We start from the raw sequence: 56713 nt of genomic DNA, 5'->3' as shown, positions 1-56713 counted from the left end.
CGAGCTCGGCCTCGGTGGGCACGGCGTCGCCCGGGCGCAGCCGGCCGGAGGCGATCCTGGCGCGCAGGTCGTCGGCGATCTGGGTGTAGACAACCTCGGGCACATAGGCATACTACTTCGTCGCATGGTCCGGAGGCTGCCCTGTTCCTGCCGTGTTCATTCAGGAGAATCGCCGGTGAACAGTCGAGGAACAGTGCCGAGTTAGGTATACATCTCGTCGCCGAGCTTGAGAGAGTCTTCGAGGATTCCCTCCGCACCAGAACCCGAAAGGTCCTCATGAAGCTTCGCGCTCTCACCGTCGCGGCCGGCGCCGCCGTGCTCGCCCTCGGTCTCGCCGCGTGTTCCGGCACCGCCGGCGCCGCCACCGGCACCGACACGCCCGCCGCCGCGAACGGCGGCTACGCCGTCGACGCGAACACCCTCGTCTTCGGCGTCGTGCCCGACTCGGTCGACACGCAGACGAACTACCAGCCGCTCATGGACTACATCGCCAAGCAGACCGGCAAGAAGGTCGAGTACCACGAGTCGACCGACTACGCCGCGCTCATCGAGGCCGCCGTCGCAGGCAAGGTCGACGTCGCGTCGTTCTCCGGCTTCACCTACATCACCGCCACCAACGCCGGCGCCAAGCTGACCCCGATCTCGTCGATCGTGACCAAGCAGGGGCAGGAGCCGGGCTACTACTCCGAGGCGATCGTGCCGAAGGGCTCCTCGATCAGCTCGATCAAGGACTTCAAGGGCACGAAGGTCTGCTTCGTGGACCCGTCCTCGACCTCGGGCTACCTCTTCCCGAGCTACAACCTGCTCAAGGACGGCATCGACCCCAAGACGGGCGTCACCCCCGTCTTCGCGGGCAAGCACGACGTGAGCGTGCAGAAGGTCGGCGAGGGCACCGAGTGCGAGGCGGGCTTCGCCGAGGACTCCGAGGTCGCCAAGAGCGACAAGGTCACCGTCGTCGACAAGACGATGGTTCCCGGCGCGCCGCTGGTCTACAACTCGGCGCTGCCGAAGGAGACCGCCGACAAGGTGGTCTCCGCCCTCAAGGAGATCACGATCGACGACATCGTGAAGGCGGGCATCAAGGGCGCCGACAGCGACGCGTTCAAGGCGACCTTCTACGCCACCAAGCCGGTCGACGACAAGTACTACGACATCATCCGCGACATCTGCGAGAAGACGAAGGCCGAGCAGTGCAAGAAGTGATCTGAGGATCACCTCCGCAGGGTCGTCGGCACCGTCCGGCGGCCCTGCGGCCACCCCGTCTCACACCCAGGAGCACACCACCATGAGCACCCCCGCCTCGTCAGAGCCGGTCATCCGTCTCGCCGGCGTGACCAAGCAGTTCGGCGCCACCACCGCCCTGAAGGGCGCCGACCTCGAGGTCGCACGCGGCGAGATCGTCGTGCTGCTCGGCCTCTCCGGATCCGGCAAGTCGACGCTGCTGCGGCATCTCGACGGCCTGGAGACGCCGACCTCGGGTGCCGTCGAGGTGCTCGGCGCCTCGGTGCCGTCCCTGAAGGGCAGAGCCCTGCGCGCGCTGCGCAGCCGGGTGGGCTTCATCTTCCAGCAGTTCGAGCTCGTGCCCTCGCTGACCGTGCTGGAGAACGTGCTGACAGGATCCCTGTCCTCCGTGCGCGGTCCGCGTCTCGGGCTCTGGGGCTACGGGAGGGACGCGAAGCTGCGCGCCCTCGGACACCTCGAGCGGGTGGGCCTGCTCGAGCGCGCCTACCAGCGCAGCGACACGCTCTCGGGAGGGCAGCAGCAGCGCGTCGCGATCGCCCGTGCGCTCATGCAGCGTCCCGAGATCCTGCTCGCCGACGAGCCGGTCGCCTCGCTCGACCCGGAGTCCAGCGACCAGGTGATGGCGCTCATCCGCGAGATCGCCGCCGACCAGGGCCTCACGGTCGTGTGCAGCCTGCACCAGGTCGACCTCGCGATCAGCTGGGCCGACCGGATCGTGGGCCTGCGGCACGGCGAGGTCGTGCTGAACACCCCGACGACCGGCCTCAGCAAGGCGGAGGTCATGGAGATCTACGGCCGGGTCGCCACGACCACGGCCGACCTGACCGCCGTCGCGAACGAGCTCATCGAGCAGGGCGTCGCGACCCCCGCCGAGGCGCGCGCATGACCTCGGTCGCCGCCCCGCGCCGCCACGGGTACACCGGCGGTCTGCTGTCGCGCGCCCCGCGCCCCCGCGTCTCGCCGGAGCGCATCGCCGCGTCGCTCACGCTCATCGCCCTCGTCGGGCTCGGCATCGTCTCGCTCGCGCAGAGCGGCTTCTCGCTCGCGGGCGTGTTCCAGAGCTGGGGCAACGCGCAGCGGTTCATGACCCGCGTCGGGGCGCTGACCTTCCCGGCTCCTCTCGACCTGCTCTGGCTGATCGCGCTCACCGTCGGGCTCGTGCTGGTCGGCACGCTGGTCGCCGCGGCGCTCTCGGTGCCGATCGCCTACCTCGCGGCCGCGAACACCACGCCCGGCCCGGTCTGGCGCGGCATCGCCCGCTTCCTCGGCGTGCTCACCCGCTCGATCCCCGACGTCGTGCTGGCGATGGCGTTCGTGCTGGTCTTCTCGCTGGGCACGCTGCCCGGCATCCTCGCGATCGGGATCCACTCGATCGGCATGATCTCGAAGATGTTCGCGGACGCGATCGAGCAGATCGACGAGGGTCCGCGCCTCGCGATCCGCGCCGCCGGCGGCACCAAGCTGCAGCAGTTCACAGCGGGCGTGCTGCCCCAGGTGCTGCCGAGCTGGGTCGCCACCGTGCTGCACCGCAACGACATCAACCTGCGCGGCAGTGTCGTGCTCGGCTACGTGGGCGTCGCCGGCCTGGGCCTGGAGATGTCGTACGCCTTCAAGGCGCTGAACTACGGACGAGGACTGGGGATCGCCCTCGTGATCTTCGTGCTCTGCGTCGTGATGGAGATCGTCTCCAGCGCCGTGCGCGGCGCGATGCTGGGCGAGACGGCGCAGACGCGCTCGTGGATCGACCGGATCCTGCATCCGCGGCTGCGCGGCACCGCCGCGGCGCCCTCGTCGACCGCGGCCGAGGCGACCGGTCGCCCCGCTGCGCCCGGCTGGGCGGCATCGCCCGCGACCGCCCTGCGCCGACCGTGGACGCCGGAGCGCCGACGCAACACGATCGCCGGATGGGTCGCCGCGGCGATCGTCGTCGGGAGCGTGCTCGTGTGCCAGATCCAGTGGGGCGACCTCCTCACGGTGTGGGCGAAGATCCCGGAGACCGCGGCGAAGTTCTGGCCGCCGAGCTTCGGCGCCTACGACGCGGCGGTCATGCTCGGCGCGATGCGCGACACGGTGGCCATCGCGCTCGCCGCCACGGTGCTCACCCTGCTGCCGTCGCTGCTGCTCGGATCCTTCGCAGCGCGCAACGTCGCACCGAACGGCACCGTGCGCGGCATCGCCCGGTTCCTCCTCGTCGGGATCCGCGGCATCCCCGAGCTCATCCTCGCGATCGTGCTCATCGTCGTCACGGGCCTCGGCCCGACCGCCGGCATCGTCGCGCTCGCCGTGGGCGGCATCGGACTGCTCGGCAAGCTCATCGCCGACTCGTTCGAGGAGGTCGACCGCGGACCGGAGCGCGCGCTGCGCGCGGTCGGCGCGACGCGCCTGCAGACCTACGCCGCGGCCACCGTGCCGCAGGGCACGCGCGCCCTCATCGGGCACAGCTTCTACATGCTCGACACCAACATCCGCGCCGCGACGATCCTCGGCATCGTGGGCGGCGGCGGGGTCGGCTACTACCTGCTGAACGCGGGCCAGGGCTCCCGGTATCCGGTCGTCACCGCGATCGTGCTGATGATCCTCGCCACGGTGCTCGTGGTGGAGGCACTGGCGATGTGGATGCGGAGGGTCTTCCGATGAGCGCCTTCGGTTCCGGGGAGAGCCCCGTGCGCGACCGTTTCGACGTCGCGGTCGTCGGATCCGGCATCGTCGGCCTCGGCGCCGCGTACGCAGCCGTGCGGCGCGGCCTGCGCGTCGTGGTCGTGGACCGCACCGACCGCCCGGTGGGCGCCTCGATCCGCAACTTCGGGCACCTCTGCATCGGCGCCCAGGAAGGGCCGGCGCGCACCTACGGCGAGGCGTCGCGGGCGATCTGGCTGGACCTGGCCGCCGACGCCGGCTTCTGGGCGCGAGAGAGCGGCACGCTGGTGGTCGCCCGCGCCGACGACGAGCTCGCCCTGCTCGACGAGGCGGCGCAGGCCCAGGCCGGTGAGGGGATCCGGCTGCTCACCGCCGCCGAGATCGTCGCGCTCGCCCCTGTGCGGCCGGACGTCGCGCGGGGCGGCGCGCAGGTGCTCGGGGATCTGCAGGTGAACCCGCGTGAGGCCGCCGGCGCGATCGTGCGCCACCTCGCGCGCCTCGGCGTGGAGTTCCGCTTCCGCACCGCCGTGACCGCCGTGGGGACCGGCATCGTGCGGACCACCCGGGGCGACATCGCCGCCGCCGACGTGGTCGTCGCCGTCAACCACGACCTGGACCAGCTGCTGCCCGATCTCGCCGAGCGCGCAGGCGTCATCCGCTGCGCTCTGGACATGATGCGCGTCTCGGCCGACCTGCCGCGGCCGCTCCCCGCCCCTCTGCTCACGGGCTGGTCCCTCGTGCGCTATCGCCGGTTCGCGGAGCTCCGATCGGCGACGCCGCTGCGTGAGCGCCTGCACGCGGAGCGCCCGGAGCTCGCCGCGCTCGACCTGAACCAGATGTACACCCAGCTCCCCGACGGCACGCTGCTGCTCGGCGACTCGCATCACAAGGCCGTCCAGCCGGGGCCGTTCCAGCCGGAGGCCGCCTTCGACGCCTTCCTCGCCGAGGCGGAGGCCCTGTTCGACGTGCGGTCGGTCCGGGTGCTCGAACGCTGGCAGGGCGTGTACGCCGCGGCCGGCTCGGAGTTCCTCGTCGAGGAGGTCGCGCCGCGCGTGCTCGCGCTCGCCGCGACCACGGGCATCGGCATGACCACCGGGCTCGGCCTCGCCGAGCTCGAGACGTCTCGCGTCTTCGACTGGGACGCGGCGGGATCCGCGTCGGCAGCCGGATCCGCAGACGCACACACGCCCGCCATCGTCGGCGGCATCGGAACGTCCGCCACCGTCGGCGGCATCGCACAGGAGGAGAACGCATGAGCCCGCACACCCCCATCGAACTGGTCGTGCTCGACATGGCGGGGACCACCGTGCTCGACGACGGCATCGTGGAGCAGGCGTTCCAGCGCGCTGCCGAGCGCACCGGCGTCGCCGCACGGATCGGCTGGGGCGACGCCCTGCAGTACGTGCGCGACACGATGGGGCAGTCCAAGATCGACGTGTTCACCCATCTCGCGGGCGGAGACGTCGCCGCCGCGGAGCGGGCCACCGCCCAGTTCGAGACCGCCTACGCCGAGATCGTCGCGGAGCAGGGCGCGACGGAGATCCCGGGCGCCGCAGACGCCATCCGCGCGCTGCGGGGCGCCGGGCTGAAGGTGTGGTTGACCACCGGCTTCGCCCCCGTCACGCGCGACGCGCTGCTCGACGCGCTGGACTGGCGCGATCTCGTGGACGGCGTGCTGTCCCCGATCGACGCCGGTCGGGGCCGCCCCGCGCCCGACCTGGTGCTGACCGCCCTGCTGCGCGCGGGCGCCTCGTCGGTGCAGGCGGTGGCCGTCGCCGGCGACACCGTCAGTGACGTCGAGTCCGGCCGGAGGGCCGGAGCCGGCTTCGTGGCCGGAGTGCTCAGCGGTGCGCATGACGCCGCGGCGCTCGAGGCGGCGGAGCCCGACGCGGTGCTGCCCGATGTGACCGCCCTCGCTGCGGCGCTCTCCGAGCGCGGGCTGCTCCCGGCCCTCGCGCCGATCGCGGCGGGCTGACGTGCGCGCGGCGCTGGCCCGCCCCGCCGAAGGAGTGCACCGGCACGACGTGCCGCTGCGACCGGCCGCCGTCGCCATGGCCTGGCTCGGCGTCGGGATGCCGCACGAGGCGCTCGCCGTGCCCGGCGTGGCCCTCGGCCCGCACGATGTGCTGATCGCGGTCGAGATGTCGACGATCTGCGGATCCGACATCCACACCGTGCAGGGACGCCGCCACGCGCCCGCGCCGCTCGTGCTCGGGCACGAGAGCGTCGGCCGGATCATCGCGATCGGCGACGAGGGGGCGCGATCCGTCGAGGGTGCGGAACTGCACATCGGCGACCGCGTGGTGTGGTCGGTCACCGTGTCGTGCGGGCACTGCGACCGCTGCGTGGCGGGGCTCACGCAGAAGTGCCGGACGCTCGCGAAGTACGGGCACGCGCGCATCGAGCCGCGCTGGGAGCTCACCGGCGGCTTCGCCGGGCACGTGCACCTGCGGGAGGGCACGGCGATCGTCCGCGTCCCCGAGGCCCTGCCCGCGGCCGCGCTCGCGCCGGTCTCGTGCGCGACCGCGACCGCCTGGGCCGGCATCGCCCGGGGCGCCGCCCTGCGCGGACGGAGCCGTCCGGATCCGTCTCCCACGGCCTCTGAGGCCGCCGTGCTCGCGTGCGAGCGCGTGCTCGTGCTCGGCGCCGGACTGGTCGGGCTCACCGCCGCGGTGATCGCCGCCGAGCTGGGCGCACAGGTGCGGATCGCGGATCCGGATCCGGCCCGGCGCGCGTTCGCCGAGCGGTTCGGACTCACCGCGCTCGAGCCGGAGGACGCCGCCGAGGAGGGGTTCGACCTCGTCGTCGAGGCCTCGGGTCACGCGGTCGGCGCCGCACTCGACGCCGTCGACGTGGGCGGGGCGGTGGTGCTGCTGGGGAGCGTGTTCCCCGCGGATCCGGTGCCGCTGGACGCCGAGCGCATCGTGCGCGGACTCGTCTCGGTCGCCGGGGTGCACAACTACACGGGGTCCGAGCTGCAGGCCGCCGCGGCGTTCATGGGCGGACGCGGCCGGGCCTATCCGTTCGCCGACGCGGTGGGCGCCGTGCATCCGCTGGCGGCGGTGGACGCCGCGCTCGTGGAGGCGGCGGCGCCGGGCGCCCCGCTGCGGGTCGGCCTCACCCCGCGCTGAGGACGTCGCACGGCGCGCCGGACCCGGCTCCCGTGCCAGGCTTGAGGGGTGAATTCTCAGGAACCGCGGCAGCAGCCCGCGCTCGGCGTGCTGCTGGTCGTCGGATCCTGCCTCTCGCTGCCGTTCGGCGCGGCGGTCGCGACGACGATCTTCCCGGCCCTCGGCTCGTGGGGCGTCACCGCGCTGCGCGTGCTCATCGCCGCGATCGTCGTGCTGGTGATCGCCCGCCCCCGGCTCAACCGCTGGAATCGCGCGCAGTGGACGGCCGCGGTGCTGTTCGGCATCTCGCTGGCCGCCATGAACGGCAGCTTCTACGCCGCGATCGACCGGATCCCGATCGGCCCGGCCGTCGCGATCGAGTTCCTCGGACCGCTCGTGCTGGCCGCGGTGCTCACGCGTCGCCTGGCCGATGCGGTCTGGGTCGGCGTCGCCCTGGTCGGCATGGCCCTGCTCGGGGTCGACGGGCTGCTCGGGGCGGCGGCCCTCGACCCGCTGGGGGTGCTGTTCGCCCTCATCGCGGCGGCGTTCTGGGTGATGTACATCCGGATGAGCACTCGCGTCGGCGCGCTCACCACCGGCACGGAGGGGCTCGCCGTGGCGCTCGCGGTCGCCGCGGTGCTGCTGCTGCCGTTCGGGGTGCCCGCCGCGATCACGGCGGTGGCGGATCCGCATCTGCTCGGGCTCGCCGCGCTCACGGCGCTGCTCTCCTCGGTCATCCCGTACATCCTCGAGCTCGCCGCTCTGCGTCGGCTGCCGCAGCGGATCTTCGGGATCCTGCTCAGCCTGGAGCCGGTCTTCGCGACGCTCGCGGGTCTGCTCGTGCTGGGGCAGCAGGCGTCACCGCTGCGCCTCGCCGCGGTGGCCCTGGTCGTGATCGCCAGCATCGGGGTCACCGCGGGCGCCCGCCGTCGCCGCGGCTCGGGCCCCGACGAGGAGCCGCCCTCTCCGCTCACCGGATCCATCCCCGTCGTCCCCGACTGAGTCTCGGCCCGCGAGGCGGGTCGCGGCGTAGCCTCGGAGGCATGAGCGCCCTCACCGATCTCCTCGGCATCCGCACCCCTGTGATCCTCGGTCCGTTCGGCGGGCTGAGCTCGATCCCCCTCACGGCGGCGGTGAGCGACGCCGGCGGTCTCGGGTCGTACGGGTTGTACGGCTACGACGGCGACCGCATCCGCACCACGATCGCCGGGATCCGTGCGGCGACCGACGCGCCCTTCGCGGTGAACATCTGGCTGCCCACGGGCGACGAAGTCGTTCCCGGGCCCGAGCACGACGGGTACGCGGCGGCGCTCGCCCCGTTCTTCGCCGAGGTTGGCCTCGAGCCGCCTGCCCGCCCGGAGCGCTACCTGCCCCCGGTCGAGGAGCAGATCGACGCGATCCTCGAGGCGGCTCCCGCGGTGCTCAGCGTGGTGTTCGGGGTGCCGTCGACCGCGCTCGTGGCCGACGCGCAGCGCCGCGGCATCCGTGTCGTCGGCACGGCCACGACCGTGGCGGAGGCTCGTGCGCTCGCGGACGGCGGCGTCGACGCGATCGTCGCGACGGGGCTCGAGGCGGGCGGGCACCGCGTGTCGTTCCTCGGGAGCGCCGAGCAGTCGCTGATCGGACTGTTCGCCCTGCTGCCTCAGGTCGTCGACGCGGTCGATGTGCCGGTGATCGCGGCAGGCGGGATCGCCGACCGCCGCGGAGCAGCCGCGGCGTTCGCGCTCGGCGCGCAGGGCGTGCAGGTCGGCACTGCGTTCCTCGCGACGGCCGAGTCGGCCGCGAACGCCGGGCACCGCGCCGCGATCGGCGCGACACCGCCGGAGCAGACGGTGCTCACCCGGGCGATGAGCGGCCGGCTCGCCCGCGGCGCGCGCAACCGGGCCATCACCGAGATCGAGGCCGCGGGGACGATCGCGCCCTTCCCGGCGCAGAACTGGATCACCGGACGCTTCCGCACCGCGGCCGGCGAGCAGGAGAAGACCGACCTGCAGTCGCTGTGGATGGGACAGGCGGCGCCGCTCGCGCGTGCTGCGACCGCGGCCGAGGCGTTCGCCGAGCTCGCCGCGGGGATCCCCGCGGTCTGACGCCGGTCAGGAGCGAGGGGGAATGCTCCGGGTCAGAGGATGACGGTCGAGCGGCCGTGCACGATGACGCGGTCGTCGGCGTGCCACTGCACCGCGCGCGCGAGCACGAGCCGCTCCACGTCGGCGCCGCGCGCCTGCAGCTCGGCGGCCGAGTCGGCGTGGGTCACGCGGGTGACGTCCTGCTCGATGATCGGGCCCTCGTCGAGGTCGGCCGTGGCGTAGTGCGCGGTGGCTCCGATGAGCTTCACACCGCGCTCCTTGGCCCTGGCGTACGGGTTGGCGCCGATGAACGCCGGCAGGAACGAGTGGTGGATGTTGATCACCGGGGCGCCGAGGCTCTCGATGAAGTCGTCCGTGAGGATCTGCATGTAGCGCGCGAGCACGACCAGATCCACGTTGCCCTGCAGCAGCTCGAGCTGGCGGCGCTCCATCTCCGCCTTGTCCCCGGAGGGGATGTGCACGAACGGCACGCCGAACGACCGCACCGACTCGGCGAGATCCGGATGGTTGGAGACGACCATCGTGACGTCGATGTCGAGCTGTCCGCGCTGGGTGCGCCAGAGCAGCTCCATGAGGCAGTGGTCGTACTTCGACACGAAGATCGCGACCCGCTTGCGCTTGGACGCGTCGTGCAGCGACCACTCCATGCCGAAGCGCTCCGCGACCGCGGCGAGGTCGGCCTCGAGCGCCGGGCGGGCGGCGGCGAGCCCCTCGCGGTGGATCACCGTGCGCTGGAAGAAGCGGCCGCCCTCCGCGTCGGTGGAGTGCTGGTCGAGGGAGATGATGTTCACCTCGTGCGCGGCGAGCACTCCCGCGACGGCGGCCACGATGCCGGGCTGGTCGGCGCACGTGATCAGCAGTCGTGCGGTGTCGGGCTGCGCCATGGCGTCGTCTCCTTGCAAGCGGGGTGTGCGTCGATTCTGCCGTGCCCGCGCAGCGGAGGCGAATCGCGGCGGATCGACCGGCAGGCGACGCAGGAGGGGACCCGGGCCCGCGGCCCGGATCCCCTCCTGTCGTGGACGGCTCAGTGGCCGCCGGTGAACTCCGCGATGCTCAGCGTCTGGTCGCCGGGCCGGGTGAACAGCCCCGCCTGCGCGGTGCTCGACGCGCCGCGCGACGCCGGCTTGTCCCAGGTGCGCCCCGGTGTGGTCGCCGCCGTCGAGGCGTCGATGCCCAGGACGAGGCCCGAGTACCGGTTCACGAGGCGGACGGATCCGGTCGCCTTGCCGGTCTCGGGATCGGTGTTCGGCACGAGGAACCACTGCTGCCCGACGCCGGCCGAGTCCTTCGCGGTGAGCGTGAGCCCGGCGCCCCAGGCGCGGCCCGCGGTCGACGACGCGTCGACGCCGAGCAGGGCTCCGGCCTGGGTCGAGACCGTGTACGCGCCGTCGCCGGTGGCCGTGAAGGTCCAGGCGCCGTTCTTGCGGTTCACGGATCCGGCCGTGGTCAGCTTCTTCCCGTTGCCCGAGGCGGCGAGCTTGCGGCCGTCGGCGTTGGCGATCGTGTACGCCTTCGTCGTGTCGATCGGGCTCGCCGCCGCGACCGAGGGGCCGGCGTCGATCGTGACGTTGGCGAGCTGCGCGTAGGCGTCGCCCATGCAGCCGAACGAGCAGTAGGAGCGGAACGACTTGCCCACGATCGCCGAGCTCGTCTTGTTGGCCGGGTCGACGAACCAGCGGTACCAGGACGCCGTCGTGTAGGCGGATCCGGTGTCGCCGAGCCGGAACCACTTCTGCGTCGCGAGGTTCTTCGTGGCGTAGAACTCCTGCGGCGCCGTGCCCGACTGGTCGGGGTTCTGCGGCTGGCCGATGTAGAGGCCGAGGTAGGCGTCGTAGGTGACGTCCATCACGAACAGCGGCGAGGTCGCGGGCATCTGCCCCTTCTTGATCTGCTGCTGAGCCGTGCCGGGCGTGTTCGGGTCGTACTCCTTGTCGACCGGGGTGTAGCCGGTCTCGCTGTCGTCGGCGACGGGGACCATGTTGCTCTCCTTGCCGGAGATGCCGGGCTCGGTCCAGGTGCCGTCGTACCACTTCTGCCAGGTGCCGGTCGCCATCTTCCCGGAGATCGGGGCGCGGGCGACGTGCTCGTAGAACGCGACCCAGCCGCCGGTCTTGTTCACGATGCGGGAGCCGTAGAACGCGTAGAAGTAGCCGGACGCGTAGTCGACGTAGAGGCGGGGATCGCCGTCGCCGTAGGAGTAGGTCTGCTGCGGGAACGCCGTGGTGTCGCCGCGGGTGGTGCTGTACGGCGAGGTGATCGCGTGGCCCGGGATCTTCCAGGTCCGGCCCTTGTCGGTCGAGACGGCGTAGTCGATCGCGTCGTAGTGCAGGCCGTCGCCGAAGGGCTTGGGCGTGAACTCGTTGTGCACGAGCCCATACCAGTCGCCCGAGTCGGGGTCGACCCACATCTGGGTGATGTCGCAGTAGTTCGGCTGCGTGTAGCTGGATCCGGCGGGCGCCTTGGTCGACCCCACGCCGGTCGGGCTGGCGTTGCAGAAGTCGGTGGTGTCGGGGTTCGTGCCGGCGGCGTTGAGCGCGTCGTCCGGTGTGGCGGTGTCGAAGTTCGTCCCGGTGTACCAGTTCCACTGCCGGATGTCGCCGTTGCTGCCGTCGGGCTCGTTGTAGTAGTTGGCGTGCGACTCGCCGAAGTGGAAGGTGCCGTCGGCGTCGATGAACGGGCTCGCCGGGGTGTCGTCGGGATACTGCCACGTGGTGTCGTCGACCGAGTCGGTCGTGACCGTCGCCGCCGCCGGCTTGGGCGTCGGCGTCGGCGTCGGGGTCGGCGTCGGCGTGACGATCGGGTCGGTCGTGTACGCGACGATCTCGGAGGCCGAGGCGTTGTTCGATCCGTTCACCGCGTCCAGGATCCGGAACTCGACGTAGCGTGCGGAGACCGGCTGTGCGAACGTCACGTACTGGATCTGCGTGCTGCTGGTGGGCTGCGCGAACGTCGCCGTGCCGGCGAGGGCCCATCCGCTGCTCTTGCCGTCCTTCGCGACCGCGGCGTCGTTCGTGGTGAGCACCTGCACGTTCTTGGCCGGGCCGTTGCCCTGCACCTTCACGGAGTAGCCGAGCCCGGTGAGCGCGTGCTCCGCGCCGATGTCGAACGTCAGGTAGTGCGGCATCGGATCCGGGGATCCGCCGTTGTAGTTCGACGCCCACTGGGTCGAGTAGTCGCCGTCGAAGGCGCCCTTGGCGGTGCCGTCGAGCGAGGGCGGTGCCGGATAGGGGGCGGACTCCGAGTCGACGTCGAGCAGGGTGTAGCCCGTGTCGGGGATCGCGGCACCGGCGGGAGGAGCGGCGTCGGCGTAGGCGGGTGCGCCCGCGCCGAAGGTCAGGGCGGTGGCCGCGACGGCGAGCACGGCGCCGCCGGCGAGCACGCCGCGCGAGCGGCGCGGGGAGGAGGGGTTCTGTGGGGACATCGGTCTTCCTTGCTGCATCGTCGAGGCGGGGAGAACAGGGGACACGCTACGCGCAAGTTATCGCTAACATCAAGCTTTTCCCGATGATTCGGCGCCTTGCAATCCGGTTCGGATACCGCAAACATCGCCGTGCTCCGGCCTGCGCCGCCCTCGCGGTCCTCGCGGAACCGGCGGGCCTCGCGAGGGTCAGCGCCGCAGGGCAGCCGTGGAGGCGCGGACGATCAGCCGCGGGGCGATCGACTCGGCCGGGGGCACGGCATCCGGATGCGCGATGGCGTGCAGCAGGTGCTCGACCGCCACGCGTCCGACGTCGCCGAAGGGCTGGGCGACCGTGGTGAGGGCGGGGGAGCAGAACTCCGCGAGCGGGATGTCGTCGACGCCGACGATCGACACGTCGTCCGGGATCGCACGGCCGTGCTCGGCGAAGGCGCGGGCGAGGCCGAACGCCATCTCGTCGCTCGCGACGAAGACCGCGGTGACCTCCGGGATCCGCGCCAGGAGCTGCCCCGCGCGGTGCCCCGACTCCGGCGACCAATCGCCGGTGATCTCGGGCGGGGCCTCGCGGCCCGCATCGGCGAGCGCGTCCCGCCAGCCCTGGGCGCGGCTCGACGCGTCGAGCCACTGCGGCGGGCCCGCGACGTGCCAGACCGTCTCATGGCCGAGCTCCAGCAGGTGGCGGGTCGCGATCAGGCCGACCTCGCGCTGGTCGACCGCGACCACCTGGGTCGACGCGGTGCGCGACCCGTCGATCGTGATCGTCGGCACCGCGCGGGTGAGCTCGTCGATGGCCCGCGACGTGGAGATCAGCGGCACCGCGAGCACGATCCCCTCGACGCCCTGATCGGCGAGCCGCGACATCGCAGCTTCGATCTCGGCGGCGTCGAGAGACGGCGTGGTCACCGAGTTCACGATGTAGCCGGCGTCGGCGGCGGTCGTCTCGATGCCGACGGCCACGGCCGAACGGGAGTAGAACCCGGTGCGCAGGGAGATCACGCCGATCGCCCTGCTGCGCCCGGAGGAGAGGGCCCGTGCGGCGTTGTTGCGTCGATAGCCGAGCTGCTCCACGGCGGCGAGCACGCGGGCGCGCGTCTCGGGCTGCACGCTCGGGTTGCCGCTCAGCGTGCGGGAGACCGTCTGGGCCGACACCCCGGCGAGGCGCGCGACGTCGGCCATCGCGGGGACGCGGCGGGGGTCGGGCGGGGCGGCGGTCGTCATCGGATCCGTTCGTGGACGAGGGACGGGAGCAGCCTCCCGCCCACGTGCATGATATCGATCACACGGTCGCGGGTCGTCACCGTGCACCCGGGCGCGGCGCGAGGGGCCGTGCCGGTCTGCACCGCGCTGCCCGGGGCGAGGCTTAGCCTGAAGGCGTGACCGCCGAATCGACCGCCGCGCTCGGATCCCTTCTGGAACGGGCCAGGTCCGCCCTCTCCGACGTGCCCCGGGAGGCGCTCGGGCGTGAGAAGACCTCGCGCTGGCGGGCGCCGCGCATCGTGCGCGTCGGATCCGCGTGGCATGTGGGCGTGCTGCTGATCGCCGACGACGCCGTCTTCGCGACCGCGGAGGTGCTGCGTGCGGCTGCGCCCGTGCGCCGCGGCTACGCGGCCGAGTCGGCGCGCGCGAGGGCGGAGCGGCGCGCCGAGGCCTCCCGCGGCGGGTTCCGCGACGGCGAGACCGTGCACGTGGGCTGGGCACCGATCGACCTGGATGCGGTCGCGGCCGGCGGCGCCTCCGGCCCGCTCGTCCTGACGGACGGCGTTCCCTCGGTGCGCTGGTCGGTCGGCGGCGGGCTCATGCCGCTCGCCGCCTACCTCGACGAGCGGATCGCCCTGCTGCACGGCGAGCGCTGAGGCGACCGGCGCTCAGCGATCGCGATGGCGCGCCAGGGCGCGGGCGCCGAACCGGTGCAGGATCCGGGACGGCTCGGTGACGACCGACTCCAGGATGGCCTCCTGCACGGTGTGGAACGCGTCGGGGTCGAAGTACCCGGTGGTGCGGTAGAAGACCATCCGGTCGGCGAAGTCGCGCGGCGACGGCTCCGGGTGGAACTGCGTCGCATACAGGTCGGCCCCGACGCGATAGGCCTGCACCGGACAGGCGTCGTTGCCGGCGAGCAGCACGGCGCCCGGGGGCGGCTGGGTCGAACCCTCCTTGTGCGCGGTGAACGCATGGAAGCGGGGTCCGGCCGCGGCGAACAGCGGATCCTCCGTGCCCTCGGGCGTGGTGCGGATCTCGGCGGCGGCGGCCTCCTCGGGGTTGTCGCTGCCGACGACGCCGCCCAGCAGGCGCGTCACGACGCCGATCCCGAAGCAGGTGAAGAACGCCGTGGTGGCTCCGTCGATCGCCCGCGCGGCGATCCGCTCGAGATCCGCCTCGACCCGTCGCTGGGTCTCCGACTTGCGGACGTCGGTGACGTTGAAAGGGGAGCCCCCGATCACGAAGCCGGCATAGCGGTCGAAGGCGTCCTCCGGCAGGGGCGTGGTGGTGAGGTCGACGCGGTCCAGCGCCTCGGGGCCGACACCGAGGGCGACACGGAAGGACGCGCGCTCCGCCGTGGCCGCATCCAGCTCAGGGCGCACGCCGACGTACAGGAGCGAGGCCATCCCTGGATTCTAGGCGAGCAGCGAGATCCGCCGAAGTCCGGATGCAACGGACGGGAATACGGAGGGAGGACTCGCGTTGAACTTGACAGCACTACGCTCAAGTTTGAGAGGAAGCGAAATGCCCAACGACTTCACCGACGCGGGTTCGGGCTCGTTCGACGAGTTCCTCGCCCGCTACCTGGCCGGTGAGCAGGCCCGGCAGACCCGGTCCATCGACCTCAGCCGGTTCCTGACCGTGCGCGCCCAGCGGATGCTGCAGCGCGCCGGCCGCTTCGCGCTCGAGCGCGGCCAGACCGAGCTCGACGCCCTGCACGTCCTCCGCACCGTCGTCGAGGACGACGCCGTCGACCAGGCCATCCGCAACATCGGCGTGACGCCGAAGGCGATCGTCGATGCCGTCGAGGCGCGGCTGCCCGCGCCCGCCGACGCGTCCGACGTCGAGGCGGCGACGATCACCCCCGGAGCCAGCCGTGCGCTGTTCCACGCCTACCAGGTGGCACGATCCTCCGGGGCGACCTACATCGAGCCGGAGCACATCTTCTTCGCCCTGGTGCTCGGGCAGGACGCGCCCGCGGGGCAGATCCTCGCTCGCGCCGGCGTCACCGCCGAGGCGCTGACGCAGAGCCTGCGCGAACCCGTGACCGCGGGGGCTGCTCCCGAGGCCGACGCGACCCAGCCCGCCTCCGAGACGCCGATGCTCGACCGCTTCGGCCTGGACCTCACCGCCCGGGCCCGGGCCGGTGAGCTGGATCCGGTGATCGGGCGTGCCGACGAGATCGAGCAGACCATCGAGATCCTCAGCCGTCGCACCAAGAACAACCCGGTGCTGATCGGAGAGGCCGGCGTCGGCAAGACCGCGATCGTCGAGGGCCTCGCCCGCGCGATCGTCGACGGCGCCGTGCCCGCTCCGCTGAAGGACCGCCGCGTCGTGGCGCTCGATCTGCCCGCCATGCTGTCGGGCACCCGCTACCGCGGCGACTTCGAGGAGCGCCTCACCCAGACGATGGACGAGATCGCCGCGCACAAGGGCGAGATCGTCGTGTTCATCGACGAGGTGCACACGGTCGTCGGCGCCGGAGGATCCGGCGAGGGCGGCGGCATGGACGCCGGCAACATCCTCAAGCCGCGCCTCGCGCGGGGCGACCTGCACCTGGTCGGCGCGACGACCCTCGCCGAGTACCGGCGGATCGAGAAGGATCCGGCGCTCGAGCGCCGCTTCCAGCCGGTCAAGGTCGCCGAGCCGTCGATCGAGGACGCCGTGCGGATCCTGGAGGGGCTGAAGCCCGCGTACGAGCAGCACCACGCGGTGACCTACACCGACGACGCCGTGCGCGCCGCCGTGGAGCTGAGCGCCCGCTACCTGCCCGACCGCGTGCTGCCGGACAAGGCGATCGACCTGATCGACCAGGCCGGCGCGCGCCTGCGGCTGCGCCTCGGCGTCGTGACCGACGTCGCCGCGCTCTTCGCCGAGCTCGCCGACCTGGAGGCGCGCAAGAACGCCGCGGTCGGCGCCGAGCACTACGAGGAGGCGTCCCGCATCCGCGACGAGATCGCCGCCGTGCAGGCGCGGATCGACGACGCGGGCGCCCCCTCGCCCGTGTCGCAGACCGGCGACGCGATCGTGGACGAGGCGGAGATCGCCGCGGTGATCGCCCGCGCGACGGGGATCCCGGTGAGCCGGGTCTCCGAGAGCGAGCGCGAGCGGCTGGCCGATCTCGAGGCCGAGCTGCACGCCCGGGTGATCGGGCAGGACGACGCGGTCACGGCCGTGGCCCGTGCAGTGCGGCGCAGCCGCACGGGCATGGGCGACGCGCGCCGACCGGTCGGATCCTTCCTGTTCCTCGGGCCCACCGGCGTCGGCAAGACCGAGCTGGCCAAGGCCCTCGCCGATCGCCTTCTCGACGACGAGTCCGCCGTCATCCGCTTCGACATGAGCGAGTTCGGGGAACGGCACACGGTGTCGCGACTCGTCGGTGCTCCTCCGGGATACGTCGGCTACGACGAGGCCGGGCAGCTCACCGAGCGCGTGCGGCGCAACCCGTACTCGATCGTGCTGTTCGACGAGATCGAGAAGGCGCACCCCGACGTGTTCAACCTGCTGCTGCAGGTGCTCGACGACGGACGCCTCACCGACGGCCAGGGACGCACCGTGGACTTCCGCAACACGGTGATCGTGATGACCTCGAACATCGGATCCGAGTTCCTCGCCTCGCGGTCGGGGGCGCTCGGCTTCGTCGCCTCGCAGGACGCGTCGGCGAACGGGTTCGCCTCGCAGGAGGATCTGCGTGCGCGAGTGATGGGCAAGCTGCGCGAGGCCATGCGCCCCGAGCTCCTGAACCGCATCGACGAGATCGTGCTGTTCCAGAAGCTCGGGCGCGAGGAGCTGGGCCGCATCGTCCGCCTGCTGCTGCAGGCGACGGAGCGACGGCTCGACGGCCGCGAGGTCGCGCTGGACGTGACCGACGCCGCCGTGGCGTGGCTGGGCGAGCACGGCTACGAGCCGGAGTACGGGGCGCGACCGCTGCGCCGCCTGATCCAGCGCGAGGTCGACGACCGCATCGCCGACCTGTTCGTCTCCGGCGAGCTCCGCGACGGCGGCCGGGTGCGTGTCGACGCCGTCGACGGCGCCCTGCGCGTCACGGCTCCGTCAGAGGTGGCGCAGGCCGAGCCCGCCCGGGCGGCCTGACCCGCGCGGCGAGGCCCGGGCCGCTGCCGGGGCCTCGCCGGGTGCCGGCCGTTGTGCAGGGAGCGCTCGCGTTGTGCAGGGAGGGAGCGGTCGGTGCCGGGGGACCGGCGCGGAAGACCGCGGAACGACGGTTCGCCGATGGCGCACCACGGCCGCCGGCCCTGCATAACGCGCGGCCTCCCTGCACAACGGCGCGGGGGCCGCGCGGAGGACGGTGAGAGGAGCGAGGTGAGCGCGGGATCAGCGCGAGGAGTTCGCGGTGCGGCCGCGGACGACGCCGACGAAGGCCTCGATGTCGGGGGTCGTCGCCCCCTTCGGCCAGGCCAGCAGCACGGGAGAGACGGGCGCGTCGCGCAGGATCCGGTATTCGACGTCCTTGCGGTGGTGCAGGCGCGCCAGCGACATGGGGGCGACGAGGATCCCGACGCCGGCGGCGACCGTCTCCACCGCGTTCTCGATGGTGTCGAGGGGCGGGATCGCGGACGGCGTCGTCGGCAGGGCCAGCACGCCCAGCACGTCCTCCGCGGTCGTCAGCAGCGTCTCGCCCTCGAGATCGGCAGGAACCAGCTCGTCGGCGGCGAGCAGGTGCGAGTCGGCCGAGGCGATCACCACGGGAAGCTCCTCGTAGAGAGGGATCGCATGCATGCCGTCGTCGTCGAACGGGGCGCGCACGAGGGCGAGATCGATCCCGCCCTCGGTCAGCGCGGCGCGCTGTCGGGCGAACGGGATCGGCACGAGTTCGAGCGTGACATTCGGCATCCGGGTGTTCCAGGTGTCGATCCAGCGCCCGGGCGTCGCGCCGGGCACCGCGCCGAGGCGCAGGGTGCGGGGCTCCTCGGGCACGACGGGAGGGGCGTCGAAGACGACCTTCTCGGCCTTCTTCGCGGGCCGTTGCGACGCGCTCTTGGGTGCGCCCTTGCCGGTCTTCGCGGCGTTCCGGCCGCCGGCGGTGCTGCGGGCGCCGCCCTTGGCGGAGCGCACCGCGGGTTTGCGTCCGCCGGAACCGCCTCGCCTGCTCATGCGTTCAGCGTACCGGCGCGGCCGTGGCAGCGGCGGTCCGACCATCGCGCGGCGGTCCGGACCCGACACGCGCGAAATGCGTGCGCGGGAATAGATCCGACGCGCGCGAGGTTGCAGATGTATCCGGGGAAAGTCCCGGGCACGGGAGGTTTTCGTGGGTAAGAACTACGTCGACATCGAGGACGGCCGTGGAGGCACGCTGCGCTACCGCAAGCACGCCAACGGTCGTGGTCTGATCGCGCACGGTGCCAAGGTGCACCCGCAGGCGGTCGTGGAGGCCGGCGCCTATGTCGAACCGGGTGCGAAGGTCGGGGCCGGCGCGCATGTCGCGCGCGGCGCCTGGATCGAGCCCGAGGCGATCGTGGGCGTCAACGCCCGGATCGAGGCCCATGCCCACATCGGGCAGGGCGCCGTGATCGGGGATGGCGCCACGATCGGCGTGCGCACCGAGATCGGCACCGGCGCGCACATCGCGCGCGGTGCGAAGATCGGCGATGACGAGACCGTCGCCGCCGGCATGAATCTGGACACCGACCGCAAGGGCCTCTGGCTCGCGGCCTGAACGCCGCGGCCCGCGGGCCGCACCGAAGACGCGCATCTCCTCCGGGGAGGTGCGCGTCTTCTCGTTCCCGGCGGAGAGGGTCCTCTCGTTCCCGGCGGAGGGGGCGGTTCGCTGGTCGCGGACTGCGGCTTTGTGCCGCGGAAACCCGCCAATCGCGACCAGCGAGCAGGGAGGAGGGGGCGTGGCCCGGGCGTCAGCGCTGGCAGCGCGGGCACCAGAAGGTGCGGCGTTCCTCGGTAGGGTCGGCGCCCAGCTCGCCCGTCCGGATGAGCGTGCCGCAGCGGCGGCAGGGGCGCCGCCCTCGCCCGTAGACCCAGGTGGTCCGGCCGCGGAGGGCGACGCCGGTGAACGTGCGGTCGATCCGGTCGCGGTTGGCGCGGATGGTGCGCGCTCCGAGATCGAGGAGCGCCGCCGCATCCACCTCGGTCGCCGGGCGCGTGGGCAGCACGCCGCGCAGGAACAGCAGCTCCGCCGCGTACTCGTTGCCGAAACCGGCGACGTTGCGCTGATCGAGCAGCGCGACGTGGATCGGTCGCGGATCCGAACCGACCCGTCGCGCGGCCTCCGCCGGATCCCAGTCGTCGCTCAGCGGATCCGGTCCCAGGTGCGAGACGAGCGAGGCCTCCTCCGTGGTCGGCACGAGGGTGAGCATCGACACTTCGAAGCCGACCGCCTCGACATCGGCGGTGCCGACGATCGCGCGGGCCGTGTGCGCGGGCGCCCGCCAGCGCTCCCCGGGCCGGTACAGGTGCCAGGCGCCGTCCATGCGCAGATGCGAACGCAGCGTGTGCGCACCGATGCGCATGAGGATGTGCTTGCCGCGGGGAACCACGCCGTGCACGACGGATCCGGTCAGATCGGCGTTCGCGAGCTCGGGCACGCGCAGGTCGAAACGGGTGATCGTGCCGCCGCGCAGCGCACGGTCCAGGCGGTGCGCCACCCGGTAGACGGTGTCGCCCTCAGGCATGGCGCGCCGCCTCCGTCGCGACATCCGCCGCGCGGTCCGAGAGTGCGCGGGCGAGCATCGTGGATCCGGCGACGGCGGCGGGCATCGTGACGACGGCGCCCAGCGGCACCAGGAAGCACAGCTGTGCGGCCACGCCGAAGCCGAGCACCCGCGCGCGTCCGGACGCGAGCAGCCGTGCGCGGTCGTCGCCGCTCAGGCCGCGGGCGTCGAAGGCCCGGCCCGTGAGCTCCCGCGCCAGCAGGCGCCCGGAGAGCAGCACGCCCACGACGGTGGCGAGCACGCCGCCGACGACCGGGACGAGACCCAGCACCAGGGTGAGCAGCGCGACCAGGGCGCCGAGCACGATGAGGCGCAGGCCCTCGCCGACGGTGGACCAGAAGCCCGTCTCCCCCGTGGGCTCGGGGCCGCCCAGCTCGCGCTCTACCTCGCGCCAGATGCGCTGATAGAACGGGTCGCCGATCGTGAGCGTGAGCGCCGTGAAGACCAGGCCGGACAGCACCGCGCCCGCCACGAACAGCACGATGCCGAGCGCGACGCGCAGGGCGTCACGCCAGCCGGCGATCCAGCCGTCGGCGAACGGCGTCATCCATGCGGTGATCCCGCCCAGCGACAATCCGAGCGGGATCAGGAGGGCGGCGAGCACGAGAAAGGCGATCACGGCCGGGATCAGCCCGAGCGCGAGCAGACGCGGGCGGGTGCGCCACAGACCGAACCCGCGCAGCAGCGTGCCGACGCCGGCGGCGAACTCGCGGATCATGTCCCCAGCGTATGCGCGGCGTTCCTGCGCACGGGCGCCGTCACAGCGCCTTGCGCAGGGTGTAGCCGCGCGGGGTCGCGACGAAGCCGGCCTCCTGCAGCAGCCGGCCGAGCACCGGGCCGCGCCCGGATCCGTCCGCACCGCGGTCGTACATGCCCTCGCCGTTCACCTTCTCGACCGTGAGGGTCTCCAGCCGCCGGGCGCGAGCGGTCGCGGCGAGGTCGGCCGTCGCCGCGCGCAGCTCCTCCTCGTCGTCGGAGAACGCGAGCACGGTCTTGCCGCCCCTCTCCAGATACACCACGAGGGCGCCGTCGACGAGCACCACGAGCGCGCCCGCCTTGCGGCCGGGGCGGTGCGAGACCTCGTCCAGCCGGGGCCAGCCGAGCGCGGCGCCGTAGGGGCTCGCGGGGTCGGTCGCGGCGAGCGTGCGCGCGGTGCGCGGCGGCGGATCGGCGAGGCCGGCGAAGGTGCGCAGCCTGTCGATCGTGGCGGAGGCCGCGAACTGCGCGGCGCCGAGCTTCTCGATCACGTAGCCGCGGCGGCAGTGCCCGGCCTCCTCGAAGCCGGCGAGGACGCGATAGGCCTGCGCGAAGCCGCCCGGCATGCCCTCGGCCTGCACCGATCCGCGGGTGACGACGCCGTAGCGGTCGAGCAGCAGTCCCGCCGAGACCGTCGCGCGCCGGGCGGGATCCGTCTCCGCCTCCGGGACCAGCGACCACCGTCCGCCCACCGACAGCGGCCGCGGGGTCGAGGTCGGGCGCGCAAGCGACATCCCGCGGAACGTCCGCGTGCGCGGGGCCCGGCGGGTGACCTTGTGCGCCTGGCTGCCACCGCTCAACAGCGCCCGGATCGGTGCGAACGTGTCGTTCGTCACGTGCCCCGTCCAGGTCAGGTTCCACAGCGCCTCGACCACCGAGGCCTCGTTCTCGGCGCCGGTGGCCTCACGCAGCTGCGCCGCGAAGTAGGCGCCTCCCGAGGCGAGGGCGGCGAGCAGCTGCGCCTCGAGGGACCCCTCCTCGGGGGCCTCATCGGCGAAGGGCACGGTGAACGGCGCGAGGTCGGCAGGGTGCAGCGACACCCAGCCGTCGCGGCCCGGAAGCGCTCCATGGCCGGCCCAGACGATCTCGCCGGAGCTCGTCAGCTCGTCGAGGAGCGCGGGGGTGTAGTCGCGCACGCGCTGCGGGAGCACCAGCGATTCCCAGGCGCTCGCCGGAATGGGCACGCCGGCGAGCTGCTCGATCACCGCGGCGACGCCGTCCACGCCCTCGAGCGGGCGGGTGTGATGCTGCCATTCCGGCAGGAAACGCGCGAAGGCGGTGGGCGAGACCGGCTCGACGCTGCCCCGGATCGCCGCGAGGGAGCGAATCCGCAGTCGGCGCAGCACCTCGCTGTCGCACCACTCGGTCTCGTCGGGCCCGGCCGAGGTGGCCGACGCGCGGCGTCCGCTCGTGGCATCGGGCTCCGCGTCTTCCGCCTCCCACGAGGGGTCTGGGCTGGGCAGGAAGAACCCGCTCGTCACGCGCCCGTCGGCCTCGAGCCGCTGCAGCGTCTGCCGCACAACGGCCGGTCCGATCCCGAACCGGGCGGCGACCGCGGATCCGAGGAACGGGCCATGCGTGCGCGCGTGGCGGGCGACCAGATCGCCGAGAGGATCCGCCACCGGCTCCAGGAACGCCACCGGGATCCCCACGGGCAGCGGCACGCCCAGCGCGTCGCGCAGGCGCCCGGCGTCCTCGATCGCGGCGGTGCGGCGCACCCCGCCGATCGTGACCTCGATCGCGCGGCGCGCGTCGATCAGCGCCGAGAGGTGCCCGGCGGCCACGCCCTCCGTGGACCGGCCGGACTCCGACGCCGGATCCGCTTCCAGCCGTGCCGCGACCTCGCTCGCGTCGAGCGGGCCGAGCAGGCGCAGCAGATCGGCCACGCCCTCGACGCCGCGTGCGCGACGGGCCGGATCCGTGCGCTGCGCCTCGCGCTCGAACTGCGCGATGACCTCCGGATCCAGCAGTTCCCGCAGCTCGACCGTGCCGAGCAGCTCGCCGAGCAGGGCGGGGTCGACCGACAGCGCCGCAGCCCGGCGCTCGGCGAGCGGGGAGTCGCCCTCGTACATGAACGCGCCGACGTAGCCGAACAGCAGATCGCGGGCGAACGGCGACGGCTGCGCGGTCTGCACCTCGACGAGCCGGATCCGCCGGTCGGCGATGCCGGTGGCGAGGCGTCGCAGGGACGGCAGGTCGTACACGTCCTGCAGCACCTCGCGCAGGGTCTCCAGGATGATCGGGAACGTCGGGTGCTTGCGCGCGACTTCGAGCAGCTGGGCAGAACGCTGCCGCTGCTGCCAGAGGGGTGTGCGCCGGTTCGGGTTCATCCGCGGCATGAGCAGCGCCCGCGCCGCGCACTCGCGGAATCGGGAGGCGAACAGGGCGGACCCGCCGACCTCGTCGGTGACGATCCGCTCGAGCTCCTCGGGATCGAACACGAAGAGCTCAGCCCCGGGCGGCTCGGCGTCGGCATCCGGCACGCGCACGATGATGCCGTCGTCGCTCGCGACCGCCGACCCCTCCACGCCCAGGCGCTCGCGGATGCGGGCGTTGACGGCCAGCGCCCAGGGCGCGTGCACGGTCTGCCCGTAGGGGGAGTGCAGGATCACCCGCCAGTCGCCGATCTCGTCGCGGCTGCGCTCCACCGTGAGCGCGCGATCGGTCGGCAGCGTGCCGGTCGACTCCTTCTGCTCGTTCAGATGCGCGAGGAGGTTCGCCTGCGCGAGATCGTCGAGCCCCGCCGCCGCGAGACGCTCGCGGGCCTTCTCCGGGGTCGCGCCGTGCACCTCCCGGTTGAAGACGCCCAGCGCCTCGCCGAGCTCGAAGGGCCGGCCCAGCCCGTCGCCGTGCCAGAACGGCACCTTGCCGGGCTGTCCGAACGCGGGGATCACGTTGACGCGGTCGTGCGTGATCTCGGCGATCCGCCAGCTCGTGGTGCCGAGCGTGAAGACGTCGCCGACCCGCGACTCGTACACCATCTCCTCGTCGAGCTCGCCGACGCGCGCCCCCGTGGTCTCGCCCGCGACGAACACGCCGAACAGGCCGCGGTCGGGGATCGTCCCGCCGCTCGTCACCGCGATGCGCTGCGCTCCCGGACGACCGGTCAGGGTGCCCGCATCGCGATCCCACACCAGGCGGGGGCGCAGCTCCGCGAACTCGTCGGAGGGGAAGCGCCCGGCCAGCAGGTCGAGGGTCGCCTCGTACGCCGAGCGGGGGAGCGCGGCGAACGGCGCGCTGCGACGCACGGTGTCGAACCACTGCTCGACGTCGAGCGGATCCAGCGCGCAGGCGGCGACGGTCTGCTGGGCGAGGATGTCGAGCGGATTGCGCGGCACGGAGATCGCCTCGATCTGCCCGGCGAGCATGCGCTCGGTCACGATCGCGGTGTGCAGCACATCGCCGCGGTGCTTCGGGAACAGCGAGGCCCGGCTGATCTCGCCGACCTGGTGGCCGGCGCGCCCCACGCGCTGCAGGCCCGAGGCGGCCGACGGCGGCGCCTCCACCTGGATCACCAGGTCGACCGCGCCCATGTCGATGCCGAGCTCGAGGCTGCTCGTCGCGACGACGCAGCGCAGCACCCCGGACTTCAGCTCCTCCTCGACGAGCGCGCGCTGCTCCTTCGAGACCGAGCCGTGGTGCGCTTTGGCGAGCACTGGATCCGCGCCGGCCGTCGAACCGGCCTGCGCCATCATGGCCGCGGGGACCATGGCAGCGGGCAGGTCCAGCCCGAGGCGCTCGCTGTAGATCTCGTTGAGCCGCCCGGTGAGCCGCTCCGCCAGACGCCGGGAGTTCGCGAACACGATCGTCGAGCGGTTCTGCAGGATCCGGTCGACGATCGCCTCCTCCACGTGCGGCCAGACGGATCCGGTCATCTCGGTGTTCTCGCCGAACGCGTCCGCTCCGCCGACCGCCTGGTCGATCCGCTCGGCCCCGGACGGCCGGGGCGTCTCGTCGGTTCCGGGCGGCGGCGGAGGGTTGAGCATGTCCTCGACAGGCACGACGACCTGGAGGTCGAACGTCTTCGACGCGGGCGGCGCCACGATCTCGACCGGCTGCGCGCCGCCGAGGAAGCGGGCCACCTCGTCGATCGGACGCACGGTCGCGCTGAGCCCGATGCGCTGCACCGGGGACTCGGCACCGGCGGCGCGGCGCAGCTGGTCGAGCCGTTCCAGGCTGACCGCGAGATGGGCGCCGCGCTTGGTGGCCGCGACGGCGTGCACCTCGTCGATGATGACGGTGTGCACGTCGCGCAGGGTGTCGCCCGCGCGGCTGGTAAGCATGAGGTACAGCGATTCGGGTGTGGTGATGAGGATGTCCGGCGGATCGACGACGAGCCTGCGCCGGTCGGACGAGGTCGTGTCTCCCGAGCGCACGCCCACCGTCACCGCCGGTGCCGGGACGCCGAGGCGCCGGGCGGACTGGCCGATGCCGATGAGCGGGGACCGCAGGTTGCGCTCGACGTCCACGCCCAGGGCCTTGAGCGGCGAGATGTAGAGGATCCGGGTGCGGCCGGTCCGCTCCGCGTCGTTCTTCCTGCGGCCCTTCGCCCCGGCGGCGGACGGCGCCGCGGACGCGGATCCCGCCTCCGCCACGCGCTCGCGGAACACGCGGTCGATGGCCCAGAGGAAGGCGGACAGCGTCTTGCCGGATCCGGTCGGCGCGACGACGAGGGCGTTGCGCCCTCCGGAGATGGCCTCCCAGGCGCCCGCCTGCGCCGGCGTGGGCGCCGTGAACGCCCCCCGGAACCAGTCCTGCGTCGCGGGCGTGAACCGGTCGAGCACCTCGTGCCCGGTGCCGGTCGCCGTGTCGCTCATCCGTCCATCTTCCCCGGTGCCGCCGACATTCGGGGCGGATCCGCCCAGGGCGCAACCCCGCCGCAGGACTGTCGCGGAACTTCACGCCCGGCGTCGGTGCGCGGTGCGAGCATGAGGGCATGGCCGAGCACACCACGAACTACCGGAGCACGTTCATCGAGGTGGCGGAGGACTGCCCGACGGATCACGCGGAGGAGCCGCCGTCGGGCGACGCCCCCACGATCGCGGCGCTGCACTACCGGCTGATCGCGGAGCACCCGTTCGTGCACACCTCGGACGACGTGATCTTCTCCACCTGGGCGCTGCGGCGGGGGATCGATCCGTCCGACGCCGAGGCCCGCGCCGCCTTCTTCGCGAAGGGGCAGGCCTGTCTGCGCTCCTCGCCGCTCGGCAAGCGCTACGGCTGGGGCGTGGTCAGCGACGCGGAGGGACGCGTCGCGCTCGTGCCCCGGGAATCGGAGGAGTACGCGCTGCTCGCCGCGGACCCCGCCCTCGGCCACACCAGGGCGATGCGGGCGCGTCGCGCCTGAGCGCCGATCGGCTCAGCGCTCGCTGGGGATGAGGATCCAGAGCACGAGGTAGACCCACAGCGGCAGCCCGGCGAAGATCATCGCGACGATCGCGATGATCCGGACCAGCGCGACGGGCATGCCGAAACGGCGGGCGAGACCGGCGCAGACGCCGGCGATGAAACGGCCCTTGCGGGGGCGGACGAGGTCGCTCATGGCCCCATCCTGCCCCCGCCGCCTGGGCGGCTCCTGGATCAGGGCAGGCGGTTCGCCGCAGCGAGGTTGGCCCGCAGCTCCTCGGCGTTCTGCCGGGTGACGTAGGCGGGACGGTCTCGCTCGAGGCGCCACGACTCGCTCAGCGGCCCCGCGCTCACCGTGTCGAACCCGAGGCGGTCGTAGAGGTCGGTCACGAACGCGACCGCCTCGTCGTCGTCGCTCGCCGTGCCGAGAGCGCGTCGATCCGGGGTGCCCGCCGGTGAACCGGTCGTCAGGATCTCACCGGCGCGGATCTGGTTGAACGCCTTCACGACCGTGGAGTCGGGCAGGTGCTCCTGCAGGAGCTGCGACGTGGTGGTCTCGCCGCGGTCGAGCGCATCGATGTGACCGTCCCGCTCGAAGTAGTAGTTGTTCGTGTCGAGCACGATCTTCCCGGCGAGCGGGGCCGCCGGAATGTCCTTCAGGGCCTTGAGCGGCACCGTGACGACGGCGACGTCCGCGGCCTCGGCCGCCCCGGTCGCGGTGGATGCGGTCACCCGCGGTCCGAGTCGCGCCACGAGCTCGGCGAGCGTCTCCGGGCCGCGGGAGTTCGCGATCACGACGTCGTAGCCGAGTCCCGCGAACGCCTCCGCGAGGGCGCTGCCGATGTGTCCTGCTCCGATGATTCCGATGGTTGTCATGACGTGCGCAACAGCAGCCTCCCGCGGCGGCATTCCCGACGTGCCGTAACCGCGCGACACAGCGCACCCGCCCGATCCGGCGCGCGGATCGGGCGGGTGCGGGGCGAGGCGGAGCCAGGGATCAGGCGCCGAGGTCGACCTCGGTGAGCATCCCGTCGGCGTCGAGCTCGAGCGTGAGGTCGAGATCCAGCCGTCGCAGGAACGCATCGTCGTGGCTCACGATCAGCACGGCGCCCCGGTAGGCGCGCAGCGCCTGCACGACCTGGTCGACGGTGTCGAGGTCGAGGTTGTTGGTCGGCTCGTCGAGCACCACGAGGTGCGGGGCGGGGTCGGCCAGCAGCAGGGTCGCGAGGGCGACGCGGAAGCGCTCCCCGCCCGAGAGCGAGCCCACCTCCCGGTCCATGGCGGCGCCGCGGATCAGGAACCGGGCCAGCCTGTTGCGCAGCTCCTTGTCGGGGATCTCCGGCGCCCGCGCGGCGACGTTCTCCACGACCGTCGCGTGCTCGTCGAGCCCGTCGATCCGCTGCGGCAGGTACCCGATGCGATCGGTGTGCGCGACACAACGCAGGAGATCCTGCGCCATGACGGGGGATCCGGCCTCGGCGGGGGCCGATTCTCCTGCGCGGTGTTCGGCTCCGGCGGGATATCCGGGCCCGGCGTCGGCTCGGCCGGCGGGGTACCCGGGCCCGGCGTCGGCTCCGGCGGCGTGTTCCGGCCCGGGCTCGTCGTGGGGTCCGGTGACCAGCCGGCGCAGCAGCGTCGTCTTGCCGACGCCGTTGCGGCCGATCAGCGCGACCCGCTCCGGGCCCTGAATCGTCCAGGAGCGCTCGGCATCGCCGATCGTCGCGATGCGCCGCGCACGGGAGACCCCGGGATCCGGCAGTTCGATCTTCATCGTCGCCTCGTCGCGGATGCGCCGTCCCGCCTCGTCGAGGGCGCTGCGCGCGGCGCCCTCCTTCTCGGCGACCTCCGTGCGCAGCCGCCCCGCCGACACCTGAGCGGCCATCTTCCGGCCGTTCGCGATGATCTTCGGGACGCGCTTCTCCTCGGCGGCCTTCTTGGCCATCTGCGACCGGGTCGCGAGCTTCAGCTCCGCCTCGATGCGCTGCCGCTTCTCCTTCTTGAACGCCTGCTTGGCATCTTTCTCGGCCTGGCGCGCCGCATCCTGCTCGGCGTCCAGCCAGGCGCGCCAGGCCGAGTACGGGCCGCCGAACACGCTGAGCTCGTGGCCGTACAGCTCGGCCGTGTCGTCCATGAGCTCGAGCAGGGCGACGTCGTGGCTGACCACGACGAGCGTGCCGCGCCACGACTGCACCATCTCGCCCAGGCGTGCGCGCGCCTCGCGGTCGAGGTTGTTCGTCGGCTCGTCCAGCAGCGTGATGGGCGCACGACGGGCGCGGATCCCGGCGATCGCGACGAGCACCGCCTCGCCGCCCGACAGCTCGCCGACCGTGCGGTCGAGGAACGTCGGATCCAGGCCGGCCTCGGCGAGGGCCGCGGCGGCGCGGGCCTCCACGTCCCAGTCGTCGCCGACCTCGTCGAACCGGTCGGGGTCGACGTCGCCGGCCGCGATGGCGCGCACGGCGTCGAGCGCACGGGCGACGCCCAGCAGCTCGGCGACGCGGGCGTGGGTGTCGAGGGTGAGGCGCTGCGGCAGGTACGCCACGTCGCCGGTCGCGGTGATGCGACCGGACGTCGGCGCGAGGTCACCGGCGATCAGGCGCAGCAGCGTCGACTTGCCGGATCCGTTGCGTCCGACGAGACCTGTGCGGCCCGTGCCGAAGGCTCCGGAGACCGCGTCGAGGGCGGTGGAGCCGTCGGGCCAGCGGAAGGTGAGGCGGTCCAGGACGACCGCGGAGGAAAGGGTGGGTGATGACATGGGGCGACTCCCGGAAGGTGTTCGGGTGCGCTGATGCCGGATCCGGTGCGGAGCCCGTGGCGGGCGGATCCGTCGCGAAGAGGACGGATCGAGGACCGGAGAGCCTGTGCCGAAGAGAGCGAGGCAGGAAGGAGTGTCGGATCAGCGCGTGGATGGAACGCGGAGGCGACGACTCAGATCAAGGGACTTCCTTACACGGCGGACAGGACCCGGACGACGATACCGGGCCCGCCGCCGTCGTGCAACCCGGGCGTGTCGCGGCGCCGGAACAGTCGGGTGGGCGGCGCCTCGGCGTCGGGTGAGCGCCGGTCCCGGGAAGATCCGCCGTGCGGGGGAGGGGGAGAGTCGCCCGCGGATCTAGCCTGGAGGCATGGTGGAGCAACGACCGGGATCCGGCGAGGCGATGCGGCGGGTGGGCCTCGGTGCGGGGCTCGCGATCGGCATGGGCGTCGGGGTGGCGCTCGGCGCCGGGCTGCACAACATGGGAACCGGTATCGCGCTCGGCCTCGTGATCGGCGCGGCGGTCATGGTGCTCTTCACGTGGGCGGGCGCGCGGATGCAGCGCGATGAGCAGCGGCGCCGTGCCGAGGCCGGGACGGGAGCCGAGGCAGAGACGGGAGCCGAAGCCGGCACCGAGGCCGAGCCGGGCGGCGACCCGGATCAGCCCTCCGCGGGCTCCCGCGACGACGACGCCTGAACCTCGGCGAGCCAGCCGTCGAGGAAGCGGCGCACGTCGGCGAGCTCGTCCTCCGACACGCTGTGCGTCAGCCCCGGGTAGACCCGGCCCGTGAGCTCGGAGTGATCCGGCAGCCACTGCGCGGTGTGGTCGACGAGCGCGGGCGGGATCACGTCGTCGCGCGTGCCGCGGCCCCAGAACACGGGGGTGCGGCGCTCGCGCAGCGCGGTGTCGCCGGGGAGCTCGCCCGGGGCCGCGTAGCCGCTGAGGTTCACGACCGCGGCGATGCGGTCCGGATCCTGTCGCGCGACCTGCAGTGCGACCGAGGCACCCTGCGAGAAGCCGAGGAGCGCGATCGACGGCACGGCACCGGCCTCCTCGTCGAGCCAGCGCAGCACGGCGTCGGCGGCGGCCGTCACCGACGCGGGATCCCGCCGTTCCAGCTCGTCGATCGGGTACCAGGAGCGCCCGGGCATCGGCCAGGGCGCGTCGTGCGGCGCGGGCAGCGACGCCACGGCCACGCCCTCGGGCAGGAAGGGGACCAGCGAGAACAGGTCCCGCTCGTCGGATCCGTAGCCGTGCAGCAGCACGAGCAGAGGCAGCGGTTCGCCGTGCCGGGCCCGGCGCACGGCGGCGCGATCGATCTCCACGGGTTCGGCCATGTCACCATCCTGCCGCAGATGTCAGGGTGAGGCGGGGGAGACGCTGATAGAAAGGGATCATGGCGGTACGCACACCCGACCCCGATCCGGCCGACGACGACGGCCTCCCCGACGCGCTCGCGGGAGGGCTCCCGTCGGGGCTCGACGGTCTGGGTGCCGCAGGCGGGGCGAACCCCGGCTGGCTCACCGACTTCGAGCTCGCGCAGGCGCGGCGCCGGCTGCCGATGCTGTACGTCGAGGCGGTGCCGGTGCGCACCGACGGATCCGGTGTCGTCACCGACATCGGGATCCTGCTGCGCGCCACGCCGCTCGGCGAGATCACGCGCACGATCGTCTCCGGCCGCGTGCGCTACGGCGAGACCGTGCGTGATGCGTTGTTCCGGCACCTGGAGAACGACCTCGGGCCGATGGCGTTCCCGATGCTGCCCCCGTCGCCCGCGCCCTTCACGGTGGCCGAGTACTTCCCCCTCCCGGGGGTCAGCGCCTATCACGACGATCGGCAGCACGCCGTCTCGCTGGCGTTCGTGGTGCCCGTCACGGGCACCTGCGAGCCGCGTCAGGACGCGCTCGAGGTGACCTGGTTCAGCCCCGAGGAGGCGGCCAGCGACGCGCTCGCCGCCGAGATGGAGGGCGGGCGCGGCACGCTCATCCGGCAGGCGCTCGCGCACCTCGGACTGCTGCGCTAGCCGCGCCGCGCCCCCACCGTCCGCCGGCTCATCCCGGCGGGTCGTTCCTCAGCGGGTGGTCTCGTCGGCGACGAGGGAGACCAGGGCGTCGATGTCGGCCTCGGTCGTGTCGAATCCGCACATCCAGCGCACTTCGTTGCGGGCGGCGTTCCAGTCGTAGAACCGGAAGGTCTCGCGCAGGCGGTCGGCGACGCCGTCGGGGAGTGTCGCGAAGACGCCGTTCGACTGGGTCGGCTGGGTGAATCCGACGCCCTGGATGGTGCCGTCCGCGATTCCCGCCTCGAGCGAGGAACGAAGTCGCTGCGCCATCGCGTTCGCGTGACGGGCGTTGCGCAGGTACAGGTCGCCCTCGAGCAGTGCGATCAGCTGCGCCGACACGAACCGCATCTTCGAGGCGAGCTGCATGTTGAACTTGCGCGAGTAGACGAGGCCGTCGGCCGCGCCGGGCGTGAGCACGACGATCGCCTCGCCGAGCATCGCGCCGTTCTTGGTGCCGCCGAAGCTCAGCACGTCCACGCCCGCGTCGCGGGTGAAGGCCCGCAGCGGCAGGTCGAGGGCGGCGGCCGCGTTGGACAGGCGAGCCCCGTCGAGGTGCAGCTTCATGCCGCGCTCGTGCGCGTGGTCGGCGAGCGCCCGGATCTCGTCGGCGGTGTAGAGGGTGCCGACCTCGGTGGACTGGGTGATCGAGACGACCAGCGGCTGGGCGCGGTGCTCGTCGCCCCAGCCCCAGGCCTCGCGGTCGACGAGCTCGGGGGTGAGCTTGCCGTCGTCGGTCGGCACGGAGAGGATCTTGAACCCGCCGATGCGCTCGGGCGCGCCGCCCTCGTCGACGTTGATGTGCGCCGTCGTCGCCGCGATCACGGCGCCCCAGCGCGGCAGCATCGCCTGCAGGCCGGTGACGTTCGCGCCGGTGCCGTTGAAGACGGGGAACGCCTCGACGCCCTCGCCGAAGTGGTGCTGGAACACCTCCTGCAGCCGCTCGGTGTACCGGTCCTCGCCGTACGCGATCTGGTGGCCGCCGTTGGCCGCCGTGATCGCTGCGAGCACCTCGGGGTGGATGCCGGAGTAGTTGTCGGATGCGAAGCCCCGGACCGCGGGGTCGTGCTCGATGTTCACCGATCGATTCTACGGGGAGACGATGCGGTCCCGTCGGCCGTCACGGCCGCGCCGCCCGGTGCCGGGGCGCGGCGCCTTGACCCGGTCCTGCCGGTACGGGAGCATTCGGGAGTGACTCAGCCCGCCACGGATGACGAGACGCCGATCGACGACGCCACACGTCCGCCCCTGTCCGCCGAGCGGCTGAAGGCGTTCGTGGATGCGGTGGTCGCGATCGCGATGACCCTGCTGATCCTGCCGCTGCTGGAGAACGTGGCGGAGTTCGCCCGCGAGCACAAGGGCGCGCTCGACTACGTCCAGCAGGAGGGCGATCAGCTGTTCAGCTTCGGGCTGAGCTTCCTGATCATCGCGGTCTTCTGGATGAACCATCACCGCGTCTTCGATCGCGTCGAGAAGGTGACGAATGCGCTCGTCTGGCTGCAGGTGGGCTGGATGTTCACGATCGTGTGGCTGCCCGTGGCCACGGCCATGCTCGGATCGATGGGCAACGACGCGACGCAGAAGGCGCTCTACATCGGCGCTCTGCTGCTCTCCTCGCTGCTCATGCTCGTGACCCGGCTCTATCTGCGCCGTCATCCCGATCTGCATCGGATCCCGCCGGCGTCGCTGCGCCGCGGCATCATCGCGGAGGTCGTGATGAGCGCGCTGTTCGCGGTCGCCCTCGTGGTCGCCGTGCTGCTGCCGGACATCGGCTATGCGGCGATGTTCCTGCTGCTGCTCTCGGGGCCCGCGCAGGCGCTCATCGCTCGCGTGTGGCGGACGCGCGAGCACCGGGACGCGGGGCGCGCGAGAACCCGCTGACGGCTCAGGCCACGTCGACGATGCGGTCGTTGAGGGCGGCCGCATCCTCGTCCCACAGCGCGACGACGCGCGCTGCGAGGGCGTCGACCACGTCGTCCAGGCTGCGCACCCGGAGCACCACGGCGGCCGCGCGCAGCGGCTCTCCGGCGTCCCGTGCGGCCTTGGCGAAGCCCTGCGCCACGGCCCGGGTCCAGGTCTCGCTCGCCGCCTTCACGGCCGCGTAGTTCGCGCCGCCCGCGAGCGGCCGGGCGACAGCCGTGGAGGAGACGATCGCGAAGCGGCCGGCGTCGGACGCGCGCAGGTCGGCGTCGAAGGCACGGCTCGTCACCCGCACCGCGGTGAACGACTGCTCCAGCGCGCGGTAGTCCTCCTCGGTCTGCCCGGCGAGACCGCCGCCGCCGCGCCAGCCGCCCACGAGCGGCACCAGCCCGTCCACGTGCTCGCCGTCGGCGGCGAGGCGGTCGGCGAGCGCGGCGACCTCGGCCTCGTTCGTGAGGGAGCACCGCTCGACGCGGATCGAGCCGGTGCCGGAGCCGGTGCCGGCTCGATCCGCGGCCGGGTGCGCGGCGGCCGCGAGCGCGTCGATCTTCTCCTGGTCGCGGCCGACGGCGATCACGCGCGCTCCGGCGGCGAGGAGGGCCCGTGCGAGGGTCAGGCCGGACGGGCTGGTCGCCCCGGCGAGGAGGACGGTGCGTCCTGCGGCGGTCATGCGGTGCTCCTTCAGGTCGTTCGGCGCCGGTGCCGAGGGGAGGGGCGGCCGGGGCAGGAGAGACGGATGGCGGGAGGATTCCGGATCGATTGTCCATCCATCCGGGATCCTCCCGCCATCACGTGCCGGATCCTGCGCGGCTGTGCCGGATCCTGCTCAGTCGTCGGTGCCGCGGATGCCCACGGTCGACTCGATGACCGGCTTCATCTTCTTGTCGAGCGTCTCGAAGAACATCGACAGCGGGAACTCGTCGTCCAGCACCGCGTCGGTGTAGCCCTTCGGCGCTCCGGCGAGGATCTCGTCGGACAGCCCGCGAGCCCACTGCGAGGCGGGGTGCGGCGTGAGGGTGCCGCGGACGAGCTCGTACGCCGCGAGCCAGTGCGCCGTCTTCGGGCGGTCGATCGAGTGCCAGTACAGGTCGTCGATCGCGTCGCCCAGCGCCACGACGGCGTCCGGCACGTTCTCCCAGTCGAAGGCGAGCGCCGTGTCGGTCCAGTGCAGCACGCCGCGCTGGTGCAGCCAGGCGAACAGCAGCTGGCCGCCGACGGCGTCGTAGTTGCGCGTGCGGGTGCCGGTGATCGCGAAGCGGAAGATGCGGTCGAAGATCACTGCGTACTGCACGAGGTGCGCGTAGTCGTGCATCTCCTGCTCGCTGGCGGTGAGCTGCTCGCCGGCGGCGATGCGGGCGTCGAACGCGCGCTCGATCTTGACCGACTCGCGGAACGCGGTCATGTCGCAGCGCATCTCCTCGAGCGAGTAGAGGAAGAACGGCATCCGCTGCTTGATCATGAACGGGTCGAACGGCAGGTCGCCGCGCATGTGCGTGCGGTCGTGGATGATGTCCCACATCACGAACGTCTTCTCGGTCATCTGCTGGTCGTCGAGCATGGCGGCCGCGCGCTCGGGCAGCTCGAGGTTCGTGATCTCGCTCGCGGCCCGCACGACCCGGCGGTAGCGGGCGGCCTCGCGGTCCTGGAAGATCGCGCCCCAGGTGAACGAGGGGATCTCGCGCATGGCGACGGTCTCGGGGAACAGCACGGCCGAGTTGGTGTCGTAGCCGGGCGTGAAGTCGACCAGGCGCAGCGAGACGAACAGCTTGTTGCCGTAGTCGCCGGCCTCGAGGTCGGCGATGAACTCGGGCCAGATGGTCTCGACGATGAGCGCCTCGACGAGGCGGTCGCTCGAGCCGTTCTGCGTGTACATCGGGAAGACGACGAGGTGACGGATCCCGTCGACGCGGTGCTCCTGCGGCTGGAACGCGACGAGAGAGTCGAGGAAGTCGGGCACGCCGAAGCCCTCGTCGGCCCAGCGCTGGAAGTCCTTGACCGAGGCCTCGAGATACGCGGTGTCGTGCGGGAAGGCGGGGGCGAGGGCCGTGATGCCGGCGATGATGGCGGCGACGTGGGCGCGGGCGGCCTCGTGGTCGTCCGCGTTCGGCACGGAGCCGTCCTTGATCTGCAGCGGGCGCATGGCGATGGCGGCGTCCTTGAGGATCCGCCAGGCCTCGGAGGTCTCGGCGATCGCCGCGTCCTCGACGACCTCGGGTTCGCCGATGAGAGCGTTGCTGGGGGTGGTGGTGAGGGACATCGGGACCTCCGATCGAGGGACGTGCAGGAAAAATTCCTGCAAAAGTGGATCAACTCAGGATATTATTCCAGACATGGACGATCCTGTCGACCTCGCGATCCTCGCCGCCCTGTCTCAGGACGGGCGTGCCACGCTCGCGCACCTCTCCGAGGCCGCCGGCCTTTCGGTGTCCGCCGTGCAGTCCCGCCTGAAGCGGCTCGAATCGAGGGGCGCGATCACCGGGTATCGTCCGGTGATCGATGCGGAGTCGGTGGGCAAGCCGCTCTCCGCGTTCATCGAGATCACGCCGCTCGACCCCGCCCAGCCGGACAATGCACCCGAGCTGCTCGAGCACCTCGACGCGATCGAGGCCTGCCATTCGATCGCCGGCGACGCCGCGTACATGCTCTTCGTGCGCGTCGCCTCGCCGCGCGCGCTGGAGCAGCTGGTGCGCGACATCCGCCTCGCCGCGAACGTGAGCACCCGCACGACGGTCGTGCTGCAGACCTTCTACGAGCACCGGCCGATCGTGCCGGCCGCCTCGTCCTGACCGCCGATCCCGGGGAGCGGAGCGCCGCGACGCGGCGGCGGAGCGCCGTGCCCGGCGTGCCCATAGGCTGAGAGCCGTGGCAGACGCGAGGATCCAGGGCAGCACGGCGCACGAGATCGCCGACTCCATCCGCGCCCTGATCGGATCCGGGGCGCTGCGGCCCGGCGCCGGCCTGCCGACCGTGCGGGCGCTGGCCGACCTGCTCGGGGTGAACCGCAACACGGTCGCCGCCGCCTACCGCGCTCTCGCCCGTGCGGGAGCCGTGGAGAGCCGCGGCCGCGGGGGCACGGTCGTCACCGAGCCGCTGCGCACCGAGGAGGAGGGGTTCGCTGCCGAGACCGTGCTGCGCGACCTCGGCAGCGGCAACCCCGATCCCGACCTGCTGCCGCTCCCGGTGCTGGCCGAGGTCGATCTGCGCACGCCCGCGCTGTACGGCGACGCCCTCATCGACGAGGGGCTGCGCACCTGGGCCGCGTCCTGGCTCGCCGAGGCGCAGCCGCGTCCGTTCGAGCTGTCCGTGACCTCGGGCGCCGTCGACGCACTGGAGCGCCTGCTGGTCGCCTCCCTCGCGCACGGCGACGTCGTCGGTCTCGAGGATCCGTGCTTCCTCTCCAGCATCAACGTGGTCCGCCTCGGCGGATACCGCCCGGTCGGGATCCCGCTCGACGACGAGGGGATGACCGTCGCGGGCCTCCGCGCCGCGATCGACGCGGGCGCCCGCACGGTCGTCTGCACGCCGCGTGCGCACAACCCGACGGGGATCAGCATGAGCGCCGCGCGCGCCGCCGGACTGCGTGCCGTCTTCGCCGAGGCGCCGCACGTGCTCATCGTCGAGGACGACCACTACTCGCTGCTCTCGCGGCGGCCGTACCACTCGGTCATCCCGGACGGCCACCCGCGGTGGGCGCTGGTGCGGTCGATGTCGAAGTTCCTCGGCCCGGATCTGCGGCTGGCGCTCCTCGCCTCGGACGCCGACACCGCCGCGCAGCTGCGCACCCGGCTCTCGCCCGGGAAGACCTGGGTGAGCCGGATCCTGCAGCGCGTCGCCGTCGGCATGCTCGACCATCCCGACACCCCTGCCGCGCTCGAGCGCGCCGGGGCGCACTACGCGGAACGCGGCGACGCCCTGCGCGCCCTGCTGCGCGAGCGCGGCATCACGGTGCGCGGCGACGACGGCCTCAACGTGTGGGTCGAGTGCGGGGCGGACGGGCGCGCCGTCTCCGAGGCGATGATGCGCCGCGGCTGGCTGGTGCGCACGGGCGGAGGGTTCCTCCTCGAGCCGGACGAGGCCTCGCCGCAGATCCGGCTGACCGCGCACACCCTCGACGACGCCGAGCTGCGCGCCCTCGCCGACGACCTGCGCGCCGCGATCGCCGACGCGCGTCGCCGCTGACCCCGGCGCATCGCGGCGCCGCTGACCCCGGCGCATCGCGGCGCCGCTCCGGCGGCCGGGCACACGCGGCGCCGCTAGGATTCCGGGGTGGCGAACCGCAAGTCCCAGAACCGCACCAAGAAGACCGCGTCCGCGTCTGCACGTCCGGTGACGCGCTCCCGCTCCGGCAATCCCGCCAAGCGCCCCGTCGAGGCGCAGGCGCCGGTCACCGCGGGCGACTGGATCGGCGCGGCGCGTCCGCGCACGCTTCCCCTCGCGATCGCTCCCGTGCTGGTCGGCACGGGAGCGGCCCGGCTGGGCGATCCGCAGTTCCACTGGGTCATCGCGCTGGCGTGCCTCGCCGTCGCCGTGTGCCTGCAGATCGGCGTCAACTTCACGAACGACTACAGCGACGGCGTGCGCGGAACCGACGCGCACCGGGTCGGCCCCGCGCGCCTCACCGCCTCCGGGCGGGTGAGCGCGAAGAGCGTGCTGTACACGGGTCTCGCCTTCTTCGCGCTCGCCGCGATCGCGGGCGTGGGGATCGTGATCCGCACGCAGCAGTGGTGGATGATCGCCGTCGGCGCGGTGTGCATCGTGGCGGCCTGGTTCTACACCGGCGGCAAGCGCCCGTACGGCTACAACGCGCTCGGCGAGGTGTTCGTGTTCGTGTTCTTCGGGCTGGTCGCCACGCTCGGCACCACCTGGGTGCAGTCGCTGAAGCTGCCGCAGGAGGCCTGGATCGGGGCCGTCGCCGTCGGTCTCTTCGCCTGCGCGGTGCTGCTCGCCAACAACCTCCGCGACATCGACCAGGACCGCGTGGTCGGCAAGCGCACGCTGACCGTGGTGATCGGCCGGCGCGCGACGCAGATCCTCTACACGCTGTTCGTGATCCTGCCGTTCCTGGGGCTCGTGCTGCTGGCGCTGTTCTATCCGGTCGCCTGGATCGGACTGCTCGCGCTGCTCGCGATCCTGCCCGCGGTCGTGATCGTGTGGGCGTACGGCAAGCCCGGCGAGCTCGTGATCGCGCTCGCCCTCACCTCGCTCGGCACGCTGCTCTACGCCGGGGCGCTGTTCTGGGCGTTCATCGCGAACGCGGTCTGACGCGGCGCCCACGCCCCGCAGGGGACCCCGCCCAGCCCGCGCCCACCGGGTGCATAGAGTCTTTTCGTAGGATTCAGAGCATGCCTCTGAGTTCGTCGCGCCCGTCCGCGCCCCTCGGGACTGCGTCCGATCGTCCGCGCGCACGCCGCCGGCGGCCGCGCACCGCGACGGCGGGCGCCCTGGTGCTCGGCGCCGTGCTCGCCGCAGGCCTCGCGGGCTGCGCCGCCGATCCGGTGGCCGACCAGTACCGCAACGGCGACAACAAGGGCTACATCGGCTCCGACGGCATGCGCGTCGAGGAGATCAAGCCGGGCGACCGCACCAAGCCGGTCGCCTTCTCGGGCACGCTGGAGAGCGGCAAGAAGTTCAGCAGCGCCGAGATCGCCGGCGACGTCGCGGTCGTGAACTTCTGGTACGCCGCGTGCGGACCGTGCCGGGTCGAGGCGAAGGACCTCCAGGCGGTGTGGCAGAAGTTCGACGGCAAGGGCGTCTCGTTCGTCGGCGTGAACACCTACGACCAGGCCGGCACCGCGGTCGCGTTCAACGACAAGTACGGGGTGACCTACCCCAGCATCATCGACGTGAACACGGGCGACGCGAAGTACGCCTTCGCCGAGGTCACCTCGATCCAGGCGACCCCCACGACGCTGGTCCTGGACAAGCAGGGCCGGGTGGCCGCCCGCGTGATCGGGCCGATCGGATCCGCCTCCATCCTGGAGACGCTCGTGCAGGACGCCCTGGATGAGAAGTGACGCGCGAGAAGTGAATCCGATCTCGTGAACATCGACGCCATCGTCGGCACCGGCGCGCTCTGGGCGGCCGTGCCCGTCGCCATGCTCGCCGGGCTCCTGTCGTTCCTCTCGCCCTGCGTGCTGCCGCTCGTGCCGGGCTACCTCGGCTTCGTCGGCGGCGCGGTGAGCGGCGCGCGACAGCGCCAGGACGGCACGGCCGACGCCCCGACCCGTCGTCAGATGGTGCTCGGCGTGCTGCTGTTCATCCTGGGCTTCACGCTCGTCTTCATCCTCATGGCGGTGGTCGGGGGAGCGGCGGGCGTGTTCCTGCTGCGCTGGGGCGACGTGATCACCCGCGTGCTCGGCGCGGTCATCATCGTGATGGGCCTCGTGTTCGTCGGCGTGTTCGGCGTCGCGCAGCGCACGATCCGGATGAACGTCTCCGGTCGTGCCGGCCTCATCGGTGCCCCCCTGCTCGGCATCGCCCTGGGAATCGGGTGGAGCCCCTGCCTCAGCCCCACGCTGTCGGCGATCGTCGCGCTGTCGGTCAACGTCGGCGACGTGAGCCGGGCGGTCTGGCTGGGCGTCGCCTACTCGCTCGGACTCGGGATCCCGTTCCTGCTCGTCGCGCTCGGCTTCGGCTGGGCGACCAGGTCGGTCTCGTTCCTGCGCCGCCACGTGCGCGTGGTCAACATCGTCGGCGGCGCGCTGCTCATCGTGCTGGGCCTGCTCATGGTGACCGGGGTCTGGAAGACGATCATGTCGAGCATCGGGGCGGTGGTCGGCAGTGTCGAGCTCCCGCTCTGACCGTGGGCCGGGCACACGGCTGCTGAGCCTTACGAAGCACAGGGATCGAACGTGACGAACCAAGACACGAAGAAGAAGGCGTCCGCACGAGGGGACTCGACGGATCCGCTGCGCCCCGGCGACCACATCGACGCGGTGGCGGAGCCCGTCGACGGGGGCGTGGAGTCGCCACGGCTCGGCGTCGTCGGCTGGCTGCGCTGGGGCTGGCGGCAGCTCACCAGCATGCGCACGGCCCTCGTGCTGCTGCTCATCCTCGCGATCGCCGCGATCCCCGGCTCGATCTTCCCGCAGCGGATGGCGGATCCGAACGGCGTCACGCAGTACAAGGTCGACCACCCGGATCTGTTCCCGATCATGGATTCGCTGCAGCTGTTCGACGTCTACCTGTCGGCGTGGTTCTCGGCGATCTACCTGCTGCTGTTCCTTTCGCTCGTGGGCTGCGTGATCCCGCGCATCAAGCATCACTTCAAGGCACTGCGTTCGCGCCCTCCCCGCACGCCGGTGCGGCTGTCCCGTCTCGACGACCATCGCGAGGCCGTACGCACCGTCTCCGGCACGGATGCGCAGGCCGCCGCGGCCGAGGCCGTCGCGATCGCCGAGAAGCAGCTGCGCGCGCTGCGCTACCGCGTCGAGCGCTACGACGACAAGCGCGGGTTCTCCGTGTCGGCCGAGCGCGGCTACGCGCGGGAGACCGGCAACCTGCTGTTCCACCTGGCCCTCGTCGGCGTGCTCGTCTCGGTCGGCGTGGGCGGCAGCTTCGCCTACACGGGGCAGCGCGTGGTCGTGCAGGGCACGAGCTTCGTGAACACGCTCCTGGACTACTCGTCGATGAACCGCGGCCGCTTCGTCTCCGACGACGCCCTCGCCCCGTACCGGATGACGCTGGACTCGTTCGACGTCACGTACCAGCCCTTCGAGAAGGGCAGCCCGTCCTCGGGACTGGCCGGCGACTTCTCCGCGAACGTCTCCGTGACGGAGCCGGGGCAGAAGCCGCGCGACGCCTCGGTGCAGGTGAACCACCCGCTCGGCATCGCCGGAGACCGCGTCTACCTGCTCGGCAACGGCTACGCGCCCACGATCACCGTCAAGAACGCGAAGGGCGACGTGGTCTACCACGACTCCGTCCCGTTCCTCCCGCAGAACAACAGCACGATGATGTCGATCGGCATCGTCAAGGTCGCCGACGGCCTGCCGGAGCAGCTCGGCCTGCAGGGCTTCTTCTACCCGACGGCGGGACAGCTCGCCTCCGGCGCGCTCACCTCGGTGTATCCGGCGCTGGTGAACCCCACGCTCACGCTCAACGTCTATGCGGGCGACCTCGGCATCGACGACGGCACGCCGCGGTCGGTGTACGTGCTCGACACCGCGAAGATGACGCAGCTCACGGGCGGCAAGACCGGCGTGAAGTCGATCGAGCTGGCCCCGGGGGAGACCACCGCCCTGCCGAACGGGATGGGCACCATCACGTTCGAGAACGAGGCGCCGAAGGACGCGAAGGACTACGCCCAGTCGGTGAAGCGCTACGTCTCGCTGCAGATCCATCACGACCCCTCCGAGCAGTGGGTGCTCGCTTTCGCGGCGCTCGCCGTGCTCGGCCTCGTGCTCGCCCTCTTCGTGCCGCGGAGGCGGATGTGGGTCAAGGCCGTGGTCGTCGACGGCGCCGTGCACCTGGAGTACGCCGGGCTGGCCCGCGGCGAGGACCCGACCCTGGCCGCGGCCGTGGAGGACCTCCGCGACGGTCACGCCCGCCTGCTCGACGCCGCGGGAACCACCGCGGCGGTCGCGGAGACCCGCGGCACCTCCGAACCCGATGGCCCCTCCGAGGCCGATGACAGCGGAATTCCGCGGAAGTAGGCTGACAGCATGAACTTCGACTCGATGTCGATCCTGACGATCTGGACGGCTGTCGCGATCTACGCGGCCGCGTTCATCGCCTACGCGCTCGATCTCGCCCGGCGCTCCCAGGCCGCCGCGGACGCCAAGGTCGCCGTGCCGGAGCGCGAGCTCGTCGGCGCGGCGGTGGGCGGCTCCTCGGCGTCGTCGTCGGGTGGGGCCGGCACCGCCTCGGGCGCCGAGGCCGCGGCCCCGCCGCGGTACGTGATGGCCCGCATCGGCACGGCGCTCACCACGCTCGGCTTCCTGTTCCACCTGGCGGGCGTCGTGCTGCGCGGCATCGCCGCGGGCCGGGTGCCGTGGTCGAACATGTACGAGTTCTCCATGACCGGCACGCTGCTGATCATCGCCGTCTACATCGCGGTGAACATCTGGTACGACCTGAAGTACCTGGGCACGTTCATCGTGGGTCTCGTCGTGGTGCTGCTGGGCGGTGCCGCCACCGGGTTCTACACGCAGGTCGTGCCGCTGGCGGATCCGCTCAAGAGCGTCTGGCTCGTGATCCACGTGTTCGTCGCATCGCTCGGCACGGCCTTCTTCGCCCTCGCCTTCGCGCTGAGCGTCTTCCAGCTCATGCAGGCCCGCCGCGAGTCCCGGATCCTGGCCGAGGCGTCCAAGCCCGGGCCCCGGTTCCTCGCGACGCTGCCGACGGCCGACCGGCTGGAGAGCCTCGCCTACCGGTTCGCGACCGTCGGCTTCATCCTGTGGACGTTCACGCTGATCGCCGGATCCATCTGGGCCAACGACGCCTGGGGCCGGTACTGGGGCTTCGACACCAAGGAGACCTGGACGTTCATCATCTGGGTGCTCTACGCGGGCTACATCCACGCGCGCGCGACGCGCGGCTGGCGCGGATCCCGCTCGGCCTGGCTCTCGATCGTCGGCTTCGCGGCGGTGCTGTTCAACTTCACCATCGTGAACCTGTTCTTCAAGGGCCTGCACGTCTACTCGGGTCTGAGCTGAACCGGCGGCGCACCGCGCCGTGCGGCCGGGCCGCGGGGCGCGCACGATGAAGGCGGGACGCCGCAGGCTGCGCCCGGGGGCGCTGCTCGTGATCCTGCTCGTGATCGTCGCTGCCGTGGTGGTGGCGACCGGGATCCTGCCCGCCGCGGACGCGGGGGCGCTCGCCGGGCGGACCGCCCCGGTGCTCGGGTTCGTGGTCGCGATCACGATCGTCGCCGAGCTCGCGCGGGACGCGGCGGTGTTCGACGTGGTCGCGCAGCACCTGGCCCGTTGGGGTCGAGGACGTGTGCTCGCGCTGTGGGGCGCGGTCATCCTGCTCGCGGTGGTCAGCACGGTGTTCCTCTCGCTGGACACGACCGCGGTCATCGTGACGCCGGTGGTGGTGCTGCTCGCCCAGGGCGTGGGCGTCTCGCCCCTGCCCTTCGCCCTCGCGACCGTGTGGCTCGCCAACACGGCGTCTCTCCTGCTGCCGGTGTCGAACCTGACCAACCTGCTCGCCGCGTCGAGGATCGGGGCGGATCCGGCGGCCTTCCTCGCCCTGAGCTGGGCGCCGGCGCTCGCCGGGGTGCTCGTGCCGGTCGCGATCCTCACGATCGCGCACCGCAGGACGCTCCGGGGCCGCTACACGGCTCCGCCGCAGGCCCGCCCGACGGATCGCGTGCTGTTCGTGGTCTCGGCGGTGGTGCTCGTCGCACTGCTGCCGCTGCTCGCCCTCGTGCAGGAGGTGTGGATCCCCGCCGCGGCGGCCGCGCTGATCCTCGTGGTGGTCTTCGCGTTCCGGCGGCGCCGGGCCCTGCGCCTCGCGCTCGTGCCGTGGCAGGCCCTCGGCCTCGCGGCCGGGCTGTTCGTGATCGTGGAGGCTGCGCACGCGCGCGGGCTCGCCGCGCTGCTCACCCCGCTCGCCGCGGACGGCCACGGCGTGGGGGAGCTGCTGCGCGTCGCGGGCATCGGCGCGCTCGCGGCCAACGGCATCGACAACCTTCCGGCCTACCTCGTGCTGGAGCCGCTCGCGGCGCACGACCCGGTCGCCCTGATGGCGCTGCTGATCGGCGTGAACCTCGGCCCGCTCGTGACGCCGTGGGCCTCGCTCGCGATCCTGCTCTGGCACCACCGGATCACCGCCCTGGGCGTGACCGTGCCCTGGGGGCGTTTCGCACTGGGGGGGCTCGTCGCGGCGGCGTCCACCGTGCTCGTCGCCGTGCTCGCCCTCGCGGCCGTTTCCTGATCCGCGGATCCGGGTTATCGTCGCGGCATGTGCCGGAACATTCGCTGCCTCCACAACTTCGAGCCGCCGACCACCGATGACGAGGTGCGCGAGGCCGCCCTCCAGTTCGTCCGCAAGGTGAGCGGCTCCACGCATCCGTCGCGGGCGAACACACCGGCGTTCGAGCAGGCGATCGACGAGATTGCGCAGGCCACCCGCCGCATGCTCGATCAGCTGGTCACGAACGCCCCGCCGAAGAATCGCGAGGCCGAGGCGGTCAAGGGACGCCAGCGGCACGAGAAGCGCATGGAGCGCGAGGTCAGGATCCGTACGGCGAGCGTCTAGCGGCCCGCGTCGTCGGCGGCCCTCGTGATCCGCGTCGTGCGTGCCATACGCTCGACGAAGAGCACGACGACACGGCACGAGGGGGCAGCATGCGCAGACGTCAGGTCACGATCATCACGGGAGAGCCCGGTCCGTCGGCCGGCGGGGTGCGGATCGAGCCGTTCACGTTCGGTCTCGTCGGGGCGCTCGGGGTCCTGGTCGCGCTCCTCATCGGCACGATCGTCGGGCAGCTGTCGACGGTGCTCGTGTACATCGGCATCGCGCTGTTCCTCGCACTCGGGCTCGACCCGATCGTGCGGCTGATCGAGAGGAAGCTCCCGCGCGCCGCGGCCGTCGCGATCGTGGTCGTCGTGGTGGTGCTGGCCTTCGCCGGGATCCTGCTGGCGATCGTGCCCATCGTCGTGCAGCAGATCGCGCACCTCGTCGAGACGGGCCCGAAGATGATCGACGATCTGCTGCGCAGCGACTGGTACCGCCAGCTCGCCGCGCAGTACGGCGACTCGTTCAGCCAGGCGGTGGACGGGATCGCGAAGTTCTTCAAGGATCCGGCCAACATCACCAAGATCGGCGGCGGTGTTCTCGCCGTCGGCGCGGGCATCGCGGGCGGGTTCACGGGCTTCACGATCGTGCTGATCCTGACGCTGTACTTCATGGCCTCCCTGCGGACGATGAAGCGCACCGCCGCCCGCTTCGTGCCGGCGTACCGGCGTCCTCGCTTCACCGAGCTCGTCGAGGACGTGTCGGGTGCGGTCGGCCGCTACGTGATCGGCCAGGCGAGCCTGGCGCTCATCAACGGCGTCCTGAGCCTGATCTTCCTCACCATCATCGGGGCGCCGCTGCCGGCGCTGCTCGCGCTGATCGCGTTCATCGGCTCGCTCATCCCGCTCGTGGGGACGCTGACCGGATCCATCATCAACTCGCTCATCTGCCTGTTCGTCTCGCCGCTGACCGCGCTGATCGCCTTCGCGTACTACCTCGTCTACATGCAGATCGAGGCCTACGTCATCAGCCCGCGCATCATGAGCAGGGCCGTGGCCGTGCCCGGTGCGCTCGTCGTGATCGCCGCGGTCGGCGGCGGCGCGCTCGGCGGCATCCTCGGGGCGCTCGTCGCGATCCCGGTCGCGGCGTCCGCGATCATCATCATCCAGAAGGTGCTGTTCCCGGCGCAGGACGCGAAGCTCGTGCCGCCGGACCAGGCCCGCACGGCCTGACCGACGAGACGGCGGGCGCGGCACCGAGGAGCGTGCCGCGCCCGCCGTCCGGATCAGACGGCCGGGGCCAGGATCGCCCTGGTCGAGGTGGTGCGCCGCGCGGTCACAGCGAGGGTCGTGGCGACGAGCGCGAGGACCGTCCACACCACAAGCGCGGCGACGGCGGATCCGGTGCCCTGGTCGCCCAGCAGCGCGGTCGCCGCCGGCGAGGTGGGCAATGCGCCCGCGATCGTGGCGAGCCATCCGGGCAGCGTCGAGATGATGCCCGCGCCGAGAGCGGCGACGCCGATGACCGCGGCGATCCAGCGGCCGATCCCGCCGAGCACGGCGACGAGCGCCTGGTTCACCGCGGCGAACGCCACGCCGGCCAGCACCGCCACGCCCGCGAATGCCCACCAGCGCGCCGGGTCGTACTTAGCCACGATCTCCACCACGAGCGCGACGAGCAGTCCCTGACCCGCGCCGAGCGCTGCGGCGGGGGCGAAGGCGCGCAGGGCGAGCAGCGCCGATGGGCGGCGCGACGTGAGCGCACGCGCCGTGAACGCCCGCATCACGAGGAACGACACGAGTCCGCCGAACCACAGCACGACGGCCGCGAGCAGCGGGATCGCCGTGGGGCCGAACATCCCGCCCGAGGTGTCGGCCTTGACCGGATCCGCGACGACCTCGGCGAGGGATGACGCCTGGCTGTCGGTGCGCTTCGGGAGCGAGTCCGCCGCCTGGTGGAGTCCCGTGGCGAGGCCCGCGGTGCCGGTCGCGAGCGATCCGACGCCGGTGCTGAGCTGGGCGGCGCCGTCGGCGAGCTGCGTCGCGCCGGACTGCAGGCCGGTCGCGCCGGTGGCCAGGTTCCCTGCACCGGTCGCGCTCTGCGTGGTGCCGTCGGCGAGCCGACCGAGACCGTCGGAGAGCTGGTTCACGCCGTCGGCGGCGGCACGGAACTGACCCGCGATCGTCGATGTGGCTTGCGTGTTGAGCTGGGTGAGCCCGCTTGCTGTGCCGTTCGACGCGGCGGCGGCAAGGGCGGCGGGCCCCTTCGGATCGGCCAGAGCTGCGGCTCCTGCGGCGGAATTCGCGAGTTCTTCGCAGAACGTGGCGCTGGCGACCGCAGAGCAATTGGCGGAGAGTTTGGACAGCCCGGCGGAAAGTGAGTCGATGCCGCTCTTGGTGGCCGCGGATGCCTGTGCCGCCCCGTTCGCCCCTGCAGAAAGCTCGGCCGGCACGAGCCCCTGCGCCTGCAGAGCGTCCGCGCCCTGCGCGAGCTGTGCGCCCGCCTGGTTCGCGCCGGTCTGCGCCGACGTGATCCCGTTCGCGATCGTGCCGAGGCCGTTCGACAGCTGGGAGGCGCCGTCGGCGAGCTGCCCGGCGCCGTCGGCCAGCTTGGTCGCGCCGTCGGGAAGGGCGGCCGCTCCGGTCGCGGCCGACTTCGCGCCGTTCGCGAGCTTGTCGGCGCCGTCCGCCGCCTCGCCGATCTTGTCGCCGAGGGTGCTGAAGCCGACCAGCACGTTCTGCAGGGTGCTCTTGGAGATCTCCGTGCCCATGGTCGACGCCGCGGTCGCGGCGATCTGGTTGGCGATCAGTCCGTCCGCGGCGCGCGCCTGCGGCGCCGTCGTCACCGAGATCGTTGCCTTCTCCGCCGGCTTCGAAGGATCCTGCACGGCGCTCCCGCCCGACACCGCGGCGGCGGAGAAGCCCTTCGGGATCCGGACGACGGCCTGGTAGGTGCCGTCCTTGAGTCCCGCCGTCGCGTCCTTCTCGTTCGAGACGACCCAGGTCAGGTTCTCGTCCTTCTTCCCCGTGCCGTCCACGAGCCCGGCGGAGAGCTGACGCCCGAGCGGGGCGAGCTGGCCGTTCACGGTCACCGGCTCGTCGTCGTTCACGATCGCGGCGGTCATCGTGTCGAGCCGCTGGGTGGGGTCCTGCAGCGCGGCGACGAGCACGCCGCCCAGGATCGCGGGCAGCAGGAGCACGCCGATCAGGGTGAGGGCCGTGATCGGCTTGTGCGAACGTGCGCGCTCGATCAGCGCGGACAGGCGGTTCGTCATGCGGACACCTCGTCGAGGTCGGTGGTGGTCTGTGCGGGCAGGTCGGACGACGGCTGCGGGGCGTCGAGATCGCGGATCCGCGGATCGGCCCAGCCGGCGTCGGCGAGCAGGCGGGCGGCGGCAGGTGCGTCCGCCGCGGTGGCGAGCACCGCGAGCGGGCCGCGCTCCGCGGCGTCGCGCAGCATCGCGGAGGCCTGCTCGGACTGGGCGAGCGTCAGGCGGTCGGCACCGTCGATCACGACCAGCGAGGTGCGCCCGCGCAGGGCGTCCCGCAGCTCGTGCAGCGGATCCGCGGACTCGTCGCGCTCCGCATCGACGAGCACGCACCCGACGTGTGCGCGCACCCAGGCGGCCCGCCCGGGCAGCAGATGACCGGCCACGCGCAGCCGGCCCTCGGAGGGCACGCGGGCGGCGACCGCCAGCGCCACGGCGCGGCGCACGGTGCCGTCGCCTCCGGTCAGCACGAGCGCCGAGCCCGCGGGCACCCGCAGATCCAGCCCCTGCACGATGCCGGCGACGGCGAGGCCGTCGGCCGCGACCACGGAGTCGTCGCCCGGCCAGGACGCCAGGTGCCGCTCGCGCTCGACCGCCTCGCCCTCGATGTCGACGCTCGGCAGGATCCGCTCGAGCCAGGCGGGGATGCGCCAGGCGCGCTCGCCGAGGATCGCCATCAGAGCGGGGATCAGGGTCATCCGCACGAGGAAGGCGTCGATCGCGATGCCCGCCGCGAGTCCCAGCGCGATCGGCTTGAGCGACGAGTCGCCCTCGGGCACGAACGCCACGAAGACGGCGAACATGATGAGCCCGGCGGCGGTGACGACCTTCGCGGATCCGGTGAAGCCGCTGCGCACCGCGCGCAGGGCGGCCGCGCGGCGCTCGGCGCGGTCGTCGCTGCGGGAGCCGGCGTCGTGCACGTAGTCCTCGCGCATGCGGGAGACGAGGAAGACCTGATAGTCCATCGCGAGCCCGAACAGCACGCCCATGAGGATGATCGGCATGAAGCTGATGATCGGTCCGACCCGTGCCACGTGCAGCGCATCCGCGAACCAGCCCCACTCGAACACGGCCGACACCACGCCGAATGCGGCGACGATCGAGAGCAGGTAGCCGAGCGCGGCCGTGACCGGCACCCAGATCGAGCGGAACACGATCGTGAGCAGCACGAGCGACAGGCCGATCACGAAGATCCCGAACGGCAGCAGTGCGGCGCCCAACTGATCGGAGATGTCGATCGCGACGGCGGTGAAGCCGGTCACCTTCACGTCGATCCCGAATTCCTTGAGCCATTCGTCGTGATGGGAGCGCAGCTCTCGCACGAGGTCGGCGGTCGCCGGGGCATCCGGGGCGGTGGTCGGGATCACCTGGACGATGCCGGTGTCGGCCGTCTGGTTCGGGGTCGCCAGGGCGATCTCCGCCACCCCCGGCAGCTTCCCGACGGCGTCGCCCAGATCCTTCATCAGGCCCACCGGATCCTTCGAGGTGACGATGGTGCCGGTGAGGATGAGCGGGCCGTTGAAGCCGGGGCCGAAGTGCTCCGCGGTCAGGTCGTAGTTCTCCCGCGCCTCGGACCCCTGCGGCTGCACACCGGAGTTCGGCAGCGCGAGCGCCAGGTTCGCGGCCGGCACGGCGACGACGCCGAGACCCAGCACGATCGCGATCGCCACGAGCACGGGATGCTTCGTGACGCCGGTCACCCAGCGCTCCGAGAAGGGGCGACGCGGACGCGCCTCCTTCTCTCCCTTGCGGGGACGACGCGGCCGCACCGGGCGCCCCGCGACACGTCCCTTCAGGAAGCCCAGGATCGCCGGCGTCAGGGTCACCGCGATGAGCACGGCGATGAGCACGGCGACGGCCGCCGCGATCCCCATCGTGGTGAGGAAGGGGATGCCCGCGAAGCCCAGCCCGACGAGGGCGATCAGCACCGTGATGCCGGCGAAGACCACGGCAGAGCCCGCGGTGCCGGTCGCCCGCGAGGCGGACTCCTCGGGATCCACCCCCGCGCGCACCTGATCCTGATGTCGGGCGGTGATGAACAACGCGTAGTCGATGCCCACGGCGAGCCCGAGCATGAGGGCGAGCAGCGGCGTGGTCGAGGAGACGGGGGCGAAGGCGGTGGCGGCGAAGATCGCGGCCATCGAGACGCCGACCCCGAGGATCGCGGTGAGCAGCGGCATTCCTGCCACGACGAATGAGCGGAAGGCGACGATCAGCACGAGCAGCGCCACGACGAGGCCGATGCCCTCGGTGATCGAGATCGCGGGGATCGACATCGAGAACAGGTCGCCGCCGATGACCGCCCTGGATCCGCTCGGCAGCTCCTTCTCGAGGTCGCTCACGGCGGTGCGCAGCGTGTCCTTGGTGGCCGCCGAGACGTCGGACGCCTGGCCGTCGAACTGCATCCGCACGATCGCGGCGGAGCGGTCGTCGCTCACCATGCCGGTGACGTGCTCGTCGTAGGGGCTGGTCGCCGCGAGCACGCCGTGCACGTCGCCCAGGTCCTTGACGGTCCGCTCGATCGGCGCCTTGTAGTCGGCGTCGGTGACCCGGTCTCCCGGGGCCGCGACGACGATGAACTGCGCGCTCGTGCCGCTCACCTGGGGGAAGGTGCGCTCGAGCTGCTCGAGGCCCGCCTGCGACTCGGTGCCAGGGATCTTGAACGTGTTGTCGGTGCCCTTGCCGAGGGCGAGGGCGGCGCCGCCTGCGATGCCCAGCACGAGCAGCCAGGCCACGAGCACGCGCCAGGGGTGGCGGAACGACCAGCGTCCGAGCGACGAGAGCAGTGTGGACACGGGTTCCTCCGAGGGATGCACGGGCGGGTTCGATACACTTGTGTATTCGATACGTGAATGTATCGTAGAACGAAGGCCGCGGGATAATCTGTGCGCGGGATGTGAATCGCGCAGAGGCGCGCGACGACGGAGGTGCGGATGACCGGCAGTGCGACCAGGAGCCGGGAGAACACGCGGGCACGGCTGCTCGAGGCCGCGGCGCTGGTGTTCGCCGAGGCGGGACTGGACGGCGCGACCGTCGAGGCCGTGTGCGAGCGCGCGGGCTTCACGCGCGGCGCCTTCTACTCGAACTTCGAGTCGAAGGACGAGCTGTTCCTCGAGCTCGCCGGCACGGTCTCGGCCGAGCGGTTGACGGCCGTGCGGCAGCGGGTGACCGAGCTGAACGAGTCGGGTGCGCTCGCCCAGGACTGCGACGCGACCACGCTCGTGCAGCAGGTCATGGACACGGGAAGCGACGACCGCCTCGGCGTCATGCTGCTCAGCGAGATCCGGCTCCGGGCGCTCCGCGACCACGCCTGGGGCAAGGCCTATCTCAAGCAGGAGCAGGAGATGGTCGCCGGCATCGCCCGGATCATCGAGGACATCGTCGCGAGCGGCACGATGTCGCTGCGGGTCGAGCCGGAGATCGCCGCGCGCATGCTCCTCATCGTGTGGGAGGGCATGACCGTGCGCGGCGCGATGGCCGGCCAGGACGACGCGCAGCTGCGACGCACCGGCAGCACCGAGCTCGGCCGCCTGGTGACGCTGCTGCTCGGCTGACAGCGCACCCCTTCCCTCCTTCCGTCTATTTGCGCCAAACCGTGGGATTCGGGCCCTGAACCCCACGGTTTGGCGCAAATAGACGGAAGGGGGCCGGGGTCAGCGCTGTGCGAGGGTGGTGTGGCAGCGGGTCAGGCGTGCGATCCACCAGTCGCGGCGATCGGCGGAAGCCTGGAGGCGGGTCAGGGCGGCCGGATCCGGGATGACACGGGCGGGCGACACCCACCCGGCACGCGGGCGGGCGTCGGCGACGTCGTCGGCGAACAGGGACGCGGTGCCCAGGCCGCAGTCGAACTCGAGCGTGGGGAGCGCCGCGGCCAGCGCCGCCCCGAGCGACAGCCCCACCGCGGTGTCGAGAGCGCTGGAGACGACGGCGGGGAGCCCTGCGTCCGCGACGATGTCGAGCGCGCGGCGGATGCCGCCGAGCGGCTGCGCCTTGACGACGAGCAGGTCGGCCGCACCCGCGCGGGCGACCTCGAGCGGATCCGTCGCCTTCCGCACGCTCTCGTCCGCCGCGACGAGGATGTCCAGATAGCGGATCCGCTCGCGCAGCTCGGCGAGCTCGGCCACGGAGGCGCACGGCTGCTCGGCGTACTCCAGGTCGAAGGGCGCCAGGGCATGGATCGCCCGTTCGGCCTCGTCGACGTTCCAGCCGGCGTTCGCGTCGATCCGGATCCGCCCCTCCGGCCCCATCTCCGCCCGCACGGCGCGCACCCGGGCGATGTCGTCGGCGAGCGTCTGCCCCGCCTCCGCGACCTTGACCTTCGCCGTGCGGCACCCGTCGAAGCGCGCGAGCACGGCCGGCACCCGTTCGGCGGGCACCGCCGGCACCGTGGCGTTCACCGGGATGCGGTCGCGCAGCCCTGCCGGGCGCGGATGCCAGGCGTCGGCGATCGCGGCCTCGAGCCAGGTCGCGGCCTCGTCGTCGCCGTATTCCGGGAAGGGCGAGAACTCGGCCCACCCCTCCGGTCCCTCGAACAGGAGCGCCTCGCGCACGTCCACTCCGCGGAACCGGGTGTGCATCGGCAACGCGACAACCCGCGCGGTCTCGAGGAGCTCGGCGAGGGCGGGGAGGTCGGTCATGCCCCCATCATGCACCCGCGGATCCGCCGACCGGATCCGCCCTGCCCGCAGGTGCGCGCGACGATCTGCACCCCGGGTGACGATCCGCACAGGGATCCGCGCTCGTCGTGTGCGGATCGTCGCACCGTGTGCAGATCGTGGCCGCCTCCGGCGCAGTCGCGGGGTTCGGGGCGAGACGTGCGATTGACAATAGTGTGTGACGCACAATATGGTGTCGAACATGAGCGATGAGGAGTTCGACGGGCATCTGCAGGAGCTGCGGCGCGGAACGATCGTGCTGGCCAGCCTGCGTCTGCTGCGCGAGCCCGGATACGGCTACGGCCTGCTCGAGCAGCTCGGCTCGGCCGGGTTCCCCACCGACGCGAACACCCTCTACCCCCTGCTCCGCCGGCTCGAGAAGCAGGGATACCTGACGAGCGAGTGGAACACCGACGAGGCCCGGCCGCGCAAGTTCTACCGCACCTCCGACGCCGGGCTCCGCCTGGCCGACACCCTCATCCGCGAGCTGGAGGCCATCGCCGCCGCCGCGAAGACGCTTCCCTGACCAGGAGATCCGATCATGACCGAATCCGCCTACGCCGACCGCTACGTCGCCGCCGTCGCCCGCGCCGTGCCCGCCTCCTCGCGCGCCGAGATCCTCGCCGAGCTCGAGGCCTCGATCGCCGAGCAGGTCGAGCCCCGCATCGCCGAGGGAGAGGACCGGGACGGCGCGGAGCGCGAGGTCGTCGCCGCGCTCGGAGAGCCCATCGCGTACGCGTCCTCCCTGCTCGACCGGCCCATGTGGGTGGTCGGGCCCCGCTACTACGCGGCCTGGCTGCGCCTGCTCCGCCTGCTGCTCTGGATCGTGCCGCTGTGCGGGGTCGGCGGCGTGGTGCTCGGTCAGCTCATCGCACGGGCACCCGTGGGCGCGGTCTTCGGCAGCGCCGTCGCGGTGCTGATCCAGACGGTCGTGCACGTGGTGTTCTGGACGACCCTGGTCTTCTTCGTGCTCGAACGCACCGGTTCCACGGGCGACACGATCCTGGACTGGACCCCCGAGCAGCTGCCGCCCACGGCCGAGGCCCGCTCCGGGCGCACGGACCTCATCGCCTCGCTCGTCTTCCTGGCCGTCATGGCCGGCGCGATCGTGTGGGATCGCCTTCTCGGGTTCTTCCCGACGGGCGGATCCCCGATCCCGGTGCTCGCCCCCGAGCCGTGGCCCTGGATCGTGGTGTGGGGGTTCCTCGTCCTCGAAGCCGCGTTCGGCGTCGCCCTCTTCGTGCGACAGCGATGGACGACGGGACTCGCCGTGATCAACACGGTGCTGGCCCTCGCGTTCGCCGCCGCGACGCTCACGCTGCTGGTCCGCGGCGAGCTCGTCAACCCGTCCCTGATCGCGTTCATCACGGAGGCGGGCGGCGAGGGCTTCGCGCGAGGGGAGCGCGCATCGGCGGCGCAGGGCGGGGTGTTCGGGATCCTCGGCGTCGTCGTCGGCTTCAGTCTCGTGCTGTTCGCCGCGTGGGACATCGTCGACGGCTGGCTCAAGCTGCGTCGCGTACGCCGCACAGCGACGCCGCATCCGCGTCCCGGCCGCGCGGAATAGGCTGATCCTGTGACCGACACGCACGTCTCCGACCTGTTCGATCCCGCCGAGTGGACGCTCGCGCCCGGTGCCGGGGAGTACACCGACATCACCGCGCACGTCTCGAACGACGGCCGGATCGCAAGGATCGCGTTCGACCGGCCGGAGGTGCGCAACGCCTTCCGGCCGCACACCGTCGACGAGCTGTACCGGGCTCTGGACGCGGCGCGGCAGGATCCCCGCATCGGCGTGGTGCTGCTCACCGGCAACGGCCCGAGCCCGAAGGACGGCGGCTGGGCGTTCTGCTCGGGCGGTGATCAGCGGATCCGCGGCCGCGACGGCTACAAGTACTCCGACGACGAGAGCGCGGTGCCTGCCGACGCGCAGGCCAGGGCGGGACGCCTGCACATCCTCGAGGTGCAGCGGCTCATCCGCTTCATGCCGAAGGTCGTCATCGCCGTGGTGTCCGGATGGGCGGCCGGCGGCGGTCACTCGCTCCACGTCGTCTGCGACCTGACGATCGCGAGCGCCGAGCACGGTCGGTTCAAGCAGACCGATGCGGATGTCGGATCCTTCGACGCCGGATACGGATCCGCGTACATGGCGCGCCAGACCGGGCAGAAGTTCGCCCGCGAGGTGTTCTTCCTCGCGGAGGAGTACTCGGCCGAGCGTGCGATGCAGGCGGGTGCGGTGAACCGCGTCGTGCCGCACGCCGACCTCGAGCGCGAGGCGGTCGCGATGGCGCGCACGATCCTCACCAAGTCGCCCACGGCGATCCGCATGCTCAAGTTCGCCTTCAACGCCGTCGACGACGGGCTGGTCGGCCAGCAGGTGTTCGCGGGCGAGGCGACGCGCCTGGCGTACGGCACGGACGAGGCCGTCGAAGGCCGCGACTCCTTCCTCGAGAAGCGGGAGCCCGACTGGTCTCCCTACCCCTGGCACTTCTGACGCCATGCCCCAGGGGTTGAAAGCGCGCACGTGGCTGGATCCGCGCCCCGGATGGAGCCATTCGCGCGCTCTGAACGCGAGTCTCGCAGGCGGCCGGGCGTGAGGCTGCGGGGGACCGACGGGGCGGATCCGATCGCTGTGCAGGCGGCGCTTCCTGCCGCGCTCGACGGCACGGCGCCGCTCGCGCTCGGCTTCGAGCCGGGGCCCGACGACGTCGTGCCCGAGGGCACCGCGGCGGTCATCGCGACCTCCGGATCCACGGGCGTGCCGAAGCGGGTCGTGCTCTCCGCCGCCGCGCTGCGGGCGAGCGCCGCGGCCACGGCGGAGCGGATCGGATCCGGGCGCTGGACCCTCGCGCTCTCGGCGGGCTACGTCGCGGGGCTGCAGGTGCTCGTGCGCGCGCACCTCGCCGGCACCGAGCCGGCGCTGCTGGAGGGGCGGTTCGCACCGGGGGCGTTCGTCGCGGCGACCCGCGGCCTCGGCGCGGGACCCCGATACACCTCGCTCGTGCCGGCGCAGCTGGCGACGCTGGTCGACGCCGCCGATGAGCGGGAGGTGCGCGCCGCGCTGGCCTCGTACGACGCGGTGCTCATCGGAGGGCAGGCGCTCCCGCCCGTCCTGCGGGAGCGGGCCGCGGAGGTGGGTGCGCGGATCGTGCGCACCTACGGCTCCAGCGAGACCGCGGGCGGGTGCGTGTACGACGGCGCGCCGCTCGACGGTGTGCGGGCGGAGGCCGTCGATTGTGAGATCCGTCTGACCGGGCCGATGCTCGCCGACGGCTACCTGGGCGATCCCGGCCTGACCGCGCGCGCCTTCGCCGTCGACGCGGACGGGGTGCGCTGGTACCGCACGGGCGACGCAGGCACGGTCGCGGACGGCCGCGTCGCGGTGATCGGCCGCCTCGACAACGTCATCGTGTCGGGCGGGATCAACGTCTCCCTGGACCGGGTCGAACGCGCCGTGCGGTCGGTCCCGGGGCTGGAGGGCGCGGTGGTGGTCGCGGTGGACGACGAGCGCTGGGGCCAGGGCTCCGCGATCGTCGCCGCCGGCCCGGAGGCAGAGGGGGAGGCGCTCCTCGCCGCTGCGCGCGACAGGGTCGCGGCCGAAGTGGGCACAGTGGCGCGCCCCTCACGCATCCTGATGCTCGCCGAGGTCCCGCTGCTCACCTCGGGCAAGCCCGACCGCCGCGCGATCGCCGCCCTGGCGAACGCCCGCTGAGCCGCCCCAGGCCATCACCAGGGTGAGCACCGACACGGTGCCGAGCAGCACCGCGACCAGCGCGACGCGCAGCCCCGTCTCGGCATCCTGGATCAGGGCCTGCTCGTTGATCAGGGACATGTAGATGCCGGCGAGGAGGCCACCGCCCAGCGCAGAGGCGCCGCCGATCCAGAGCAGTCTCACCGACCCCCACGCCGACGTCGCGAAGACCACCGCGAGGATCGCCAGGTCGTAGGCGCCCGGCGAGAAGCCGCACGCCATCTGCACCACGGCGCCGAACCACGCCACGCCGAGGGCGAGCACCGGGGAGAGCCGGCTGATCGCAGCCGCGCCCCACAGGATCACCGCGACCAGCAGCACGAGCAGGTACGACGCGGTGCCGTCGGGGATCCACCGGCTCATGGTGCCGGCCTCAAAGGTGAACGTCAGCGGCAGCGTGAGGAGCAGGCCGACGGCGCTGCCCACGATGTCGAAGACGAGCCAGAAGCGCGGGACGGAGCGGAACACCCCCTCACGGTACGCGATGGGGTCCGCCCCGGTCATCCGCCCGGAGATGTATCCCCGGGCGCGCCGCTCACTGGTCGAAGATGGCGGTCATCCTTCGCGGATACCCGCAGAACGCGACCAGCGAACGGGATGAGGGCGGCCCGGGGATACGTCTCCTGTCTCTTATACACATCTGACGC

Annotated in this window: 50 protein-coding genes (1 of these 50 cut by a window edge); 30 read left to right on the top strand and 20 right to left on the bottom strand. The window is 72.4% G+C overall.

Translation table 11 applies throughout. The annotated features are described in order from the left end of the window. On the bottom strand, positions 1-103 hold the start of the coding sequence (locus RL72_RS07310) for a GntR family transcriptional regulator (protein ID WP_045250159.1). It extends 644 nt beyond the left edge of the window; the window shows 103 of its 747 coding nt (coding positions 1-103); its start codon is at positions 101-103; its stop codon lies off the left edge, out of view. A gap of 173 nt (positions 104-276) precedes the next feature. Here RL72_RS07310 and RL72_RS07305 point away from each other — a divergent pair, with 173 nt between their 5' ends. The 8 genes from RL72_RS07305 to RL72_RS07270 all read left to right on the top strand — a co-directional run bounded on the left by RL72_RS07305 (position 277) and on the right by RL72_RS07270 (position 9076). Then, complete coding sequence (locus RL72_RS07305; protein ID WP_045250158.1) at positions 277-1203, top strand: phosphate/phosphite/phosphonate ABC transporter substrate-binding protein; 927 nt, start codon at positions 277-279, stop codon at positions 1201-1203. Between the two features lie 82 nt (positions 1204-1285). Beyond that, positions 1286-2128 (top strand): phosphonate ABC transporter ATP-binding protein, encoded by an 843-nt coding sequence (phnC, locus tag RL72_RS07300; RefSeq protein WP_045250157.1) that lies wholly within the window; start codon positions 1286-1288, stop codon positions 2126-2128. Further along, positions 2125-3879: a phosphonate ABC transporter, permease protein PhnE gene (gene phnE, locus RL72_RS07295; RefSeq protein ID WP_045250156.1), complete on the top strand. Its 1755-nt coding sequence runs from the start codon at positions 2125-2127 to the stop codon at positions 3877-3879. The genes phnC and phnE overlap by 4 nt, the downstream gene beginning before the upstream one ends. Beyond that, positions 3876-5135 (top strand): TIGR03364 family FAD-dependent oxidoreductase, encoded by a 1260-nt coding sequence (locus RL72_RS07290; RefSeq protein WP_082072240.1) that lies wholly within the window; start codon positions 3876-3878, stop codon positions 5133-5135. The genes phnE and RL72_RS07290 overlap by 4 nt, the downstream gene beginning before the upstream one ends. Then, positions 5132-5854: a phosphonatase-like hydrolase gene (locus RL72_RS07285; protein ID WP_045250155.1), complete on the top strand. Its 723-nt coding sequence runs from the start codon at positions 5132-5134 to the stop codon at positions 5852-5854. The genes RL72_RS07290 and RL72_RS07285 overlap by 4 nt, the downstream gene beginning before the upstream one ends. Before the next feature lies 1 nt (position 5855). Continuing rightward, positions 5856-7010, top strand: coding sequence for an alcohol dehydrogenase catalytic domain-containing protein (locus RL72_RS07280; RefSeq protein WP_045250154.1), 1155 nt, complete (start codon positions 5856-5858; stop codon positions 7008-7010). Positions 7011-7058: 48 nt separating this feature from the next. Further along, positions 7059-7991 carry an EamA family transporter gene (locus RL72_RS07275; protein WP_045250153.1) on the top strand — a complete coding sequence of 311 codons (933 nt, stop codon included), beginning with the start codon at positions 7059-7061 and terminating at the stop codon, positions 7989-7991. A gap of 41 nt (positions 7992-8032) precedes the next feature. Continuing rightward, the gene (locus tag RL72_RS07270) at positions 8033-9076 is read left to right on the top strand and encodes an NAD(P)H-dependent flavin oxidoreductase (protein ID WP_045250152.1); all 1044 of its coding nucleotides are present in this window, start codon (positions 8033-8035) and stop codon (positions 9074-9076) included. A 32-nt stretch (positions 9077-9108) separates the two neighbouring features. Here the strand turns inward: RL72_RS07270 and purU are convergent, their stop codons facing one another. The 3 genes from purU to RL72_RS07255 all read right to left on the bottom strand — a co-directional run bounded on the left by purU (position 9109) and on the right by RL72_RS07255 (position 13712). Continuing rightward, on the bottom strand, positions 9109-9960 hold the full coding sequence (purU, locus tag RL72_RS07265) for a formyltetrahydrofolate deformylase (RefSeq protein ID WP_045250151.1): 852 nt from the start codon (positions 9958-9960) through the stop codon (positions 9109-9111). 140 nt (positions 9961-10100) lie between these two features. After that, entirely contained in the window at positions 10101-12497 is a 2397-nt protein-coding gene (locus RL72_RS07260) for a discoidin domain-containing protein (protein WP_052674244.1), read from the bottom strand. A 186-nt stretch (positions 12498-12683) separates the two neighbouring features. After that, entirely contained in the window at positions 12684-13712 is a 1029-nt protein-coding gene (locus RL72_RS07255) for a LacI family DNA-binding transcriptional regulator (RefSeq protein ID WP_045250150.1), read from the bottom strand. A 155-nt stretch (positions 13713-13867) separates the two neighbouring features. Between RL72_RS07255 and RL72_RS07250 the strand changes: the two genes are divergently transcribed. Then, complete coding sequence (locus RL72_RS07250) at positions 13868-14347, top strand: hypothetical protein (RefSeq protein WP_045250149.1); 480 nt, start codon at positions 13868-13870, stop codon at positions 14345-14347. A 12-nt stretch (positions 14348-14359) separates the two neighbouring features. Here RL72_RS07250 and RL72_RS07245 read toward each other — a convergent pair whose 3' ends face one another. After that, positions 14360-15100 carry a glutamine amidotransferase-related protein gene (locus RL72_RS07245; RefSeq protein WP_045250148.1) on the bottom strand — a complete coding sequence of 247 codons (741 nt, stop codon included), beginning with the start codon at positions 15098-15100 and terminating at the stop codon, positions 14360-14362. Between the two features lie 118 nt (positions 15101-15218). Here RL72_RS07245 and RL72_RS07240 point away from each other — a divergent pair, with 118 nt between their 5' ends. Then, on the top strand, positions 15219-17786 hold the full coding sequence (locus RL72_RS07240) for an ATP-dependent Clp protease ATP-binding subunit (RefSeq protein WP_045250147.1): 2568 nt from the start codon (positions 15219-15221) through the stop codon (positions 17784-17786). A 240-nt stretch (positions 17787-18026) separates the two neighbouring features. Here RL72_RS07240 and RL72_RS07235 read toward each other — a convergent pair whose 3' ends face one another. After that, positions 18027-18806 (bottom strand): LysR family substrate-binding domain-containing protein, encoded by a 780-nt coding sequence (locus RL72_RS07235; protein WP_082072235.1) that lies wholly within the window; start codon positions 18804-18806, stop codon positions 18027-18029. 154 nt (positions 18807-18960) lie between these two features. Here RL72_RS07235 and RL72_RS07230 point away from each other — a divergent pair, with 154 nt between their 5' ends. Next, complete coding sequence (locus RL72_RS07230) at positions 18961-19368, top strand: transferase (RefSeq protein WP_045250146.1); 408 nt, start codon at positions 18961-18963, stop codon at positions 19366-19368. A 193-nt stretch (positions 19369-19561) separates the two neighbouring features. On the opposite strand, the gene RL72_RS07225 is transcribed toward RL72_RS07230, so the two are convergent. Genes RL72_RS07225 through RL72_RS07215 form a run of 3 tightly spaced genes read right to left on the bottom strand, consistent with a single transcriptional unit; the run spans position 19562 to position 25947 of the window. Further along, a complete protein-coding gene (locus RL72_RS07225) occupies positions 19562-20335 on the bottom strand; it encodes a DNA-formamidopyrimidine glycosylase family protein (protein WP_045250145.1) in 774 nt (257 codons plus the stop codon). Continuing rightward, positions 20328-21092 carry an EI24 domain-containing protein gene (locus tag RL72_RS07220; RefSeq protein ID WP_045250144.1) on the bottom strand — a complete coding sequence of 255 codons (765 nt, stop codon included), beginning with the start codon at positions 21090-21092 and terminating at the stop codon, positions 20328-20330. Before RL72_RS07220 ends, RL72_RS07225 begins: the two co-directional genes overlap by 8 nt. Before the next feature lie 40 nt (positions 21093-21132). Beyond that, positions 21133-25947 carry an ATP-dependent helicase gene (locus RL72_RS07215; protein WP_045250143.1) on the bottom strand — a complete coding sequence of 1605 codons (4815 nt, stop codon included), beginning with the start codon at positions 25945-25947 and terminating at the stop codon, positions 21133-21135. 119 nt (positions 25948-26066) lie between these two features. On the opposite strand from RL72_RS07215, the gene RL72_RS07210 reads away from it, so the two are divergent. Beyond that, positions 26067-26477, top strand: coding sequence for a DUF6157 family protein (locus RL72_RS07210; RefSeq protein ID WP_045250142.1), 411 nt, complete (start codon positions 26067-26069; stop codon positions 26475-26477). A 12-nt stretch (positions 26478-26489) separates the two neighbouring features. Here RL72_RS07210 and RL72_RS07205 read toward each other — a convergent pair whose 3' ends face one another. The 3 genes from RL72_RS07205 to RL72_RS07195 all read right to left on the bottom strand — a co-directional run bounded on the left by RL72_RS07205 (position 26490) and on the right by RL72_RS07195 (position 29231). Beyond that, the gene (locus RL72_RS07205; protein WP_045250141.1) at positions 26490-26672 is read right to left on the bottom strand and encodes a PspC domain-containing protein; all 183 of its coding nucleotides are present in this window, start codon (positions 26670-26672) and stop codon (positions 26490-26492) included. Between the two features lie 38 nt (positions 26673-26710). After that, positions 26711-27352 (bottom strand): NADPH-dependent F420 reductase, encoded by a 642-nt coding sequence (locus RL72_RS07200; RefSeq protein WP_045250140.1) that lies wholly within the window; start codon positions 27350-27352, stop codon positions 26711-26713. A 121-nt stretch (positions 27353-27473) separates the two neighbouring features. Then, positions 27474-29231, bottom strand: coding sequence for an ABC-F family ATP-binding cassette domain-containing protein (locus RL72_RS07195; RefSeq protein ID WP_045250139.1), 1758 nt, complete (start codon positions 29229-29231; stop codon positions 27474-27476). A 370-nt stretch (positions 29232-29601) separates the two neighbouring features. On the opposite strand from RL72_RS07195, the gene RL72_RS07190 reads away from it, so the two are divergent. Further along, complete coding sequence (locus RL72_RS07190) at positions 29602-29928, top strand: hypothetical protein (protein WP_045250138.1); 327 nt, start codon at positions 29602-29604, stop codon at positions 29926-29928. Here the strand turns inward: RL72_RS07190 and RL72_RS07185 are convergent. Continuing rightward, positions 29892-30569 carry an alpha/beta hydrolase gene (locus tag RL72_RS07185; RefSeq protein ID WP_052674243.1) on the bottom strand — a complete coding sequence of 226 codons (678 nt, stop codon included), beginning with the start codon at positions 30567-30569 and terminating at the stop codon, positions 29892-29894. The genes RL72_RS07190 and RL72_RS07185 overlap by 37 nt on opposite strands. 59 nt (positions 30570-30628) lie before the next feature. On the opposite strand from RL72_RS07185, the gene RL72_RS07180 reads away from it, so the two are divergent. After that, positions 30629-31255 (top strand): NUDIX hydrolase family protein, encoded by a 627-nt coding sequence (locus RL72_RS07180; RefSeq protein WP_045250137.1) that lies wholly within the window; start codon positions 30629-30631, stop codon positions 31253-31255. Positions 31256-31303: 48 nt separating this feature from the next. On the opposite strand, the gene RL72_RS07175 is transcribed toward RL72_RS07180, so the two are convergent. Then, entirely contained in the window at positions 31304-32371 is a 1068-nt protein-coding gene (locus tag RL72_RS07175) for a threonine aldolase family protein (RefSeq protein WP_045250136.1), read from the bottom strand. Between the two features lie 111 nt (positions 32372-32482). Between RL72_RS07175 and RL72_RS07170 the strand changes: the two genes are divergently transcribed. Continuing rightward, complete coding sequence (locus RL72_RS07170) at positions 32483-33172, top strand: TMEM175 family protein (RefSeq protein WP_248700408.1); 690 nt, start codon at positions 32483-32485, stop codon at positions 33170-33172. A gap of 4 nt (positions 33173-33176) precedes the next feature. Here the strand turns inward: RL72_RS07170 and RL72_RS07165 are convergent, their stop codons facing one another. Together RL72_RS07165 and RL72_RS07160 are read right to left on the bottom strand one after the other, a co-directional pair. Then, on the bottom strand, positions 33177-33881 hold the full coding sequence (locus RL72_RS07165; RefSeq protein WP_045250135.1) for an SDR family NAD(P)-dependent oxidoreductase: 705 nt from the start codon (positions 33879-33881) through the stop codon (positions 33177-33179). Between the two features lie 156 nt (positions 33882-34037). Beyond that, positions 34038-35468 carry a DUF6421 family protein gene (locus tag RL72_RS07160; protein WP_045250134.1) on the bottom strand — a complete coding sequence of 477 codons (1431 nt, stop codon included), beginning with the start codon at positions 35466-35468 and terminating at the stop codon, positions 34038-34040. A 73-nt stretch (positions 35469-35541) separates the two neighbouring features. Here RL72_RS07160 and RL72_RS07155 point away from each other — a divergent pair, with 73 nt between their 5' ends. From RL72_RS07155 to RL72_RS07110, 10 genes are all read left to right on the top strand, one after another. After that, positions 35542-35997 (top strand): Lrp/AsnC family transcriptional regulator, encoded by a 456-nt coding sequence (locus RL72_RS07155; RefSeq protein ID WP_045250133.1) that lies wholly within the window; start codon positions 35542-35544, stop codon positions 35995-35997. 67 nt (positions 35998-36064) lie between these two features. Beyond that, positions 36065-37390, top strand: a complete 1326-nt coding sequence (locus RL72_RS07150) for an aminotransferase class I/II-fold pyridoxal phosphate-dependent enzyme (protein WP_045250132.1) — start codon at positions 36065-36067, stop codon at positions 37388-37390. A gap of 87 nt (positions 37391-37477) precedes the next feature. Then, positions 37478-38473 carry a 1,4-dihydroxy-2-naphthoate polyprenyltransferase gene (locus RL72_RS07145; protein ID WP_082072232.1) on the top strand — a complete coding sequence of 332 codons (996 nt, stop codon included), beginning with the start codon at positions 37478-37480 and terminating at the stop codon, positions 38471-38473. Between the two features lie 80 nt (positions 38474-38553). Continuing rightward, positions 38554-39225: a TlpA family protein disulfide reductase gene (locus tag RL72_RS07140; RefSeq protein WP_082072230.1), complete on the top strand. Its 672-nt coding sequence runs from the start codon at positions 38554-38556 to the stop codon at positions 39223-39225. Positions 39226-39249: 24 nt separating this feature from the next. After that, a complete protein-coding gene (locus RL72_RS07135; protein ID WP_175491256.1) occupies positions 39250-40011 on the top strand; it encodes a cytochrome c biogenesis CcdA family protein in 762 nt (253 codons plus the stop codon). Positions 40012-40062: 51 nt separating this feature from the next. Further along, positions 40063-41865 carry a cytochrome c biogenesis protein ResB gene (resB, locus tag RL72_RS07130; protein WP_045250131.1) on the top strand — a complete coding sequence of 601 codons (1803 nt, stop codon included), beginning with the start codon at positions 40063-40065 and terminating at the stop codon, positions 41863-41865. 9 nt (positions 41866-41874) lie between these two features. Continuing rightward, positions 41875-42867 carry a c-type cytochrome biogenesis protein CcsB gene (ccsB, locus tag RL72_RS07125; protein WP_045250130.1) on the top strand — a complete coding sequence of 331 codons (993 nt, stop codon included), beginning with the start codon at positions 41875-41877 and terminating at the stop codon, positions 42865-42867. Between the two features lie 46 nt (positions 42868-42913). Then, complete coding sequence (locus tag RL72_RS07120; protein WP_045250129.1) at positions 42914-44092, top strand: SLC13 family permease; 1179 nt, start codon at positions 42914-42916, stop codon at positions 44090-44092. Between the two features lie 27 nt (positions 44093-44119). Next, complete coding sequence (locus RL72_RS07115) at positions 44120-44416, top strand: DUF2277 domain-containing protein (protein WP_045250128.1); 297 nt, start codon at positions 44120-44122, stop codon at positions 44414-44416. An 89-nt stretch (positions 44417-44505) separates the two neighbouring features. Next, the gene (locus RL72_RS07110) at positions 44506-45627 is read left to right on the top strand and encodes an AI-2E family transporter (RefSeq protein ID WP_082072229.1); all 1122 of its coding nucleotides are present in this window, start codon (positions 44506-44508) and stop codon (positions 45625-45627) included. Positions 45628-45680: 53 nt separating this feature from the next. Here the strand turns inward: RL72_RS07110 and RL72_RS07105 are convergent, their stop codons facing one another. Together RL72_RS07105 and RL72_RS07100 are read right to left on the bottom strand one after the other, a co-directional pair. Then, positions 45681-47669, bottom strand: a complete 1989-nt coding sequence (locus RL72_RS07105; RefSeq protein ID WP_248700407.1) for a YhgE/Pip family protein — start codon at positions 47667-47669, stop codon at positions 45681-45683. Next, complete coding sequence (locus RL72_RS07100; protein WP_045250127.1) at positions 47666-50458, bottom strand: MMPL family transporter; 2793 nt, start codon at positions 50456-50458, stop codon at positions 47666-47668. The genes RL72_RS07105 and RL72_RS07100 overlap by 4 nt, the downstream gene beginning before the upstream one ends. A gap of 138 nt (positions 50459-50596) precedes the next feature. On the opposite strand from RL72_RS07100, the gene RL72_RS07095 reads away from it, so the two are divergent. After that, positions 50597-51217, top strand: coding sequence for a TetR/AcrR family transcriptional regulator (locus RL72_RS07095; protein ID WP_045250126.1), 621 nt, complete (start codon positions 50597-50599; stop codon positions 51215-51217). Positions 51218-51316: 99 nt separating this feature from the next. Here RL72_RS07095 and RL72_RS07090 read toward each other — a convergent pair whose 3' ends face one another. Next, entirely contained in the window at positions 51317-52300 is a 984-nt protein-coding gene (locus RL72_RS07090) for an o-succinylbenzoate synthase (protein ID WP_045250125.1), read from the bottom strand. 220 nt (positions 52301-52520) lie between these two features. Between RL72_RS07090 and RL72_RS07085 the strand changes: the two genes are divergently transcribed. The 4 genes from RL72_RS07085 to RL72_RS07070 all read left to right on the top strand — a co-directional run bounded on the left by RL72_RS07085 (position 52521) and on the right by RL72_RS07070 (position 56027). Then, entirely contained in the window at positions 52521-52844 is a 324-nt protein-coding gene (locus RL72_RS07085; protein WP_045250187.1) for a PadR family transcriptional regulator, read from the top strand. Between the two features lie 15 nt (positions 52845-52859). Further along, positions 52860-53882: an HAAS signaling domain-containing protein gene (locus RL72_RS07080; protein ID WP_045250124.1), complete on the top strand. Its 1023-nt coding sequence runs from the start codon at positions 52860-52862 to the stop codon at positions 53880-53882. Positions 53883-53891: 9 nt separating this feature from the next. Continuing rightward, positions 53892-54809 carry a 1,4-dihydroxy-2-naphthoyl-CoA synthase gene (locus RL72_RS07075; protein ID WP_045250123.1) on the top strand — a complete coding sequence of 306 codons (918 nt, stop codon included), beginning with the start codon at positions 53892-53894 and terminating at the stop codon, positions 54807-54809. A 99-nt stretch (positions 54810-54908) separates the two neighbouring features. After that, on the top strand, positions 54909-56027 hold the full coding sequence (locus RL72_RS07070) for an AMP-binding protein (protein WP_045250122.1): 1119 nt from the start codon (positions 54909-54911) through the stop codon (positions 56025-56027). On the opposite strand, the gene RL72_RS19135 is transcribed toward RL72_RS07070, so the two are convergent. Beyond that, positions 55938-56534 (bottom strand): hypothetical protein, encoded by a 597-nt coding sequence (locus RL72_RS19135; RefSeq protein WP_156156727.1) that lies wholly within the window; start codon positions 56532-56534, stop codon positions 55938-55940. The two genes, RL72_RS07070 and RL72_RS19135, sit on opposite strands and share 90 nt — an antisense overlap. Positions 56535-56713 lie beyond the last annotated feature (179 nt).

Origin of the sequence: Microbacterium azadirachtae, from assembly GCF_000956545.1 — a bacterium.
Lineage (GTDB): Bacteria > Actinomycetota > Actinomycetes > Actinomycetales > Microbacteriaceae > Microbacterium > Microbacterium azadirachtae.
Note: the sequence above shows the minus strand (reverse complement) of the source record. Positions and strands in the feature narration are given on the sequence as shown.

Excerpts from the sequence above, each read along its gene's own strand:
- RL72_RS07305 (WP_045250158.1), top strand. The coding sequence starts at position 277 with ATGAAGCTTCGCGCTCTCACCGTCGCGGCCGGCGCCGCCGTGCTCGCC.
- phnC (WP_045250157.1), top strand. The coding sequence starts at position 1,286 with ATGAGCACCCCCGCCTCGTCAGAGCCGGTCATCCGTCTCGCCGGCGTG.
- phnE (WP_045250156.1), top strand. The coding sequence starts at position 2,125 with ATGACCTCGGTCGCCGCCCCGCGCCGCCACGGGTACACCGGCGGTCTG.
- RL72_RS07290 (WP_082072240.1), top strand. The coding sequence starts at position 3,876 with ATGAGCGCCTTCGGTTCCGGGGAGAGCCCCGTGCGCGACCGTTTCGAC.
- RL72_RS07285 (WP_045250155.1), top strand. The coding sequence starts at position 5,132 with ATGAGCCCGCACACCCCCATCGAACTGGTCGTGCTCGACATGGCGGGG.
- RL72_RS07270 (WP_045250152.1), top strand. The coding sequence starts at position 8,033 with ATGAGCGCCCTCACCGATCTCCTCGGCATCCGCACCCCTGTGATCCTC.
- purU (WP_045250151.1), bottom strand. The coding sequence starts at position 9,960 with ATGGCGCAGCCCGACACCGCACGACTGCTGATCACGTGCGCCGACCAG.
- RL72_RS07260 (WP_052674244.1), bottom strand. The coding sequence starts at position 12,497 with ATGTCCCCACAGAACCCCTCCTCCCCGCGCCGCTCGCGCGGCGTGCTC.
- RL72_RS07255 (WP_045250150.1), bottom strand. The coding sequence starts at position 13,712 with ATGACGACCGCCGCCCCGCCCGACCCCCGCCGCGTCCCCGCGATGGCC.
- RL72_RS07245 (WP_045250148.1), bottom strand. The coding sequence starts at position 15,100 with ATGGCCTCGCTCCTGTACGTCGGCGTGCGCCCTGAGCTGGATGCGGCC.
- RL72_RS07240 (WP_045250147.1), top strand. The coding sequence starts at position 15,219 with ATGCCCAACGACTTCACCGACGCGGGTTCGGGCTCGTTCGACGAGTTC.
- RL72_RS07235 (WP_082072235.1), bottom strand. The coding sequence starts at position 18,806 with ATGAGCAGGCGAGGCGGTTCCGGCGGACGCAAACCCGCGGTGCGCTCC.
- RL72_RS07225 (WP_045250145.1), bottom strand. The coding sequence starts at position 20,335 with ATGCCTGAGGGCGACACCGTCTACCGGGTGGCGCACCGCCTGGACCGT.
- RL72_RS07220 (WP_045250144.1), bottom strand. The coding sequence starts at position 21,092 with ATGATCCGCGAGTTCGCCGCCGGCGTCGGCACGCTGCTGCGCGGGTTC.
- RL72_RS07215 (WP_045250143.1), bottom strand. The coding sequence starts at position 25,947 with ATGAGCGACACGGCGACCGGCACCGGGCACGAGGTGCTCGACCGGTTC.
- RL72_RS07210 (WP_045250142.1), top strand. The coding sequence starts at position 26,067 with ATGGCCGAGCACACCACGAACTACCGGAGCACGTTCATCGAGGTGGCG.
- RL72_RS07205 (WP_045250141.1), bottom strand. The coding sequence starts at position 26,672 with ATGAGCGACCTCGTCCGCCCCCGCAAGGGCCGTTTCATCGCCGGCGTC.
- RL72_RS07200 (WP_045250140.1), bottom strand. The coding sequence starts at position 27,352 with ATGACAACCATCGGAATCATCGGAGCAGGACACATCGGCAGCGCCCTC.
- RL72_RS07195 (WP_045250139.1), bottom strand. The coding sequence starts at position 29,231 with ATGTCATCACCCACCCTTTCCTCCGCGGTCGTCCTGGACCGCCTCACC.
- RL72_RS07190 (WP_045250138.1), top strand. The coding sequence starts at position 29,602 with ATGGTGGAGCAACGACCGGGATCCGGCGAGGCGATGCGGCGGGTGGGC.
- RL72_RS07185 (WP_052674243.1), bottom strand. The coding sequence starts at position 30,569 with ATGGCCGAACCCGTGGAGATCGATCGCGCCGCCGTGCGCCGGGCCCGG.
- RL72_RS07180 (WP_045250137.1), top strand. The coding sequence starts at position 30,629 with ATGGCGGTACGCACACCCGACCCCGATCCGGCCGACGACGACGGCCTC.
- RL72_RS07165 (WP_045250135.1), bottom strand. The coding sequence starts at position 33,881 with ATGACCGCCGCAGGACGCACCGTCCTCCTCGCCGGGGCGACCAGCCCG.
- RL72_RS07160 (WP_045250134.1), bottom strand. The coding sequence starts at position 35,468 with ATGTCCCTCACCACCACCCCCAGCAACGCTCTCATCGGCGAACCCGAG.
- RL72_RS07155 (WP_045250133.1), top strand. The coding sequence starts at position 35,542 with ATGGACGATCCTGTCGACCTCGCGATCCTCGCCGCCCTGTCTCAGGAC.
- RL72_RS07140 (WP_082072230.1), top strand. The coding sequence starts at position 38,554 with ATGCCTCTGAGTTCGTCGCGCCCGTCCGCGCCCCTCGGGACTGCGTCC.
- ccsB (WP_045250130.1), top strand. The coding sequence starts at position 41,875 with ATGAACTTCGACTCGATGTCGATCCTGACGATCTGGACGGCTGTCGCG.
- RL72_RS07120 (WP_045250129.1), top strand. The coding sequence starts at position 42,914 with ATGAAGGCGGGACGCCGCAGGCTGCGCCCGGGGGCGCTGCTCGTGATC.
- RL72_RS07115 (WP_045250128.1), top strand. The coding sequence starts at position 44,120 with ATGTGCCGGAACATTCGCTGCCTCCACAACTTCGAGCCGCCGACCACC.
- RL72_RS07110 (WP_082072229.1), top strand. The coding sequence starts at position 44,506 with ATGCGCAGACGTCAGGTCACGATCATCACGGGAGAGCCCGGTCCGTCG.
- RL72_RS07105 (WP_248700407.1), bottom strand. The coding sequence starts at position 47,669 with ATGACGAACCGCCTGTCCGCGCTGATCGAGCGCGCACGTTCGCACAAG.
- RL72_RS07095 (WP_045250126.1), top strand. The coding sequence starts at position 50,597 with ATGACCGGCAGTGCGACCAGGAGCCGGGAGAACACGCGGGCACGGCTG.
- RL72_RS07090 (WP_045250125.1), bottom strand. The coding sequence starts at position 52,300 with ATGACCGACCTCCCCGCCCTCGCCGAGCTCCTCGAGACCGCGCGGGTT.
- RL72_RS07085 (WP_045250187.1), top strand. The coding sequence starts at position 52,521 with ATGAGCGATGAGGAGTTCGACGGGCATCTGCAGGAGCTGCGGCGCGGA.
- RL72_RS07080 (WP_045250124.1), top strand. The coding sequence starts at position 52,860 with ATGACCGAATCCGCCTACGCCGACCGCTACGTCGCCGCCGTCGCCCGC.